Below are 47,602 nucleotides of genomic sequence, written 5' to 3'. Positions count from 1 at the left end.
TGACCATCATCCTCGTCGGCATGCCCGGCTGTGGCAAGTCCACTGCCGGGCGACAGCTGGCGCGGCAGCTTGGGTGGTCGTTCGTTGATTCGGACGCCGAGATCGAGCACGAGATCGGCGGATCGATCCGGGTGTTCTTCGAGCGCGAGGGCGAGGAGCGCTTTCGCGACATCGAGCAGCGCGCGATCGAGCGTCTTTCAGCGCCCGGGCGTTCGGTGCTCGCGACCGGCGGTGGCGCGGTCCTGCGTGAGGCGAACCGGGCGGCGATGAAGCGGCCGGGCAACCACGTCGTCTATTTGCGGGCCACCCCGGAGGACCTGTCGCGGCGATTGCGGCACGACACCCATCGGCCACTGCTGCAGGTGGGCGACCCACTGCGCCGCTTGCGAGACCTGTTTCGTCAGCGTGACCCCTTGTACCGCGAGGTTGCCGACTTCGTGATCGATACCGGCCGCACTTCGGTGCCCACGCTGGTCAACCTGTTGAGCATGCAACTGGAACTCGCCGGCCTGAGCCGCTGAGACCGGTCAAGTCGGGGCCGGGTGGCCAGCCGCTCGCGGGATGCCGGCACCCTCGTCGGGCGGCGGCGCTTAAACTGCCCGGTCATGACCACTGCGATCCTGACCCCTGCCATGGGCGCACCGGCCGTGCGCGTGCCCGTCGCGCTTGGGGAGCGCTCGTACCACATCCTGATCGGCACCGGCTTGCTGTCCGGCGACGAAGCTTGGGCCGGGCTGCCCGCGGCTCGGCACGCGCTGATCGTGACCAACGACGCCGTCGGCCCGCTGTACGCGCCGTCATTGAGCACCCGACTCGCGCCGCACTACCGCGAGGTGCACGTCCTGAGCCTGCCCGATGGCGAGGCCTTCAAGGACTGGGCGACGATGAATCGCATCTTCGACGCCTTGCTGGAAAAGGGCTGTGACCGCAAGACGGTGTTGTTCGCGCTCGGAGGGGGTGTGGTGGGCGACATGACGGGGTTCGCGGCCGCTTGCTACATGCGCGGCGTGCCGTTCGTTCAGGTGCCGACCACCTTGCTGGCCCAGGTCGATTCGTCGGTGGGAGGCAAGACCGCCGTCAACCACCCGCTCGGCAAGAACATGATCGGCGCGTTCTACCAGCCGGTGCGTGTCATCTGCGACCTCGATACCCTCGCGACCCTGCCTGATCGCGAACTGAGTGCCGGCCTGGCCGAGGTGATCAAGTACGGGCCGATCGCCGATGCCGGATTCCTCGGCTGGCTCGAGGAGCACATGGACGGCCTGCGCCGCCGTGAGCCGGCGCTGCTGCGCCACGCCATCCAGCGTTCCTGCGAGATCAAGGCCGGCGTGGTTGGCGCCGACGAGCGCGAAGGCGGGCTGCGCGCCATCCTCAATTTCGGCCACACCTTCGGCCATGCGATTGAAGCAGGGCTGGGATTCGGTGTCTGGCTGCATGGTGAGGCCGTCGCCGCCGGCATGGTGATGGCGGCCGACCTGTCGGAGCGCCTGGGCCTGGGCACTCCTGGGCTGTGTGCGCGGTTGAGCGCGCTGATCGCGCGGGCGGGCCTGCCCACCCGGGGGCCGACGCTTGGTGCGGCGGAATACCTCCACCACATGCGCGTCGACAAGAAGGCCGAGGCGGGAGACATCCGCTTCGTGCTGATCGAGGGTCTCGGCCGCGCGGTGGTTCGACCGGCGCCCGATGACGTCGTGGCCGCCTGCATCGACGCGCACTGCGGTTGATGGACGGGGCGGGCCCAGTGGAGCAACGCGCGGCCGCCTTCGAGCCCGCGTCGCGCGATGCCGGGCTGGCAGCCTGGGCCTGCCACGCGGCAGCCACCCGTGGCCGGCGCTGCCCCGAGCCCGCGGCGCCGACACGGACCGATTTCCAGCGCGACCGTGACCGCATCGTTCACTGCAGCGCATTTCGACGGCTGGTCTACAAGACCCAGGTGTTCCTGAATCATGAGGGCGACCTCTTCCGTACGCGGTTGACCCATTCGCTGGAAGTGGCGCAACTCGGGCGCTCGATGGCCCACAGCCTGGGCCTGAACGAGGACCTGGTCGAAGCGATCGCGCTGGCGCATGACCTCGGCCACACCCCGTTCGGCCATGCTGGCCAGGACGCGCTCGACGCCTGCATGGCGCATTGCGGCGGCTTCGAGCACAACCTTCAAAGCCTGCGGGTGGTTGACCGGCTCGAACAACGCTACCCCGATTGGGACGGTCTGAACCTGTGTTTCGAGACGCGGGAGGGCATTCTGAAGCGCTGCCCCCTGCCGCTGGCGCAACAGTGGGAACGGCGCGAACCGGGCGGCGTGGGCCAGCGCTTCGTGCTGGGGCAGCAGCCCAGCCTGGAGGCCCAGCTCACCAATCTGGCCGACGAGATCGCCTACAACGCACACGACATCGACGACGGCGTGCGGTCCGGCTTGCTGAGCCTGGCCATGCTGCGCGAGGTGGACCTCTTCGAGCGTTTCCATGCCGAGACGCTGGTGGCACACCCGGACTTGGCGGAGCGCGGCGACCGGCGCCTGCTGGCCGAGATCATCCGGCGCATGCTGTCGGCCCAGGTCTATGACGTGATCGACACCACGCGGCAGCGGCTGCTGCGCGAAGATCCCGCCAGCGTCGACGCGGCGCGTGCACTGCCACCCTTGGTGGGGTTCAGCAGCGACATGAAGCGAGCCAGCGCGGAGATGAAGCGCTTCCTCTACCGCGCGCTCTACCGCCATCCACGCGTCATGGCCACGACCGATGCCGCCCGGCGTATCGTCGCGGACCTGTTCTCGATCTACCGCGACCAACCCGGAGAACTGCCGGACGATTACGGCCGCTCGGACGACCCGATGCGCTCGCTGGCGGACTACATCGCCGGCATGACGGATCGCTTCGCCATTCGCGAGCACCTTCGGCTGACCGGCACCCGATTGTTTCCGGAATGAGACTCGCCAGTCGAAGATAAAGGGGTCAGTGTCGAATTAAGGGCTAGACTGCCTGCCATGGCTCGCCAAGCTCGCCTGACCATTCCCGGCTATCCCCATCATCTGCTGATCCGGGGCAACAACCGTCAGCCCATCTTTGCCGACGATCACGACCGCCAGACCCTTCTGGCCCACCTCGGCAACATTCTGCGTGAGCACCCGCTGGCATTGCATGCCTACGTGCTTATGCCGGATCACGTTCACCTGCTGGTCACGCCCGGCGCGCCGGAATCGGTGGGCCGGGCGATGCAGAGCCTGGGCCGGCGGTATGTCGGCGGCTTCAATGCACGTCATCAGCGCAGCGGCACGCTGTGGGAAGGGCGTTACCGCGCCCATGTGGTCGGCGGCCCCACCGACGTGTTGCGCTGCATGCGCTTCATCGAGCTGAACCCGCAGCGTGCAGGTCTCGCCTCCGACTTGTTCGAACCGGCCTGGTCGAGCCTGCGGCACCATCTGGGCGCATTGCGGGACCCCCTGATCACCGAACCATCGGCCTACTGGACGCTGGGCAACACGCCATTCGAGCGGGAGGCCGCGTACCGCGCATGGGTTGAACAAGGAGTGAGCGCAAACGACAAGGAGCGGATGGCGGCGGCTTTGAGAAGTGGGCGACCCTTGGGCGACGCCGCGTTTGTGGCCGAGCTGGAGCGCCAGACGGCCCGGTCGCTGAGCCCGCGACCGCGAGGGCGGCCCCGCAAGATGGCCGAAACCTCGTCCTGACTATGTCCCCATTAATTCAACTCAATTTCGTCGGAAATTAAGAAATCGTCACTGACCCCATTTAAAAGCGCTTGTTCGACCAGACGCTTTCTCTTAACCTCGCGTTTCCCCTAGTCAACGTCGAGGAGCGTTGCCATGTCTACGGCCACGCCGGAATCCCTGCCTGTCCCTTCCGCTCTTGAACTGCCTGTCGCCGCGTTCGGCGCCACGGTCGAAGAGGCCCGACTGCTTGCTCGCGACGGTCTGTACAGCGCGACGAACGAGCGCGACGCCTGCGGCGTCGGCTTCGTCGCCCACATCAAGGGCCAGAAGGCGCACGGCATCATTGCCCAGGGCCTGAAGATCCTCGAGAACCTCGATCACCGCGGTGCGGTCGGCGCCGACAAGCTGATGGGTGACGGGGCGGGCATCCTGATCCAGATTCCCGACGACTTCTTCCGCGCCGAGATGGCGGCCCAGGGCGTGACGCTGCCGCCGCCGGGCGAATATGGCGTCGGCATGATCTTCCTGCCCAAGGAGCATGCCTCCCGCCTGGCCTGCGAGCAGGAGCTCGAGCGCGCGATCAAGGCCGAAGGCCAGGTGCTGCTGGGCTGGCGCGACGTGCCGGTCGACAAGGACATGCCGATGTCGCCCGCCGTGCGGCTGACCGAGCCGGTGATCCGCCAAGTCTTCATCGGCCGCGGGGCCGACGTGATCGTGCCCGATGCACTTGAGCGCAAGCTCTACGTGATCCGCAAGACGGCTTCGGCGGCGATCCAGGCGCTCAAGCTCACGCACAGCCGCGAGTACTACGTGCCCAGCATGAGCTGCCGCACGATCATCTACAAGGGCCTGCTGCTGGCCAACCAGGTCGGCCAGTACTACAAGGACCTGTCGGATCCGCGCGCCGTCTCGGCGCTGGCGCTGGTGCACCAGCGCTTCTCGACCAACACCTTCCCCGAGTGGCCGCTGTCGCACCCGTACCGGATGGTGGCGCACAACGGCGAGATCAACACCGTCAAGGGCAACTTCAACTGGATGCGCGCCCGTGAGGGTGTGATGAAGTCGCCGGTGCTGGGTGACGACCTGAAGAAGCTCTACCCGATCAGCTTCGAGGGGCAATCGGACACCGCCACCTTCGACAACGCACTCGAGTTGCTGACGATGAGCGGCTACCCGCTCGCCCAGGCCGCGATGATGATGATCCCCGAGGCCTGGGAACAGCACGAGATGATGGACCCGCGCCGGCGCGCGTTCTACGAGTACCACGCGTCGATGATGGAGCCCTGGGACGGCCCGGCCGCGATGGTCTTCACCGACGGCAAGCAGATCGGCGCCACGCTCGACCGCAACGGCCTGCGCCCGGCGCGCTACATCGTCACCAACGACGACCTCGTCGTGATGGCCTCTGAATCCGGCGTGCTGCCGATCCCGGAGAACCGGATCGTCAAGAAGTGGCGCCTGCAGCCGGGCAAGATGTTCCTGATCGACCTCGAACAGGGGCGCATCGTCGACGACGAGGAGCTGAAGAACCAGTTCGCCAGCGCGCGCCCGTACCGCCAGTGGATCGACAACGTCCGCGTGCGGCTCGATTCGATCCCCGCCGGTGACGGCGCCCCCGCGCCTGCCTTCGACGAGACCCTGCTCGACCGCCAGCAGGCCTTCGGCTACACGCAGGAGGACATCAAGTTCCTGCTCGCGCCGATGGCCACCGCCGGCGAAGAGGGCATCGGCTCAATGGGCAACGACTCGCCGCTGGCGGTGCTGTCGGACAAGAACAAGCCCCTCTACAACTACTTCAAGCAGCTCTTTGCCCAGGTCACGAACCCGCCGATCGACCCGATCCGCGAGGCCATCGTGATGAGCCTGAACAGCTTCATCGGCCCGAAGCCCAACCTGCTGGACATCAACGCGGTCAACCCGCCGATGCGGCTGGAGGTGTCGCAGCCGGTGCTCGATTTCAAGGGCATGGCGCGGCTGCGCAACATCGAGGCGGCGACGAACGGGAAGTTCAAGCCCTACGAGATCGACATCTGCTATCCGCTGGCCTGGGGCAAGGCCGGCATCGAGGCCAAGCTCGCATCCCTGTGCGCCGAAAGCCTGGACGCGATCAAGAGCGGCCACAACATCCTGATCATCAGCGACCGGCGCATGAACCGTGCGCAGGTCGCGATCCCCGCGCTGCTCGCGCTGTCGGCGATCCACCACCACCTGGTGCGCGAGGGCCTGCGCACGACCGCCGGCCTGGTCGTCGAGACGGCGTCGGCGCGCGAGGTGCACCACTTCGCCGTGCTGGCGGGCTACGGCGCCGAGGCCGTGCACCCGTACCTGGCGATGGAAACGCTGGCGGCCATGCACCAGGAGCTGCCGGGCGAGCTGTCGGCCGAGAAGGCGATCTACAACTATGTGAAGGCCATCGGCAAGGGCCTGTCGAAGATCATGTCCAAGATGGGCGTGTCGACCTACATGTCCTACTGCGGCGCCCAGCTGTTCGAGGCCATCGGCCTGAACAAGGACATGGTGTCCAAGTACTTCCGTGGCACCGCGACGCAGGTCGAGGGCATCGGCGTGTTCGAGGTGGCCGAAGAAGCGCTGCGCAACCACCGCGCCGCCTTCGGCGACGACCCGGTGCTCGCCAACATGCTGGACGCCGGCGGCGAATACGCCTGGCGCACCCGTGGCGAAGAGCACATGTGGACGCCGGACGCGATCGCCAAGCTGCAGCACGCCGCGCGCTCGGGCAAGTTCGACACCTACAAGGAATACGCCCAGCTCATCAACGACCAGAGCAAGCGCCATGTGACGCTACGTGGTCTGTTCGAGTTCAAGTTCGACCCGGCCAAGGCGATCCCGCTCGACGAAGTCGAGCCGGCCGCCGAGATCGTCAAGCGCTTCGCCACCGGCGCGATGTCGCTGGGGTCGATCAGCACAGAGGCTCACACCACGCTGGCGATCGCGATGAACCGCATCGGCGGCAAGAGCAACACCGGTGAGGGCGGCGAGGATCCGGCGCGCTACCGCAAGGAGCTGAAGGGCATCCCCATCACCGCCGGCACCAAGGTGTCCGACGTGATCGGTGCGAAGGTCATCGCGTCCGACTACGAGATGAAGGATGGCGACAGCCTGCGCTCGAAGATCAAGCAGGTCGCCTCGGGTCGCTTCGGCGTCACGACCGAGTATTTGGTCTCGGCCGACCAGATCCAGATCAAGATGGCCCAGGGCGCCAAGCCGGGCGAGGGCGGCCAGCTGCCGGGCGGCAAGGTCAGCGACTACATCGGCTTCCTGCGCTACTCGGTGCCGGGCGTCGGCCTGATCAGCCCGCCTCCGCACCACGACATCTATTCGATCGAGGATCTGGCGCAGCTGATCCACGACCTGAAGAACGCCAACCCGCGCGCGTCGGTCAGCGTCAAGCTGGTCTCCGAGGTGGGCGTGGGCACGATCGCCGCGGGCGTGGCCAAGTGCAAGGCCGACCACATCGTGATCGCCGGCCACGATGGCGGCACCGGCGCCTCGCCGTGGTCGAGCATCAAGCACGCCGGCACGCCGTGGGAGCTGGGCCTGGCCGAGACGCAGCAGACGCTGGTGCTGAACCGCCTGCGCGGGCGCGTCCGCGTGCAGGCCGACGGCCAGATGAAGACCGGCCGCGACGTGGTGATCGGCGCGCTGCTGGGCGCCGACGAGTTCGGCTTCGCGACCGCGCCGCTGGTCGTCGAGGGCTGCATCATGATGCGCAAGTGCCACCTCAACACCTGCCCGGTCGGCGTGGCCACGCAGGACCCGGTGCTGCGCGCCAAGTTCGCCGGCAAGCCCGAGCACGTCGTCAACTACTTCTTCTTCGTCGCCGAGGAAGCGCGCCAGCTGATGGCGCAGCTGGGCGTGCGCAAGTTCGACGAGCTGATCGGCCGCGCCGACCTGCTCGACACGCGCAAGGCCATCACCCACTGGAAGGCCAAGGGGCTGGATTTCAGCCGCGTGTTCCACCGCCCGCAGGTGCCGGCCGACATTGCCCGCTACCACGTCGAGGAGCAGGACCACGGCCTGGACCGCGCGCTCGACCGCAAGCTGATCAAGAAGTGCGGCGATTCGCTGGACACCGGCGAAAAGATCCAGTTCATGGAGGACGCGCGCAACGTCAACCGCTCGGTCGGCGCGATGCTGTCGGGCGAGCTGATCCGCCGCCACCCCGAGGGTCTGCCGGACCACACGGTGTTCATCCAGATGGAGGGCACCGGCGGTCAGAGCTTCGCGGCCTTCCTGGCTCAGGGCATCACGCTGTACCTGATCGGCGAGGCGAACGACTACACCGGCAAGGGCCTGTCGGGTGGCCGCGTCGTCGTGCGGCCGAGCATCGACTTTCGCGGTGACGCCACGGCCAACATCATCGTCGGCAACACGGCGCTGTACGGCGCGACCAGCGGCGAGGCCTTCTTCCGTGGCGTCGCCGGCGAACGCTTCGCGGTGCGCCTGTCCGGCGCGACCGCGGTCGTCGAGGGCACGGGCGACCACGGCTGCGAGTACATGACCGGCGGCACGGTGGTCGTGCTCGGCAAGACCGGCCGCAACTTCGCGGCGGGCATGTCCGGCGGCATCGCCTACGTGTTCGACGAGGACGGCCAGTTCGCCAAGCGCTGCAACACCGCGATGGTGACGCTGGAGCACGTGCTCAGCGCGCAGGAGCAGGAAGACACGGTCGACCCGGCGATCTGGCACAAGCAGCAGACCGACGAGGTGCTGCTGAAGAAGCTGATCGAGGATCACCACAAGTGGACGGGCTCGCTGCGCGCACGCGAGGTGCTCGACCACTGGGCCGATTCGCGCGCCAAGTTCGTCAAGGTCTTCCCGACCGAATACAAGCGCGCGCTGGGCGAGCTGCATGCGAGCCGCGAAACCATCGAAGCGATCGACAAGGCGGTCGGCAAGGCGGACAAGAAGCCTGGTGCGAAGACCGGCAAGTCCTTGACCTCGAAGTAAGGTACCGAGCACATCATGGGAAAAGTCACCGGCTTCCTCGAATACGAGCGCCTCGAAGAAGGCTACGCGCCCGTCGCGCAGCGGCTGAAGCACTACAAGGAGTTCGTCATCGGCCTCGCCGCCGAGCAGGCGAAGATCCAGGGCGCGCGCTGCATGGATTGCGGCACGCCGTTCTGCAACAACGGCTGCCCGGTCAACAACGTGATTCCGGATTTCAACGACCTGGTCTACCGGGGCGACTGGAAGAACGCGATCACGGTGCTGCACAGCACCAACAACTTCCCCGAGTTCACCGGCCGCATCTGCCCCGCACCTTGCGAGGCGGCCTGCACGCTGAACGTCAATGACGATCCGGTCGGCATCAAGTCGATCGAGCACGCGATCATCGACCGCGCCTGGGCAGAAGGCTGGGTCCACGCGCAGCCTGCTGCCGTCAAGACCGGAAAGAAGGTGGCGGTGATCGGCTCCGGCCCGGCCGGCTTGGCGGCGGCGCAGCAGCTGGCGCGCGCCGGTCACGCCGTGACGGTGTTCGAGAAGAACGACCGCGCGGGCGGCCTGCTGCGCTACGGTATCCCCGACTTCAAGATGGAGAAGTCGCACATCGACCGCCGTATCGCGCAGATGGAGGCCGAAGGCGTGGTCTTCCGCACCGGCGTGATGGTCGGCGAGCTGCCCAAGGACAGCAAGGTGACCAACTGGGCCAAGTCCAGCGTCACGCCCGACGAGTTGAAGGCCGAGTTCGACGCCGTGCTGCTGTGCGGCGGCGCCGAGCAGAGCCGCGACCTGCCGGTGCCCGGCCGCGAGCTGGAAGGCGTTCACTTCGCGATGGAGTTCCTGCCGCAGCAGAACAAGCTCAATGCCGGCGACAAGCTCAAGGGCCAGCTTCGCGCCGACGGCAAGCACGTGATCGTGATCGGCGGTGGCGACACCGGCAGCGACTGCGTGGGCACCAGCAACCGCCACGGCGCGGCCAGCGTCACCCAGTTCGAGCTGATGCCGATGCCGCCGGAGCAGGAGGACAAGCCGCTGACCTGGCCGTACTGGCCCTACAAGCTGCGCACCTCGTCCAGCCACGAAGAGGGCTGCCAGCGCGAGTTCGCGATCGCTACGAAGGAATTCATCGGCGAGAAGGGCAAGCTGACCGGCCTGAAGACGGTGCGGGTCGAATGGAAGGGCGGCAAGATGAGCGAGGTGCCCGGTTCCGAGCAGGTGCTCAAGGCCGACCTCGCGCTGCTCGCGATGGGCTTCGTCAGCCCGGTGGCGACGGTCGTGCAGGCTTTCGGCGTCGAGCTCGATGCACGCGGCAACGCCAAGGCCGGCGTCGACGCGACCAATGGCTACAAGACCAACGTCGAGAAGGTGTTCGCCGCCGGCGACATGCGGCGTGGCCAGTCTCTCGTCGTATGGGCCATCCGCGAGGGCCGGCAGGCGGCGCGTGCGGTCGACGAATACCTGATGGGTTCGTCGACGTTGCCCCGCTGACGCCGGCGCGCCGCCGCGCCGGCGACGCCGGCCGTGGAGCGTCCGGTCAGCCGTCGAGGCCGGCGCGCCAGCCGCCCTCGATGTGCCGGGCCAGCAGTTGGCGTGCCGTGCGGCGTTCGCTCGCCATCGTGCTGTCGCGGTGCAGGCGCAGGCCCACGAGCGTCGTTCCGGCGGCAAACTCGAACAGCGCTGCGAGCGCGAAGGCCACGCCCCAGTCGATTTCGTCGGGGCCGCGCGCGGGGTGCAGGCGCTCGAGGGCGCGGCCGATCGCGAGGCGGTAGGGTCCGAGCGCCAGGCCCATCGGGCCGCCGATGGCCGGATCGGTCTCGTGCCGGTGGCGGGCGCACAGGCTCAGCACGTTCGCGCCGTCCGGCTCGGCCAGCAGCTTGTCGATCGGTCGCAGCATCAGGGCGATCAGTTCCGTCGCGCTGGTCAGGCGGCCTTGCGCCAGCGCGTGGCGCATCTCGAGTGCGGCCTGCTCGAACATCGGCGCCCAGCTGCGCAGCACGGAGGCGAACAGGGCGTGCTTGGCGCCGAAATGGTGGTCGATCAACGTCAAGCTGACGGCGGCTTCCGCGGCGATGTCGCGCAGGGAGACGGCCGCGTATTCACGCTCGCCGAACAGGCGCAGCGACACCCGCAGGATCTGCCGCTGTCGCAGCGACATGCCGGGCTGGAACGAGAGACAGGTGACGGTCGCCACGTCGTCGGCAACCAGGTCGGTGATGCACATGGCGCGAAGGTGCCGCTCGGCGCCGGGCCGGCGGTCCAATGGATTCGGGTGGGCGCCAGCGTAGGAGGTGCACCGCCCAGCGTCTCGCACGTCGGTGCAGCGCACTTGACGATGCGCGCAGGCCGGGCCGGTATCAGGCCAGTGTGCGACCTAGTTCCGCCGCGAGTCGCCGCCCGGCCGGCAGGGCGGCGACCCAGGTCGACAGCGCGTACAGGCGGTGGGCGGCCATCTCGCGCTCGCCGGCATCGCGCAGGCGGCGCACGAGGTCCAGCCCGATGAGGCCGCTCCACAGTCCGGGCGGCACCTGATCTGCGGCGCGCTGGACGAGCGGCAGCGCGAGCCTTGCGCCGCCGGGCTCGGTGGCCTCGGACAGCAGCGCCCGCAGCCACACCAACGCCGCGCTGAGAACCCGATCCGCGGCGCAGCCAGGGTACGACTCGACCCGCGCCAGCCAGCGCTGCGCGGCAGCGTGGTCGCCGCCCTCGATGCAGGCCCAGATCAGCCAGGGCGCGGCGTCGTGCGCGCTGATCCATTCGCAGGTCTGCTCGTACAGTGCCACGGCGGTGCCCATGTCGCGTATCGCATCGGCGAGCCGGCCTTCCGCCCAGGCCTGATGGCCACTTGCCAGCGCGGTGTTGGCGACCACGCCAGGTTGTTTGCTGCCGTCCTGCCCCGCCAGCACAGCGAGCACCGCGCGGCCTTCGCTCGGCCGTTCGGTCAGGCGAAACAGCAGGCACAAGTCTTCGGCAGCGAAGCTCAGCGTGTAGGGGTCGCCCACCTCGTCGGCCAGGCGCAGTGCGAGCCGAGCGCAGGCCTCGGCTTCGTCGACGAGGCCCAGCTGCAGCGCGAGGCGGGCCTGGTTCTCGGAGGTCGCCGCGTGGTCGCGGCGCAGACGGTGGCTGCTGCACAGCTGAACGGCCAGCCCCATGTCGCGGTAGCCGGCTTCCAGCTCGCCGAGGCGGGCCCGCACGATCGCCAGGCTGATCCGGCACCACAGGCGATGGGCAAGGCTGCCCTGCGGCTCGCACAGTTGCTGCGCCCGCAGCAGCAGGTCGTGCGCCAGGCCGAAATCGCGCTGCTCGACCGCGATGGTCGAGCGCAGCAGCAAGGTGAGGGCGCGCGACTCGGCGCCCTGGTCGGGCGGCGCCAGGCGGATCGATGCATCCAGCTGCGCCTTGGCGGGTTCGTGCAGCCCCTTGTTGAGGTAGGTGCGCCCGATGGCCTGGTGGATGTCGGCCGCGCGGCCCGTATCGTCCGCCGCGTTCGCCTCGGCCAGCATGCGCTCGCCCAGGTCCAGCGCGCGGTCGTCGCCGAGCGGCGCCAGCGCCTTCAGGTATTCGAGCTCGATCTCGCGGGCATGCGGCTCGGCATCGAGCACCACGCGGAACAGGTTGACCGCCTCCTGCCAGCGTTGCTCGGCGGCGGCCTGCAGCCCGCGCATCAGCGCGCGGGCCGCGAAGGGGTCGGCCACCGGGTACGCCGCCGGCAGCGCCCGGGCCCGGTCGTCGAGCAGCACCTGCTCGAGCAGATCGGCGGCCGAGCGGCCGAGCGCGGGCAGGTCGCTGCCCAACACCCGATGGCGCGCCCAGGAGCCTTCGCCCAGGATCAGCAGGTCGAGCGCGAAGCCGCCGGTCTCGGCGCGCACGCTCACCTGGACGACCCGCTGCACGCCGAGCGCCGCCCGCAGCGCCGCGGCACGCTCGTTGCCATCGGCCGTGACGGGCGTGTGGCCGAGCGCCAGCAGCACCGAGGCCACCGAAGCCACCGACAGGCGGGGGTCGCCACTCAGCGCCTTGACGGTCAGCGTCAGCAGGCCCAGCTCGACCCAGTCGAACTCGGCCCGACCGGTGCGGTTTTCAAACGGCAGCAAGGCCACCGAAGGGCCGGCCGAGCCGCGGGCGGCCGACGGGCCCTCGGCCGGCGCGTGCACTGACACGGGCGCGACGAAACGGTAGCCGATGCGCGGCGCGGTGCGGATCAGGCGGCCCACGCGATCGTCGTCGCCGAGCGCTTGGCGCGCCTTCATCACCGCGCGCGCGATCACGCCGACCGAGACGGCCTCGCCGGGCCAGACGGCGTCGAGCAGCTCTTCCTTGGAAACGACCCGGTCGTGGTGCTGGACCAGGCAGGCCAGCAGATCGAACACCCGGCGCTCCAGCGGGACCGGCGCGCCGCCGCGGCTGAGCTCGCGCCGGCCGGGGTGCAGCACCCAGTTTTCGAACCTGTACTCGTGATCTTGCATCGTCGCTGAAACGGCCCTTCCCCGGCCTGCCTGCACATTAATACCGAAGCCATGCCGGCGCGAGGTCGGCCGTCACGGCTCCATCAGAAATCGGTCATGACTCGTCATGCGGCCCCCCCTAGCCTAACGATCTGCTCGTCCCGAACCGGGGGCGCCGTACCGTTACCTGTTCGATCTTCGTGTCCGACCTCGCCCCCCGCGCCCGGCCCATCGCCCCGCTGCCCCTCGAAGGCAGTGCCCTGTCGCATGCCTGCGGGCCGGCGACCGGCAGTCTCGCAGGGTGGCGAATGCGCGCGCGCGGTGGCCAGCCGATCGCCGTGGCCCAAGTGGCGCGCCCGCTGGACGGCGTGCCGGTCAGCTCGATCCAGGTGGGCCGCTGCTCGGCTCGCCGCTCGCCAGGGGAAGCCGGCCAGCTGTGGCTGATGTACGTGGTGGGCGGCGAGGCCATCGCGGCCGATGGCGCACCGCGTTCCAGGCTTTCGGCTGGCGACCTCGCGATCTGGCCCGGTGACCGTGCGGTCAGCCTGCACGTGCCTGACAGCCTCCATCTGCTGGCGATGGCGCTGCCGCCCGAGCGCTGGGCCCACCTGGCCGGCCCCGCGGGTGAGGCGCCTTGCCTGCGCATCCGGCACGACAGCCCGATCGGGCCGATGCTGGCAGGCTTCTTCGACGGCCTGGGCCGGCAGTTGCCGGCCATCGGCGACGCCGACGGCGCGACCGCCATCAACATGGTGCAGGCGCTGGTGAGCCGCTGGCTCGACGGCCAACGCCAGCATGCCGCCGAGCCGACGCGCTCCCGATTGTTGGCTCGCGTTCTCGACTACGCCGACGCGCACCTCGGCAACGCCGACCTGACGCCCAAGGCACTGGCCGCCGCGCACGGCATGTCCGTGCGCAGCCTGCACTTGCTGTTCGAGCGCGAGGGGTTGCGCGTGGCCCAGTGGATCCGCGACCGCCGCCTCGAGCGCTGCCGGGAGACTCTGGCGCAGCCCGACTGGCAAGGACGGATCATCGATCTGGCGCTGCAATGGGGATTCAACGACCCTTCGCATTTCAGCCGCGCCTTCCGCCAGCGCTACGGGCGGGCGCCCCGCCAGGCGCGCCATTCGGCTGGCGGCACCCGGTGGGCGTCGCGATGAAGGCGTCACCGGTGCTGGCCCCCGGTGCCGACGGGCGGCAGATCGGCGACCGCGCGGAGCTCGAGCAGCGCCTGCAGGCGCTTTGCCTCGAGGCGCCGCTGTCGGCGCTGGCCCTGGTGATGCTGGAGCTGGATGGCTTCGAGCGGCTGGTCGACCGACACGGCCCGCAGCGTGCCGAGGAATGCGTGCAGCACGTCGGCGTGACGCTGCTCGGCAGCCTGCGCCGTGGCACCGATCATACGGCCCGTCTCGAGGGCCCGCGCTTCGCGGTGGTGTTGGCGAGCACCAGCCTGTCGGCCGCCCAGACGTCGGCGGATGCGCTGCGCCGTCGCATCGCGGGCCAGGTGTTGAGCTTCGATGGTCGTCTGCTGAGACTGACCGCGACCACGGCCGTGTGCGCGCGCGCGCAAGGCACCCGCTGCGGGGCTGCGGCGATGCTGCAACTGGCCGAGGGTGCGCTGGCGCGCGCGCTTCTGAACCAGGACTGCCACGTGTCCGTGCTGGCGCCGTCGAGCCATGATTGAGCACGGCATGCCGGACGCGGCGTCACCACAGGGTCGCCAGCCATGGTGCCGTCGGCACCTGGGCGGGCTGCCCGCTCGCCGCTCGTTCGTACAAGCGGCCCAGATCGGACATCGGCTGCGCCGCGCCGCCGGAGGCCACGGCATCGTAGCGGCGCTGGAACACCAGCGCGGTCGCCGCATCACCGGCCGCCAGATGCCAGCGCGCGTTGACGGCCTGGGCGACCGGGTGTTCGTGCTGCCAGGCGCCAAGGCCGTCGAGCCAGCTGCGCGCTTCGGCCAGGTCGCCGGCTTCGATGGCCAGCCAGGCTGCATCCATCCGGGCCAGGGCCGACCACGGGCCGATGTCTCGCTCCACCAGATCGGCCAGCAGCCGACGGGCCACGCCGTGCTGACCGCGGGCATGGGCCAGCGACGCTCGCACGTAGGCCAGTGCGGTGGCGAAGGCCATCTCGCCCTCACCGGGCAACAGGCCGGCGAGTTCCCGCTCGACTTCGTCGAGCCGCCCGGCACGCACCGCGTACAGCAGCCACCAGGGCAGGGTCTCCTGTTCGTGTTGCCGCTCACCCTGCTCGCGCCGCCGGTGCACTGCCGTGCCGAGCAGGTCGGCCGCGTTGGCATACAGGCCGCTCGCGGCGGCATGGTGAGCGCGCGCGCATTGCAGATCGACATCGTCGTCTGCCGGCGCGCCCAGTTTGGCCGCCTCCACCTTGGCCAGCACCCGAGCCGACGCGGCGGCCGCGCGCAGGTGCCGGTAGGCCAGGCACAGGGCGGCGCACAGGCCGCCAAGGTGATAGCCATCGGCCACCGAGACGGCGGTGGTGACGGCCTCTTCGGCGCTTTCGGCCGCCTCGTGCAGCAGGCCCAGGGCGGCGCAATCCTCGGCCACATTGCCGGCCGCATCGACGAAATAGCGGTGCAGGCGCAATTCGCGGCTGCGCCGCATGACCTCGCGCGACATGGCCATCGACTGCCGCACCTGGCCGCGGTTGGCGGCGAGCACCGCCAGGTGCGTCAGGCGCGCCAACGCATGGATCTGGTTGCCGCTGCGTTCGCACCAGCGCCCGGCTTCGTCCAGCGGCGGCTGGGCATCGGCCCAGGCGCCTTGCCGGATCGCGGCGGCCGACTGCCACAGCAGCGTCTGGATGGTCCAGTCCGCTGGCTCGCGTCCACCGGCCAGCGCCAAGGCACGCTCAAGATGCGTCCGGGCACGTGCGTTGTCGCCGAGGTTCAGCCAATTGCGACCCAAGGCCTGCTCGACATGCGCGGCCAGGCGGTCGTCCGCACGCGTTCGTGCGCGTTCCAGCAGGGCCTGGCCCAGCGCATTGGCAGTTGCGTCTCCCAGCGCGGCCTGGGCGCGCAACAACTCGAGCTGCGCGGCCTCGCTGCCCGGCGTGAGGTCGAGCACGACCCGCAGAAGGTTGACGACCGAGGTCCAACGCTGCTCGGCGGCTGCTTGCAACGCACGGGCCATCGCCTCGTCAGCCAGCGCGTCGGCGGGTTCGTCGCCGGGCAGCGCGGGCGACTCGGCAGGCAGCACCGCCTCGGCGATGCTGCGTGCCACGCCCGCGGCCGCCGCCGGAAGGGGGCTGCCGACGCGGGTCAGCTGTGCAGCCGGCAGCGGCAAGCCGGCAGGCTTGCCGAGCCAGCGGATGCGCAGCTCGAAGCGCTCGGACTGCCCGGTGATGCTGATCGCCACCACCAGGCGCACACCCAGCAGGCGCCGCACGGCGTCGGCCCGCTCGCGCACCGAAGCGGTCGGGGGCACGGTCTGGAGTGCGGCGAGCACGCTGGGCGTGGCCGCGATCGCCAGGCGGGGATCATTGCCGAGCGCTCGCGCCACCAGCGACATCAGGCCCAACTCGACCCAGTCGAGCTGGCTGTCGCCGGTCTGGTTGGCGAACGGCAGCAGGGCCAGTGCGATCGGCTCGTCGGCGGCCTGCCCCGTGCCTATGGTCTCGGCCGCGAAACGCAGGCCGATGCGCGGCACCGTGCGAATCGGGCCGCCCCGATGGTCGCCACCCAGCGCACGGCGGGCCAGCATCACCGCCCGGGTGAGCGAGCCGGGCGCGACCGATTCGCCGGGCCACAGGGCGGCCATCAGCTCCGCATGGGTCACGACCCGGTCCCGATGGCGGACCAGGTACAGCAGCAGATCGAAGGGCTTGGGTTCGAGCGGCTGACGTTCGCCGCCGCGCCAGAGCTCACGCCGGGCGGCGTTAAGCACCCAGTCGGCGAAGCGGAATTCAAGCTCGTCCATCGTCGGCACAAAGAGTCCTTGCAGGCCGGGCCGCCGCCGAGGGCGCTGCTGGTCGCGCCACTGTACCGGCCCGCTGACTCGGGGCCCGACATGTTGCGTGCGAATGCTGAACAGTCGTCCAGGGGGCGGTTCCTAGACTGGGCCGAGCCTCGTCGCGCCGTGGGGCCGCGCAAGGCTCCGCTTTGCCGGGGCGCGGTGCCAAGCCGAGCCATCTGATCGAGGTGAATGTTGAAGAAATATCCTGAACTGCCGGCCCGCCGAACCGATGCCGGTTTCACGCTGATCGAGCTGATGATCGTCGTTTCGATCATCGGCATTCTCGCGGCCGTGGCATTACCCAGTTACCTGGACTACCTGCGGCGCGGCAAGTTGGTCGATGCGACGAATACGCTGTCGGCGCTGCGCGCGAAGATGGAGCAGTACTACCAGGACAACCGCAAGTACGACGGCGATTCCAGCCCCTGTGCGTCGACAATCGCCCCCGTCCGCGATTTCGGCTTCTCGTGCGACTACAAGTCGACGAAGTACACGATTACCGCTACCGGTACCGGTTCGGTGGCTGACTTCGTGTACACGATCGACCAGGACGCCTCCATGGCGACAACCGGCCTGCCATCGACCTGGGGCAGCGTCCCGGCGACTTGCTGGATCACCCGGCCAGGCGGCACATGCTGACCTCGTCCCGCGCCCTGCGCGGCTTCTCGCTGATCGAGCTGATGGTCACGCTGGGCGTGGCCGCGTTGCTCCTGCTGGCGGCCGTGCCCGCGATGCAGAGCTGGGTGGCCGATGCGCGCGTGCGCACCGCGGCCGAGTCATTCCAGAACGCGGCCCGCCTGGCCCAGGGGGAAGCCATGCGCCGCAGCCGCACCGCGGTGCTGGTGTTGACCGACAGCTCGCCGACGCTGGCGGCCACACCCGCCGCGGGCGGACAGCGCTGGATCGTGCGTCTGATCGAGCGCAGCGTTGACGATGGCGCCGAGGACAGTCTGTTCGTGCGTGGCGGCGGCGAAGCGGCCGCGGGCGGGGTGACGGTGCAGGGCAGCGCGCTAACCTGTTTCAACGCCTTCGGCCAGCTGACGACGCTGTCCTCGCAGGCCACCGGGCTCGACGCTGAATGCGAGGCGCCGACAAGCTCCACCGCGAACGAGTTCGTCTTCAGCCGCGACGGCGGCCGCTCACTCAAGGTGCTGATCAGCCGCGGCGGCCAAGTGCGCCTGTGCGATGCGCAGAAGACCTTCTCCGACGACCATCCCGACGGCTGTCCGTCGGCCGCATCATGACGAGCCAATCGCGTCTTCCTCGTCGCCCGGGCCGCCGTTCCCGCCGGGGCTTCACACTGATCGAGGTGCTGGTCGCGCTGCTGGTGTTCTCGTTCGGCATCCTGGGTCTCGCGGGCTTCCAGGCCCTGGTGACGCGCAACTCGGTCGAAGCCTCCGAGCGTGGCCGTGCGGCGCTGATGGCCAACGAACTCGTCGCCGCGATGTGGACGGCGCGCAGCACCACGCCCAGCGAAGCGGACCAGGTTGCCTGGAAGGCCCGCGTGGAGGACCCCACCGTCCTGGGCTTGCCCGACGGCACGGGCGACATCATTCCCCTCGATGACGACGTCGGCACGGTCCTGATCAAGATCACCTGGACCTCGGTGGTGCGCGGCGGCCAGACCAGCACATACATCACCGAGTTCGCCTTTCCGCCCGACACCGAGAACGAGGGCTCATGAACGTTCGCCCCGACCTCTTCCTCGCGCGCCGTCAGCGTGGCTTGACCTTGATCGAGCTGATGGTCGCGTTGGTCATCGGCATGGTGCTGACCGTGGCCGTGTTCGGCGTGCTCGCTGCCTGGGAAGGCAAGAAGCGGGTCACGACCGGGTTGAACGACCTGGAGCAAGCCGGCAACCTGGCGCTGTACGAGCTCGATCAGTGGGTGCGCAGCGCCGGCAGCGGCTTTTCCAGCACGGCGGGGGCCGGCAACAGTGCTTACGGCTGCCTGCTGCGCGCTTCCGCGGAGAGTGGCCAGACCTTGCCGCGCACCTCGGCCCTGGCGGCGCCGTTCGCCTCGGTGGACCTGGACGGGGACGGCAACTTCCCGCTCCTGCCGGCCATGATCGTGCCCGACGCGACCACGCCGGGCGAGAGTGGCCAGCCCTCTGACGCGCTGCTGGTGATGGGCGGCAGCGCCCACCATGGTGGCGCCGCGCTGTCGCTGAGCGCGGATCCGACCGACACGACGCTGAGGCTGGACAACACGGTCGGCGTCAGTGCTGACGAACTGTTGTTGCTCTTCGACCCCAGCGTCGGCAATCGATGCCTGCTGACCCAGGTGGCGTCCAGCGCTGCAACCAGCCTCACGCTCGATGTCGATGGCAGTTTCTACGCCGCCACAGTGGATGACACGAGCATCGCATCCAGCTTCAAGAAGGAGGGGCTGGTGCTGCCCATCGGCTCGCCGACGACGGATCCGCCGCAGTTCCAACTCATCGGCGTGGGTGACCACAACACGCTGTACAGCTACGACCTGCTGCAGAGCGGTGGTGCCGACGTGGCACTGCAGGCGCGCGCCGAGGGAGTGTTCGAGATGCACGCCTTGTATGGCGTCGACAACGATGGCAATGGGACGATCGACGAGTGGGTATCGGCGGGCAGCGGCAGCGACTATGCGGCCAGCAAGCTGATGGCAGGCACCCCCACGGCGAGGACGCTGATCCTGCGCATCAAGGCCGTCCGCGTCGGCCTGATCCTGCGCACGACGCTGCCCGAGAAGACGGCCGAAGAGACGTCTACACCGTCGATGCTGTACTTGTTTCGGGATCTCGGCGACGGGCTGCGCTACGAGCGCGCACTCAGCGGCGATGCGCTCAAGTACCGCTACCGCGTGATGGAGGCGACGCTGGTGCTGCGCAACAACATGGCCATCAAGGGCTGAGCAGGTCATGGTGCACCACTTTCGATCCGACCTTCGTCTTCGCCGCCGGGCGGGGCGCCAGCGCGGCGTCGTGATGATCGTCACGCTGGTGGCGCTGGTCGTCCTGCTGCTCGGTGCCGTGGCGCTGCTGCGCTCGTCCGACGCCTCGTCGGCGCTTGCCGGCCAGCTCGGCTTTCGGCGTGACATGAAGAACCAGGCCGAGCGCGCGATGGCGATGGCGATCAACTCGCTGAAGACTGGCAGCTTGTCCTCGGCCAGTGCGCGCGAAAGCAGCCTCGCGACGGCGAACTACTCGGCAGTGGCGCTTACCAGCGATGCATCGACCGGCCTGCCGACCATCCTGCTCGGCAGCGACACCAGCTTCACTGCGGCGAACTACGTGATCAACATCGTCGATGCGACCGACGAATCGGGCGACAACGCCGACACGGGCATCAAGGTGCGCTATCTGATCGACCGCCAGTGCACGGCCACCGGCAAGGTCGACCCGGCGAGCTGCAGCCGCACCAACGTGCAGATCCAGTTCAACGGGCAAGACAGCGGCTCCTACAAGGCCGACAGCTCGTTCCGCTCGTCGCAGCTCGTCATCTACCGCATCTCGGTGCGCGTCGACGGCCCGCGTGGCACCCAGGCCTTCTTCCAATCCGCCATGGCGCTGTGAGACCCGAATCATGATCAAGCTGCTTTTCCCCCCACTGCGGCAGGCTGCGGTGTCGCTGGCCTGCGCAGCTGCAGCAGGGCTGGCGGGTGCTGTCACGCTTGCCGACCAGCCGCTGTTCTCGACGATCTCGGTGCCGGGCAATCTCGCATTGGCCTTGTCGGTCGAGTTCCCTACGGCACTGAGTCCGGCATACCCTAGCACCACCGCCTACACCTCGAGCAGCGCCTACATCGGGTACTTCGACCCCGAAAAGTGCTACGCGTATTCGTACAACGCAGGCACGCCGTCCAGCAGCTATTTCTATCCACAGTCGGCAGCCAGCGGCCACGCCTGCACGTCGACAAGCTCGCTCGCGCTGTGGAGCGGCAACTACCTGAACTGGGCGTCGATGGGGGCGCTGGATACCTTCCGCGCTGTCATGACCGGTGGGTACCGGGTGAGTGACACCGCGAACGAAACTATCCTGGAGAAGACCTACAACTTCAACAGCGGGGCGATCCAGACCAAGAACACGCCGGACAAGACCACCACCGGCTCGTCCACGATCAGCGGTGCCACCCCATTCAGCTGGACCTCGGCCACGACCAAGGTCTGGCACCAGGGTGCGGGAATGTTGATCACCGGCACCAATACCGTGTATGGCGGCAGCAACGGCACGAGCACCTGCTACACGCAAACGACCTGCGTCAACATCGGCTCGCCGAGTTCGCCCTACTACCCGCAAACGCCGTCGAACAACAGCGGGGTGTCGTACTACACGGGGCAGAGCAGCCTGGCCGGCAGTGCCAATGCTGCCAAGGTCTACCTCGTGTACATCCGCGTGAAAGTCTGCGACCCCAGCGTGAGCACGGAGTCGAACTGCACGCAGTACGGCAGCTACTACAAGCCCGAGGGCCTGCTGCAGAGCTATTCGTCGAAGCTGCGCTTCTCGGCCTTCGGCTACCTGAATATCGCCGACTACGACACGGCCAACGCCAAGATCGACGGTGGCGTCATGAGGGCGCGGATGAAATACATCGGCCCGAGCCAGCCAGTGCCGGGCTCCAACGCGGTGAGCAACTCGGCCTCGGAATGGAGCTCGACAGACGGCACGCTGGTGTCCAACCCTGACGCAACCGACGCGGCGAATACCGTCGCGAATTTCGGCCTGTCGAGTTCTGACGTTGCCAACAGCGGGGTGATCAACTACCTCAACAAGTTCGGCTCGATCTACAACGATTACAAGACCTACGACCCGGTCAGCGAGCTCTACAACGCGGTGCTGCGCTACTACAAGAACGTCGGCAACACGAGTGCCTATACCTCGGCGATGACCAGCGCCAAGCGGGCGGATGGCTTCCCGGTGATCACCGATTGGGACGACCCCATCGTCTACACCTGTCAGAAGAACTTCGTGCTGGGCATCGGCGACACCAACACCGGGCCGGATGCGAACCTCGAAGACAGCACGATCAAGAGCAGCTACGAGACCGCCACGACACCATCCACCATTACCTCGGTGGGGGTGAAGACCGCGACCGCGATGGTTGGCACGTTGGAAGGGAAGTCGAGCCTTGCGACGACCCACCCCAACGGCAAGACGAACTCCTACTTCATCGCGGGCCTGGCCTATGACGCCCACACGGTGGACATGCGCTCCGACCTGACCGACAAGCAACTCGTCAACACGTACTGGCTCGATGTGTGGGAATACCAGACCTACGCGTCGAAGAACATGTATTGGCTTGCCGCCAAGTACGGAGGGTTCGAGGTGCCCACCGGGTTCGAGCCGTACTCGGCCAGTAACAGCAGCAGCACGCTGGATGACAGCACCTGGTACACCACGACCGACACCGTCGGCAGCGACAAGCGGCCCGACAACTACTTCGCCGCGAACCAGGCCGACAAAATGAAGTCGGGCCTGACCTCGGCGTTCGCGAAGATCGCCAAGGAGGCAGCTGCAACGACATCCACAGCGTTTGCCACGCAGACGCGCAAGACAGCGTCGTCCGGCACTGCCAACTACACCACCAGCTACAGCCCGAAGGACTGGACTGGCAAGCTTGTCGCGTCGACCATGGTGACCAAGACCGATGGGAGCACGACGATGACCGAGAAGTGGAACGCTCAGACCATTCTCGATGCCACCGACCCGGACGACCGCAAGATCGTCACTTGTTGCACGTCGGATGGCGCTGCACTCGCCTTCCGCGCCAGCGTGCTCAGCGCTGCGAGCCTGCACTCGCGCACCTACTACGCCTCGTTCTCGAACGTCCCGGGCGTCGACACGGCAAGCCAATCGGCTGCCGACTTCGTCGCCTACCTGCGTGGCGACACGTCGAAGGAGGCTACCAAAGGCCCCTACAGAAACCGTGCGGCACTGCTCGGCGACATCGTCAACTCCAAGCCCGAGGTCGTCGGCGCACCGAGCTTCCCCTACTACGACAGCTACAACCCCGGCTACAGCTCGTTCAAGGGCAGCTACGGCAGCCGCGACACCATCGTCTACGTCGGTGCCAACGACGGCATGATGCACGCCTTCGACGGCTCGTTGACCAGCTCGACCAAGGGCACCGAACGTTTCGCCTACATCCCCAGCTTCACCTACGGCGAGTCGTCGAGCTCGTCCGAGCGCTACTACGCCACCTATGGCCTGGCCTCGCTCGGCGACCCGAGCTACACGCACCACTTCTTCGTCGACGCGACGCCCCGGCAGTTCGACGTGAACCTGGGCTCGGCCGGCGGCACGTCGAGCGGCTCCAGCGACTGGCACACGCTGCTGATCGGCGGCCTGGGCAAGGGTGGCAAAGGCTACTACGCGATCGATGTGACCGACCCGTCGAGCTGGACCAGCGAGTCGGCGGTCGCCGGCAAGGTGATGTGGGAGTTCACCGACTCGCGCATGGGCTACACCTACGGCGATGCGCACGTGGTGAAGACCGCCAAATACGGCTGGGTGACGATCTTCCCGTCCGGCTACAACAACGGTGACGGCAAGGGCTACATCTTCATCGTCAACCCGAGCACTGGCGCACTGCTCGAAGCGATCGCGACCCCCGAGGGCAGCACCTCGTCGCCGATCAACCTGGGTCACATCCGCGCTTTCGTCAACGACTACGGTGACTACACCGCCGACGCTGTCTACGGTGCCGACCTGCAGGGCAACCTCTGGCGCTGGGACCTGACCGGCGACGGCAGCTATCCGTCACCAACCAAGATCGCCAAGCTGACCAACGCGGCTGGCGATTCGCTGCCGGTGACCACCCCGCCGCTGCTCGGCGTCGACCCGACGACCAAGAAGCGCTATGTGATGGTGGGCACTGGCCAGCTGCTGTCGGACAGCGACACCAACAGCACCAGTCTGCAGGCCTTCTTCGCCATCGTCGACGGCACCGGCGACGCCGGCGGCTTCTACACCGACAAGACGCTGCCGACGGGCTACAAGTTCGCGCTGTCGCGCTCCGATCTGACCGGTGTGACCTCGTTTTTGTCGGAGCTGGATGACAGCGCTTCGCCAATGGGTTGGTACTACGACTTCGGCAGCGGCAGCGGCAGCAAGACCTCGATCGCCGAGCGCGTGGTCGTGGAGGGGGATGTAGCGCTCGGTATGGTGGCGTTCTCGGCCACGCTGCCCAACGGCGACGCCTGCGAGCCGGCCGGCTCGAGCCGGACCTTCGCGGTGCGTTTCGCGACCGCCAAGAGTGCGCTGGTCGGTGCATCGAATGCGACTGTCGAGTATGTGGCCGACACGGACACGACAACCGATGTGATGTTCACCAAGGACAGCGAAGGCACGACTACGTCGCTTACGCGCGGCGGCACCACTTCCGGTGTCACGAACACGACGGTGGACAACGGCATCTCGAAGTTCAAGTTCTTGAGCTGGCGCGAGATCTCGACGGTGGATTGAGATGGATCGCTTGGCTCGCCGCGTGCGTGGCGTAGCGCTGCTGGCTACGCTGGCCTTGCACGGCCTGCTGCTGGCTGCGCCGTGGCGGCCAAGCCGTGAGCCGATGGCCAGGGAGGTCGACCGGGCACCGGCGCCGCTGTTGGTCATGCTGTTGTCCGACCACGTCGGCCGCGGTATGGCGCCGCCTGCGCAGCGCGCACCCGCCGATGCCAGCGGGCTGCGCCAGGTGCCGCAGCCACCGCCCGCGGCGGAGGAGCCGTCATCAGCTCCCGCCTTGGCGCCTGACCGACCAGCGCTGCCGGTCACCGCGCCGGACTTGGGCCCGCTGGGGGCCTTTCGTGCTCCCTCGGCGCCGATCCGCCTGCGCCTGCACATCGACGTGAGTGGCGCCGTGAGCGCGGTCGAGGTGCTGGAGTCCGATCCCGGCGATGTTGCCTTCGTCGAACGCCTGGCCGAGATCCTGCGCGCCACGCCCCACATCCCCGCGCGGCGCGGTGGCCAGGACGTCGCCTCGACCAAGGAGATCCGCCTGAGCTTCGGCGCGGCGGGCTGACCCGCCCTTCGTCGTGTTGCCGCGACGTGAGTCGGAGTGACGCTGGGCAAAGAGCCCCCGCGCGCCCGGGCTGCGGAGGACCCCATGCGAGAATGCCAGGGAAATCCCTGCCCGAGATGAGCGACACCTTCGTTGAGATTGACCACGTCACGTTTGGATATGACGCCAGCCGGACGATCCTGAATGATGTGAACCTGCGCTTCGCGCGCGGCAAGGTCACGGCCGTTCTCGGCGGCTCGGGGTGTGGCAAGACCACCCTGCTGCGCCTGATCGGGGGCGTCCATCGGGCCAACAGCGGGCGGGTGCTGTTCGATGGCGAAGTCATCGACGTGCAGGACCGCGCCCAGCTGTACCGCTTGCGGCGCCGCCTGGGCATGCTGTTCCAGTTCGGCGCGCTGTTCACTGACCTGACGGTCTATGACAACGTGGCCTTTCCGCTGCGCGAGATGACCGACCTGCCGGAGGCGCTGATCCACGACATCGTGCTGATGAAGCTGAACGCCGTCGGCCTGCGCGGGGCGGCCAAGCTGAGGATCAGCGAAGTCTCGGGTGGCATGGCGCGCCGCATCGCGCTGGCCCGCGCGATCGTGCTCGACCCCGAGCTGATCATGTACGACGAGCCCTTTGCCGGCCTGGACCTGATCTCGATGGGCGTGGCGGCCAAGCTGATCCGCACGCTCAACGACGTGACCGGCGCCACCTCGCTGGTGATCTCGCACGACGTGCCCGAGTGCATGGCGATCAGCGACTGGGTCGTGCTGATGGCGGCGGGCGGCCGCATCGTCGCCCAGGGCACACCGGCCGAGTTGATGGCCAGCACCGATCCGGAGGTGCGCCAGTTCGTGCGCGGCGAGCCGGACGGCCCGGTCAAATTCCACTATCCCGCGCCCACCATGGCCGAGGACTTCGGCTTGAGGGCGCTCGCATGAACTGGCTCGCGACATTGGGTGCCTGGGCGTTGCGGGGCGTGCGCAGCTGGGGCCGTGCGTCGCTGTTCTTCAAGGACCTGCTGGGCGCGCTGCCGGCATCGTTGCGCCGCTTCGGCCTGGTGGTCGCGCAGATCCACGCGATCGGCAACCGCTCGCTGGTGATCATCCTGGCATCGGGCATGGCGGTGGGCTTCGTGCTCGCGCTGCAGATGTATTACGCGCTGGTCAAGTACGGCGCGGCCGAATCGCTGGGGCTGGTGGTCAACCTGTCCCTGGTGCGCGAGCTGGGCCCGGTCGTCACCGCGCTGCTGTTCGCTGGCCGCGCCGGCACGTCGCTGACCGCCGAGATCGGGCTGATGAAGGCAGGCGAGCAGATCGCCGCGCTGGAGCTGATGGCGATCGACCCGCGCCAGCGGGTCCTGGCGCCGCGCTTCCTGGCCGGTGTGATCTCGATGCCGCTTCTGGCGATCCTGTTCTCGGCGATCGGCATCCTCGGCGCCTGGTTGGTCGCGGTCGGCCTGATCGGCATCGACCCGGGAAACTTCTGGTCGATCCAGCAAGATGGCGTCGATGTCTGGCGCGACGTCGGCAACGGTGTGGTCAAGAGCGCCGTGTTCGGCGTGATCTGCACCGCGGTGGCGCTCTACCAGGGCTACGAGACCGAGGCGACGCCCGAAGGCGTGGCCTACGCCACCACGCGCACCGTGGTGGTTTCGTCGCTTGCGGTGCTGGGCATGGATTTCATTCTCACGGCGCTGATGTTCTCAACGCATTAAGGTAATTTGACGATGGCAAAGAAGAGCATCGAGATCCTGGTGGGGCTGTTCGTCCTGCTGGGCCTGGCCGGGCTGTTGTTCGTCGCCCTGAAGGCGGCCAACCTGACGACCTTCAGCAACGGTGAAACGTACACGCTCCAGGCGCGCTTCGACAACATCGGCGGCCTGAAGGCCAGGGCGCCGGTGCGTTCGGCCGGCGTCGTGGTCGGTCGCGTCACCAAGATTGCGCTCGACCGCAAGACCTACCAGGGCGTGGTCACGCTCGAGATCTCGCGCAACGTGGAGTTCCCGAAGGATTCGTCGGCCAAGATCCTGACCTCGGGCCTGCTGGGCGACCAGTACATCGGCATCGAGCCCGGGGCCGACGACAAGAACTTCACCGCCGGCGACATGATCAAGCAGACCCAGTCGGCCGTGGTGCTGGAAAACCTGATCGGCCAGTTCCTGTTCAGCAAGGCGGCGGAGGCGGGCGCCGCCGGCGGAGACAAGAAGTGAGGTTCGCCGGCCTGCGGCGGGCTGCTGGTGCGGCGGCTGTCGTGCTCGCCCTCACTGCGTCTGCGCCGGCCCTTGCCGCAGAGGGCCCGGGTCATCCCGAAGCCGCAGCGGCCTCGGCGAGCAGCCCGATGGCTGCGGTGCGGTCGGAGAAGGACCCGTTCGAATCCTGGAACCGCTCGGTCTTCTCGTTCAATGAGTCGGTCGACAAGGCGGTCCTCAAGCCGCTGGCGCAAGCCTACACGGACGTCCTGCCCGAGTACGTGCGCACGCTGATTTCCAACGTGATCGGCAATGTCGCGGATGCCTGGTCGATGGTGAACCACCTGCTGCAGGGCAAGATCGAGAGCACGCTGCAGATGGGCATGCGCGTCTCGATCAACAGCGTGCTCGGCTTCGGCGGCCTGCTGGACATCGGCACCGAGATCGGCCTGGAGCGGCAGTCGGAAGATTTCGGGCAGACGCTCGGGCGCTGGGGCGTGCCGCCGGGGCCATACGTGATGCTGCCGGTGCTGGGGCCGTCGACGGTGCGCGACACGGGCGGCCTGGTGCTCGACCTGCAGGCGACGCCCGCATCGTTGATCAACGACACCACGGCCACGGTGGTCGGCGTCACGGTGCTTCAGGCCGTCAGCACCCGCGCCGGGCTGCTGGGCGCGAGCCGGGTGCTCGACGACATCGCGCTGGACAAATACAGCTTCTTGCGTGATGCCTATCTGGCCCGGCGCCAGAATCAGGTCTACGACGGCAACCCGCCCGAGGCGCCGGAAGACGAAGAAGAAGACCAAAAGCAAGATTCACCGGCTAAGTGAGCGCGTGCTTTTCGTGGGGCGCTGCAATTTGTCACCGGACGCCGGTGAACCTGCACCCCCACCGGCGCGTTGACTGACGGCCACCGGCGCGAAGCCGGCCCGTAGGAAAAAGGAAGGAATCCGCATGTTCATGATTACCCCGACCCGTCGCATGGCTCTGGCTGCGCTGGCCGCGGTGTCGCTTGCCGGCCCGCTCACGGCCGCCCACGCTGACGTCACTCCCCCCGACGCGCTGATCAAGCAGGTGTCGACCGAGGTCATCGACACCCTCAAGGCGGACAAGGCGATTCAGGCCGGAGACGTCTCGAAGATCATCACGTTGGTCGACAACAAGGTGATGCCGCACGTCAACTTCCAGCGCATGACGGCATCGGCGGTCGGCCGCAACTGGCGCAGCGCCTCGCCCGAGCAGCAGCAGAAGCTGCAGGCCGAGTTCAAGATCCTGCTGGTGCGGACCTACGCGGGTGCGCTGACCCAGGTGCGCGATCAGGTGGTCGCCTTGAAGCCCTACCGCGCGGCGCCGACCGACACCGAGGTGGTCGTGCGCACCGAGATCAAGGGCAAGGGCGAGCCGATCCAGCTCGACTACCGCCTGGAAAAGGCCGACGCCGGCTGGAAAATCTACGACGTCAACGTGCTGGGCGTCTGGCTGGTCGAGCAGTACAAGAGCAGCTTCGCCCAGGAGATCGGCACGGTCGGCATCGACGGTCTGATCGCCAAGCTGGCCGAGAAGAACAAGGCTGCCGCGGCGCCGGCCAAGAGCTGAGCATGGGTGCGGAAGCCGTGCTCACGCTGCCCGCTGCACTGACGTTGCGCGACGCGCGATCGGCGATGGCCGCACTCGGCCCGGCCATTGCGGAGTCCGGCGACCCGACGATCACGGTCGACGCGTCCGCGCTGACCCACATCGATTCGGCCTCGCTGGCGGTGCTGCTGCAGTGCCGCCGCCTGGCCGAGGAACGCCAGCGCGGTTTCGAGGTGCGCAACGCACCGTCGCGGCTGGTGGATCTGGCCAGGCTCTACGGCGTGGCCGAGCTGCTCGGCATCGCCTGATCAGTCTGCCGCCTGGGGCGCGTAGCGCCGCGTCCGCAGGTTGCGCTTGATCTCCTGCAGCACCGGCCGCAGCGCCTGGCCCAGGCGCAGCGCGACGCCGGTGGTCAGGATGTCGATGATCATCAGGTGCAGCATGCGCGAGACCATCGGGCTGTAGCGGTCGTAGTCTTCCGGGTGGTCGGCGGCGAGCAGGATCTGGCCGGCACCTTGCGCCAGCTGCGCCAGCGGCGAGCCGCTGGCCGTGATCACGATCAGCGTCGCGCCCTTCTTCTGGGCGATCTCGGCCACGCCGAGCAGATCCTGGCTTCGGCCGGAGTTGCTGATCACCACTGCGCAGTCGACCGGCTTGAGCATCGTCGCGCTCATCACCTGCACGTGGCCGTCGCTCATCGCGATCGCGTTCACGCCGAGGCGGAAGAACTTGTGCTGCGCGTCCTGCGCGACGATGCCCGAGTTGCCGACGCCATAGAACTCGACGCGGCCGTTCTGCCGCGCGGTCTCGACCAGCGCCGCCATCGCCCGCTCGAAGGCGTGGCTCGCCGCATCGTTGCGGTACTTCAGCAGCGCGCTGACCGCGTTGTCGATCACCTTGACGATGATGTCGGCGGGCTTGTCGTCTTCGTCGACCGAGCGGTGCACGAAGGGCACGCCCTCGTTCACCGTGCCCGCCAGCTTGCGCTTGAAATCGGCCAGCCCGTCGTAGCCGACGCTGCGGCAGAAGCGCACGACGGTGGGCTTGCTGACGTGCGAGCGCTCGGCCAGCTCGCCGACCGGCATCGACGCGAAGCTGCGCGGGTCGTTCAGAACCAGCTTGGCGACGCGCTGCTCGGCGGGCGGCAGCGCCGGGATCGATGCGCGGATGCGGTCAAGCACGGCAGCGCTTTCGGGCCGCAGCGCCGGGCCCCGGCCAAGCACGGCCCGATCCCCTCGGGGGATCGATCCGGGTACTCATGGGGCGAGGGGCCGTCATCTACTGTTCCTCGGCCCAGGCGAAGCCGTCGCGCGCCACGAGGGCGCTGGCGGCGGGCGGGCCCCAGCTGCCGGCGGTGTAGGTCTTCAGATCGCTCGCATCGCCGGCCCAGCTGTCGAGGATGGGCTCGACCCAGCGCCAGGCCTGCTCCTGCTCGTCGCTGCGCACGAACAGGTTCAGCCGGCCGGCGATGGCGTCGAGCAGCAGGCGCTCGTAGGCGCCCACGCGTTCGGCCGGGAAGGCCTTGTCGAAATCGAGATCCAGGAAGACCGGGCTCAGCGCCTCGCCCTGGCCCGAGCCCTTGGCCGCGAGCAGGTGCAGCTCCAGGCCGTCTTCCGGCTGCAGCTTGATCACCAGCTTGTTCGCGCGCGTCGAGCCCGGGAAGATCGGGTGCGGCACTTCGCGGAAGTTGACGACGATCTGCGCGTCGCGCGCCCCCAGCCGCTTGCCGGTGCGCAGGTAGAACGGCACGCCGGCCCAGCGCCAGTTCTGCACCTCGGTACGCAGCGCGACGAAGGTCTCGCAGGTGCTGCCGGCGGGCACCTTGACCTCGTCGAGGTAGCCGGGCACGGCCTTGCCGTCGACGGTGCCGGCCTTGTACTGGCCGCGAAGCACGTCGCGGGCCACGCTGGCCGGCGTGAAGGGCTTCAGCGACTTCAGCACCTTGAGCTTCTCGTCGCGGATCGCGTCGGCGTCGTTGGTTGACGGCGGCTCCATCGCGACCATCGTCAGCAGCTGCAGCGCATGGTTCTGGATCATGTCGCGCAGGGCGCCGGTGCGGTCGTAGAAGTCGCCCCGGGTGCCGACGCCGATCGATTCGGCCAGTGTGATCTGGATGTTCGCAATGCTCTCGCGGCGCCACAGCGGCTCGAACAGCGCATTCGCGAAGCGCAGCGCCATCAGGTTCTGCACCGCCGGCTTGCCGAGGTAGTGGTCGATGCGGAACGCCTGCCGCTCGCTGAACACCGAGCGCACGACGCGATTGATCTCCTGCGCACTGGCGAGGTCGTGGCCGAGCGGCTTTTCCAGCACCACGCGCACCTTCGGCCCATTCAGGCCGGCCGCGCCGAGCTGCTCGCAGATCACCGGGAACAGATGCGGGCTGGTCGCCAGGTACAGCACGGCCGTGTCGGCGCCACGCTCGTCGAGCCAGGCCTTCAGGCCGGCGTAGTCGGCCGGCTGCGACAGGTCCATGCGCCGGTAGTGCAGCAGCGCGGCGAACCGATTGAATTCGTCGTCGCTCGGGCGCTTCGACTGCTCCACTTCGGCGAAACGCTCGCGGATGAAGCCGCGGTAGTCATCGTCGCTGCGCTCGTCGCGCGCCACCGCCAGGATGCGGCCGCCAGCCGGCAGCTTGCCGTGGCGAAAGGCCTGGAACAGGGCCGGCATCAGCTTGCGCCAGGTCAGGTCGCCGGTGCCGCCGAAGAAAACGAGGTCGAATGACATGGTCCCGATGTGAAACAAAGTTACACGGCGGATAATGCATGAGTTTCTTCGACCGGTCAATCGGCGGCCGGTTCATCGGCAACCGTAACCAGGAAGAAACCCGCCCGGGCGCTCAGGGTTTCTAATGACGCCCGTGCGCCGCCTCTTGTCTTTCGCGCGGCCCCACCACAGCACCATGAACCAACTCGACCAACTCAAGGCCTACACCACCGTCGTCGCCGACACCGGTAACTTCAAACAGCTTGCGCAGTACGCGCCGCGCGACGCGACGACCAACCCTTCGCTGATCCTGAAGGCGGTGCAGCAGCCCGACTACGCGCCGCTGCTGCAGGAAACCGTCGCCGCGCACCGCGGGTCGCCGCTGCCCGACCTGGTCGACGAAGTGCTGGTGCGTTTCGGTCGCGAGATCCTCGAGATCGTGCCCGGGCGGGTCTCGACCGAGGTCGACGCGCGACTGTCGTTCGACACGGCCGCGACGATCGCCCGCGCCCACCACCTGATCGCGCTGTACGAAGCCGCCGGGGTGGCGCGCGAGCGCGTGCTGATCAAGGTCGCGTCGACCTGGGAGGGCATCCAGGCGGCCAAGGCCCTCGAGCACGAAGGCATCCATTGCAACCTGACGCTGCTGTTCAGCTTCTGCCAGGCGGTGGCGTGCGGCGAGGCGGGCGTGACGCTGATCAGCCCCTTCGTCGGCCGCATCTACGACTGGTACAAGAAGCAGGCCGGCGCGGCCTGGAACGAGGCCGCCATGGCCGGCGCCAACGACCCGGGCGTCAGGTCGGTCGCACAGATCTTCAACCACTACAAGCACTTCGGCGTCGAGACCGAGGTGATGGGCGCGAGTTTCCGCAACATCGGCCAGATCGTCGCGCTGGCGGGCTGCGACCTGCTGACGATCAGCCCCGATCTGCTCGCGCAGCTGCAGGCCGGCGAGGCGCCGCTCGCGCCGGCGCTCGACGCCGCGGATGCCCGCGCGATGAGCCTGCACGCCGTCAGCTACAACGAGGCCAGCTTCCGCTTCGCGTTGAACGAGGATGCCATGGCCACCGAGAAGCTGGCCGAAGGCATCCGGCTGTTCGCCGCCGATGCCGCGAAGCTCGACAAGCTGATCATGGAGGCGTGAATCATGGAGCCCCCAAGCTCTCTCCGTTCGCTGCCCCCCGAGGGGGCGCCCGGCGGCTTCGGGCGGCCGGGCGCCGCCGGCCCCCGCTGCGATGAGACCGTGCCCTGGACCGCGCTGAGCGGCCATTACGAGGCCCATGGCCGCGAGCTCGACCTGCGCGAAAGCTTCGCCAACGACCCGGCGCGTTTTCATCGCTTCTCGCTGCAGGCGCCGGAGGTCTTCGCCGACCTGTCGAAGAACCGCTGGGACGAGGTCACGCGCCGGCTGCTGACCGAGCTGGCCGAAGCGTGCGGCCTCGAGGCGCGGCGCGATGCGATGCTGGCCGGCGGCCCGATCAACACGACCGAAGGCCGCGCGGTGCTGCACACGGCCCTGCGCGCGCCGCGTGGCGCCGGGCCGCACAGCGGCGAAGTGCACGAGGTGCTGGACCGGATGCTGGCTTTCGCCGAGCGCGTTCGCGCGCAGGCAGGCACGGTCTACACCGACATCGTCAACATCGGCATCGGTGGCTCGGACCTGGGCCCGCGCATGGCCGCGCTCGCGCTGCAGCCGTTCTGCCACCCGGCGCTGCGCCTGCATTTCGTCTCGAACGTCGATGGCCACGACATCACGCCGGTGCTGCACGGGCTGAAGCCCGAGCGCACGCTGTTCATCATTGCCTCCAAGACCTTCACGACGCAGGAGACGATGGCCAACGCCGCGGTCGCGCGCGAATGGTTCGTCGCCCATGGCGGCCAGGACACATCGCGCCATTTCGTCGGCGTGACGACCAACCTCGACGCGGCCGCGAAGTTCGGCATCAGCGACACCTTCGGATTCTGGGACTGGGTCGGCGGTCGCTACTCGCTGTGGAGCTCGATCGGCCTGCCGCTGGCGATCGCGATCGGCGCCGACGCCTTCCGCGCCTTCCTGGCCGGCGCTCGGGCGATGGACGAGCATTTCGCGACGGCCCCATTGGCGCAGAACCTGCCGGTGCAGCTCGGCCTGCTCGATGTCTGGTACCGCAACTTCCACGGCTTCACCAGCCGCTCGGTCGCGCCCTACCACCAGGGCCTGGCACGGCTGCCGGCCTACCTGCAGCAGCTGGAGATGGAGTCCAACGGCAAGGGCGTCGATGTCGACGGCCGGCCGCTGCCCTACGGCACCAGCCCGGTCGTCTGGGGCGAGCCGGGCACCAACGGCCAGCACGCCTACTTCCAGATGCTGCACCAGGGCACCGACGTGGTCCCGGTCGAGTTCATCGCGGTCAAGACGCCGAGCCATGGGCACGGCGACCTGCACACCAAGCTGCTGGCCAACTGCCTGGCCCAAAGCCAGGCCCTGATGCTCGGCAAGACGGCTGATGAGGCGGCGGGCGAGTCCGCGCCGACGGCATCGAAGACGCTGGACCCGGCGGTGCTCGCGCGCCACCGCAGCTTCCCAGGCAACCGGCCGAGCACGACCTTGCTGCTCGATGCGCTGAACCCGCGCTCGCTCGGCGCGCTGATCGCGCTGTACGAGCACAGGGTGTTCACGAGCGGCGCGATCTGGGGCATCAACAGCTTCGACCAGTGGGGGGTCGAGCTCGGCAAGGCGCTGTGCAACCAGTTGCTGCCCCGGTTCGCGTCGCGCGACACCGCGGGGCTGGATGCCTCCACCGCCGGGCTGCTCGCTCGCCTGACGTCATGAGCCACGCCGCCGACACGACCGCCGTCGTCTTCGACTTCGGCCGCGTGCTGTTCGACTGGCAGCCCGAGGCGCTGCTGGCGCGGGTGCTGCCGCATCGTGCACAGTGCGCCGATACCGCCGCGCATTGGGTCGAGCAGATCTTTCAGGCCTACGGCGGCGACTGGGGCGACTTCGATCGCGGCACGGTCGACGTGCCGACGCTCGTGGCCCGCATCGCCGCGCGGACCGGCCTGGCCCGCAGCGAGGTGCAGGCGGTGGTCGATGCCGTGCCCCAAGCCCTGACACCGCTGCCGGGCACGGTGGCCGTGCTCGAGCGCCTGCGGGCCGCGGGCCGGCGGCTGTTCTTCCTGTCCAACATGCCGCTGCCGTATGCCGAGCACCTGGAGCGCACGCACAGCTTTCTCGGCTGGTTCGACGGCGGCGTGTTTTCGTCGCGGGCCCGGCTCAACAAGCCCGACCCGGCGATCTTCGACCACGCGCAGCGTCAGTTCGGCGTGGCGGCGGCGGACCTGCTGTTCATCGACGACCACGCGCCGAACGTCGAGGCGGCCCAGGCGCTGGGGTGGCAAGCGGTCCAGTTCACCGGCGACGCGGCGCTGGCGCGCGACCTCGGCGCGCGCGGCTTGCTCAGCTGACGGCCGCGCGATGGCGCGCGCGGCGCCATTGACGATCCGAGCTGAAGCCGGCCAGCGCCAGCGCCTGCTTGGTGTGCAGGCCGGCCTGCTTGGCATCCTGCGCGAGCGCGAGCCGAACCTGCTCGACGTGCTCGCGCGGTGTCAGGCCGGCGTGTTCGCGAAACAGCCGCGCCAGGTGGCGCGGCGTCACGTGGGCCAGCGCGGCCATGCGCTCGAGCGTCCAGTCCTCGCCCGGCGCCTCGAGCACCGCGTTTTGCACCGCATGCACCGCGGGGTGCAGGTGGCTGCGGCCGGCCAGCAGCGGCGAGCGCTCGGGGTCGTCGGCGCTGCGGCGGTGGTAGACCACCATCACCTGCGCCACGGCCGAAGCCAGTGCCTCGCCGAGCGTGGCGGCGATCAGGTGCAGTGCCAGGTCGATGCCGGCCGTGATGCCGGCGCTGCTGGCCAGCGGCCCGTCCTCGACGAAGACGCGATTGCCCTGCACGTGCGCCGCGGGAGCCAGGGTGCGCAGATCGTCGAGCATCTCGTGGTGGGTGGTGACCACGCGCCCGGCGAGCAGGCCAGCGTCGGCCGCCAGCAATACGCCGACGCACACGGTGAGCAGGCGGTGTGGCGTATCGGCCGCAGCCAGGGCCGGCGCCACCACGCGCGCCAGCCACTGGCGCGCAGCGAGCCAGGCGGTCTGCCGGCGCACGACCTGCGTCGCGTCGCCTGGCCGCCCGAGCAGCACGACCCAGGTCGGCACTGCCAGCGATGCGGGCAGGGGTTCCAGTCCGGCCAATGTCAGCCCGACCGACGAGCGTGCGCTCGGTTCGGCGCCGGCAAAGCGCAAGCGGAACGCGGGCGGCCGGCCACGCCGCTGGAGCTGCTGGTTCGCCAGCCGAAAGGCCTCGGCGGGTCCGGCCAGGTCGAGCAGCAGCGTGTCCGGCAGCACCACGAGCAGCACGTCGATCGGGGGCGTTGCGGCGTTCACGCGAGTTCCAAGGCGCGTCCGGCCGGCCGCATCACGCCGCCTCGGCCGCACGCGTGAGGGCCTGCTCCACCGTGCAGATGGTGGCGAAGCGGCCGGCGAGAACGGTTTCGGTCCGCTCGCGGATCGCCGCGGCACTCAGCGTGGCGCCGGCCGGCGTGGTCATCGCGAAGGTCAGCGTCGCCTCGGTCACGTAGTCGACCTCCCAGCCTTCGTCGCTGGCGTGGCGGGTGGTCGTCTCGCAGCACTGCTCGGTACGGATGCCCGCCACGATCAGGCGGCGGATGCCGTGCTGGTGCAGCCAGATCGCGAGCCCGGTGCCGACCAGTGCGCTGTGGCGGTGCTTCTCGACCACCAGCGCCGGGTCGAACGGCGCGAGCTCGGCCAGCGGTTTGATCAGGCCGCTGGCGTGCGAAAACGGGTTGTCGGCGCGGTTCGGCCCATCGGTGTGGAACACCTGGACGATCGGGATGCCGGCCTGGGCCGCGCCGGCGATCAGCGCGTTGGTCTTCTCGAAGAACGCGGGCGCTTCGGCGTCGGTCCAGTAGGGCCTGGCGCGGAAGGACTCCTGCACGTCGATCAGCAGCAGGGCGGTGTGGGCGGAAGTGGACATGATGCGGACTCTCGGCGGGTGGTTGATGATGCGCTCATCTTTGCCCGTGGCCAAGCCGCTGCCCAGGCTCGCGCCGGACCGAAACCGGTCAATTCAGGACATCATTGCAGCGCCAGCCAGGTCTCAGCGAGCCGGACCCACAGCGCCGCCCCCGGCGCGATCAGGCCATCGTTGAAGTCGTAGGTCGGGTTGTGCAGCGTGCAGGGGCCCAGGCCGTGGCCGGGCAGGCGGTGGCTGCCGTCGCCGTTGCCGATCACGAAGTAGGCGCCCGGTTTCTCGAGCAGGAAGTAGCTGAAGTCCTCGGCCGTCATGGCCGGCTCGAATTCGAGCGTGTTGGCCTCGCCGACCAGCTCATGCATCACGCCGCGCAGGAACTGCGCCTCGGCGGCGTGGTTGATCGTCGGCGGGTAGTTGCGGTGGAACTCGAAATCGACGCCGCAGCCGAAGGCGGCCGCGGTGTGCTCGGCGATCTCGCGCATGCGGCGCTCGATCAGGTCCAGCACCTCGAGCGTGAAGGTGCGCACCGTGCCTTCGATCTCGCAGCGGTCGGGCACGACGTTGGTGGCTTCACCGGTGTGGATCATCGTGACCGAGACCACCGCGGCATCGAGCGGCTTCTTGTTGCGGGTGACGATGGTCTGGAAGGCCTGCACCATCTGGCAGGCCACCGGCACCGGGTCCAGCCCGAGGTGGGGCAGCGCGGCGTGGGCCCCCTTGCCGTGGATCGTGATCTTGAACTCGTTGCTGGATGCCATCGCCGGGCCGTCGCAGACAGCGAACTGCCCGGCCTCGTACCCGGGCCAGTTGTGCATGCCGAAGACCGCGTCCATCGGGAACCTGTCGAACAGCCCGTCGCGGATCATCTCGCGCGCGCCGCCGCCGCCTTCTTCGGCCGGCTGGAAGATCAGGTAGACGGTGCCGTCGAAGTGGCGGTGTGTCGCCAGGTGGCGGGCGGCGGCCAGCAGCATCGCCACGTGGCCGTCGTGGCCGCAGGCGTGCATCTTGCCGGGGTGGCGGCTGGCGTGGGAGAAGGCGTTGCGCTCGGTGACCGGCAGCGCGTCCATGTCGGCGCGCAGGCCGATCGCGCGCGGGCTGTGGCCGTTCTTCACAATGCCGACCACGCCGGTCTTGCCCAGGCCGCGGTGGATCGGAATGCCCCACTCGGCCAGTTGCCGCGCCACCAGATCCGCGGTGCGGACCTCCTCGAAGCAGAGTTCGGGATGGGCATGGATCTGGCGCCGCAGTGTGGCGATCGTGGCCGCATCGGCCTGCAGGTCGTCGATCAGGGACATGGCACGGTCTCGCTCGCTCGGGTGCTGCGGGATGTTACCCGGGGCACCCGGCGCCCACCGCCCTCAGGGTGAACGCGACCGGGGTCAGCGGCGCACGCCGCCCTCCTTGGTCAGCATCGACAGCTCGACGAAGCGCGAGGCCACGTGCTGGTGCGGGCCGAAGTTGACCGTGAAGCCACCGAGGTTGAACCCCTGCAGCGATTCGACCCCGCTGACGAAAGCATCGAAGGTCGCGCTGCGCGCCTGCCTCAATCCTTCGATGAAGACGCGGGCCGCGACATATCCTTCCATGCTGGAATAGTTCGGCTGCACCTTCGCGTCGTTGATCGCCTTGATCGCGGCGAGGTACTCGCGCACGATCGGCACCGAGTTGGTGTACGGGTAGGGCATGACCTGGCTGACGACGACGCCGTTGGCTTCGGGCCCCAGCTCATCGGCCAGCGCCTGCGTGCCGACGAAGGACACGTTGTAGAACGTGCCGCCGAAGCCCGCCTTGCGCGCCGCGCGGATGAAGGCCGCGCAGCTCTTGTAGGCGCTGATCTGCACGATCGCGTCGGGCTTGGCCGGGACCAGCGCTTTCACCGCCGCCGCGACGTCGACGCTGTTGCGCTCGACGGTCGCCACCGCGACCGGGTTCAGCCCCTTGGCCTTCAGCGCCTTGGTGACGCCATCCAGGCCCGCCTGGCCATAGCTGTCGTTCTGGCGGAACACGGCGACCTTGTTCAGGCCGAGCGAGGTCAGCTGCTTGACGATCAGCGCCGTCTCGTCGTCGTACGAAGCGCGCACATGGAACAAGGGCCTGGCATGCGGCTCGCGCAGCGCCATGGCGCCGGTGAAGGGGCCGAAGAACGGCGTGCGGCCGTCCTTGACCAGGGGCAGGGCGGCCAGCGAGGTGGGGGTGCCGACGTAGCCGAACAGCGCAAAAACGTCCGCGGCGAGAAACTTCTCGGTGTTGGCCTTGCAGCGCGCCGGGTCGTAGCCGTCGTCCAGCGTCTGCAGGTCGATCCTGAGGCCGCCCAGGCCGCCCGCGGCGTTGAAGGCGTCGAAGGCCAGCCGCGCGCCGGCGTTCATCTGGATGCCGAGCTGGGCGGCCGGGCCGGTGAAGGCGGCCGACTGGCCGAGCACCAGCCGGCTGCTGCCGCCCTGGGCGCGGGCGCCGAGGCCAGCGCCGGCCAGGGCGCCGACGGCCAGGTGCTGCAGTGCGCGGCGGCGCGGAAGGAGGCCCGGCGACGGGGTGGAATGCAGTGAGGGCGGAATCTTGGTCATGCGGCCTTGTTCGTCCGATCCGGGCCGGACGTGAGATGAGGCCGTGCGACACCGGGGGTTCCCTGCGACCTGTTTCACGGCTTGGCCGGGGAAGATGAAACGCCCTGTTAACCTGGCCCGCCGGCGGGTACCGGAGCCTGTGACATGATTTCGCGATGAACTCGCGCACCGTCCACGCCGCCTGCCCGCATGATTGCCCCGATACCTGCGCGATCCGCGTGACGGTCGAGGAAGACCGCATCGTGCGCATCCAGGGCGACCCGGATCACCCGCCGACCCACGGTGCGCTGTGCACCAAGGTCTCGCGCTACGCCGAGCGGGTCGACCACCCCGAGCGCGTGCTGACGCCCCTGAAGCGCGTGGGCCCGAAGGGCGCCGGGCAGTTCGTGCCGGTTGGCTGGGACGAGGCGCTGGACGACATCGCGGCGCGTCTGCGTGCGATCGCGGGGCGCGACCCGCAGGCTGTCGTGCCCTACAGCTATGCCGGCACGATGGGCCTGGTTCAGGGCGAGAGCATGGCGGCGCGCTTCTTCCACAAGCTGGGTGCGTCGCTGCTCGACCGCACGATCTGTGCCGCCGCCGGCGGCGAGGCCCTGCAGCTGACCTACGGCGGCAAGCTCGGCATGCACCTGGAGCATTTCGCCGAGAGCAAGCTGATCCTGATCTGGGGCAGCAACTCGATCGCCTCGAACCTGCATTTCTGGACCTTTGCCCAGGCCGCCAAGCGGGCTGGCGCGAAGCTGATCGCGATTGACCCGCGCCGCACCGAGACGGCCGAGAAATGCCACCAGCACATCGCCCTGCTGCCCGGCACCGACGGTGCGCTGGCGCTGGGCCTGATGCACGAGCTGATCGTCAACGATTGGCTGGACCACGACTACCTCGCGCGCCACGTCGAGGGCTGGCCCGCCCTGCGCGAGCGGGCGCTGCCATGGACACCCGAGCGCACCGCGGCCGAGTGCGGCCTGACGGTCGACGAGGTCAAGGGCCTGGCGCGCGACTACGCCACGACCCAGCCCGCGGCGATCCGGCTGAACTACGGCATGCAGCGGGTGCACGGCGGCGGCAATGCGGTGCGGCTGGTGGCGTTGCTGCCCTGCCTGACCGGCGCGTGGCGTCACCGCGCCGGCGGCCTGCTGCTGTCGGCCTCGGGCTGGGCCAAGCCGGTCAGGAACACCGCGGCGCTGGAGCGGCCCGACCTGCTCGCCGGCCGGCACCCCCGCACGATCAACATGAGCACGATCGGTGACGATCTGCTGCGCGAGGCATCGCCCGCCTTCGGCCCGAAGATCGAGGCGCTGATCGTCTACAACAGCAACCCGGCGGCCGTGGCGCCCGAGTCACCCAAGGTGGTCGCCGGCTTCCGGCGCGAAGACCTGTTCACGGTGGTGCTCGAGCACTTCCTGACCGACACCGCCGACCACGCCGACTACGTGCTGCCGGCCACGACCCAGCTCGAGCACTGGGATGCCCACACCAGCTATGGCCACACCTACGTGCTGATCAACCAGCCGGCGATCGCGCCGCGCGGCCAGGCGAAATCGAACTGCGAGATCTTCCGCCAGCTCGCCGCACGGCTGGGCTTCGACGAGCCGTGCTTCCGCGACAGCGACGAGGCGATCGTGGGCCAGGCGTTCAACGCCGAGATCGATGCCGAGCGGCTGCAGCGCGACGGCTGGGTCAGGCTCCCGCTGCCGGACGCGCCCTTCGCCGAAGGCGGCTTCGCCACGCCCGGCGGCAAGGCCATCGCCAGCGCACCCGGCATCCCGCTGCCCGACCACGTGCCGAACTACGAGAGCGCCGCGAGCGCGCCGGCGCTGGCGGCGCGCTACCCGCTGGCGATGATCTCGCCGCCGGCGCGCAACTTCCTCAACTCGACCTTCGTCAACGTCAAGAGCCTGCGCGACATCGAGGCCGAGCCGATCGTCGAGATCCATCCGAGCGACGCGGCGGCCCGCGCGCTCGCCGATGGCCAGCCGGTGAGGGTCTACAACGACCGTGGCAGCTACCACTGCACGGCCCGCGTCAGCCCGCGGGCCCGGCCCGGTGTGGTCAACGGCCTGGGGGTGTGGTGGCGCAAGCTGGGCCGCAACGGCACCAACGTCAACGAGCTGACGCACCAGCGGCTGACCGACCTCGGCGCGGCGCCGACCTTCTACGATTGCCTGGTCGAGGTCGCGGCGCTGTGAGCCGATGCGGCTGAGGGGCTGGCTGGTGGCGAGCGCGGTCGGCATCGTCGGTCTGCTGGCGCTGGCCGTCGGCACGGTCTGCGTCACCAGTGGCTGCAGTTCGCTGGGCTACCTGGCGCAGTCGGCGGCCGGGCACCTGCACATCGTCAACAGTGCCCGCCCGGTCGACGACTGGATCGCCGACCCGGCCACCAGCGAGGCACTGAGGACCCGGCTGGAGCTGGCCAAGCGCATGCGCGAATTCGCCGTCACGGCGCTGAAGCTGCCCGACAACGACAGCTACCGCCGCTTCACCGACCTGAAGCGCCCGGCGGCGGTGTGGAACGTGGCGGCGGCGCCCGAGCTGTCGCTTCGGCTCGAGACCTGGTGCTACCCGGTGGTCGGCTGCGTCGGCTACCGCGGCTACTACGCACAGGCGGACGCCGACGCCGAGGCGGCGGCGCTGCGCGCGCGGGGGCTCGAGACCACCGTCTACCCGGTGCCGGCGTATTCGACGCTGGGCAAGATGGAATGGCTGGGCGGCGACCCGCTGCTGTCGACCTTCATCCAGTGGCCCGAATCCGAGCTCGCGCGGCTGATCTTCCACGAACTGGCGCACCAGGTGGCCTACGCGCCGGGCGACTCGATGTTCAACGAATCCTTCGCGACCGCGGTCGAGCGCCTGGGCGGCGAGCGCTGGATGGCCGCCGAAGGCTCGCCCGGCGGTCGCACCCTGGCCGCGGCGATCGAGCAGCGGCGGCGCGATTTCCGCGGGATCACCCAGGACGCCCGCCGCGCGCTCGACGCTCTGTACCACTCGGCGGCGAGCGACGAGGCCAAGCGCGCCGGCAAGGCCGAGATCATGGCGCGGCTGCGCGCCGGGCATGCGGCGCTGAAGGCCGGGCCCTGGGGCGGGTTTGCCGGCTACGATGCGTTCTTCGCCAACGCCAACAACGCCTCGCTCGGCATGCAGGCGGTCTACCTGGACTGGGTGCCCGCCTTCAGCGCGCTGTTCGAACGCGAGGGGTCGGATTTCGAGCGTTTCTACGCCGAAGTCCGGCGCCTGGCCGGCTTGCCGCGGGCGGAGCGCGACGCCACACTGCGCGGACTCACGCCGCCCGCCCCCGATCACCCGACGAACTGAGAACCACGATACGCCATGGCCGACATCCACATCCACCGCGACCACACCCTCGGCCTCACCCGCGCCCGCAAGGTCGCCTGGAAATGGGCGGAGCACGTCGAGCAGAAGTTCGAGATGGAGTGCACCGTGCTCGAGGGCGAGACCAGCGACACCGTGCAGTTCAAGCGCTCGGGCGTGTCGGGCACGATGATCGTCACCGCCGACCACTTCCAGGTCGACGCCAAGCTCGGCCTGCTGCTCGGCGCCTTCGCCGGCCAGATCCAGGGCGAGGTCAGCAAGCAGCTCGACGAGGCCTTGGCCAAGGAGCAGGCCAAGGCCGCGAAGAAGGTCTGAAGACCTACTTCAGGCCCTCGATGAGGTCGATGTATTCCTGCATCGCCTCGTCGTTCGTCTTGCCCTTCAGCTCGTTCCAGGCATCCCACTTGGCGCGGCCGACCATGTCGGTGAAGCCGGGGCGCTTGCCGTCCACGTCGCCGGCAGTGGCCTGCTTGTACAGCGCGTAGATCTTGAGCAGGGTCATGTTGTCGGGCTTTTCCGGCAACTGCTTGCTCTCGGCGACGGCGGTCTCGAATTGGGTCTTCAGGTCGGCCATGGCAAACGCTCCGCTGGGTAAAGTCTGAATTGACGGGCGGGATGTTACCCAGCATCGTCGCCACGACACAAAGCTTGTTCTAGAGGGAGCGCCCCACCCATGACCGCCCACGCCGCCGTCACCACCGAGCGCATGTCGCGCGTCGACACCGCCTGGTTGCGCATGGACACCGACGCCAACCTGATGATGATCGTCGGCATCTGGCTGGTCGAGCCCGAGCTGAGCCTCGGCGATCTGCGCACGCGCGTCGAGGGCAGCCTGCTGCTGTACGACCGCTTCCGCCAGAGGGTCGTCGAAGACGCCATGGGCGCCACCTGGGTCGAGGACGGCCAGTTCGACATCGCCAACCACGTGGTGGCCGAAACGCTCGAGGTCGCCCCCGGCCAGGCCCCGCTCGACGCCTTGAAGGCGCGGGTCGGCGAACTGGCGGCCACCCCGCTGAACCCGTCGCGCCCGCTGTGGGAGCTGCGCTTGGTCGAGAACCTCGAGCCCGGCCGCAGCGCGATCATCACCCGCATCCACCACTGCATCGGCGACGGCATCGCGCTGATCTCGGTGATGCTGTCGATCACCGATGGCGGCAAGCCGCCGCCGGAGAAGAAGCGCCGCACCAACGGGGCCGCAGAAGGCGAGGGCGCCGAGGCCGACTGGTTCGCCGATGCGCTGCTCAAGCCGGTGACCGACCTGACGATCAAGGCGATCGGGCTGTACGGCGACGGCATGGGCCGGTCGATCGAGTTTATTTCCCAGCAGGTGGCCAACCCGACGCAGCCGCTGGCCGGCGGCATGGAGGTGGCGCGCATCGGCTACCAGGTCATCAGCGACGCGGCGGCGATGGCGCTGATGCCCGACGACTCGCCGACGCGCCTGAAGGGCAAGGCCACGCCAGGCAAGAAGGTCGCCTGGGGCGAGCCGCTGCCGCTGGAGGATGTCAAGGTCATCGCCCAGGCCTTCGGCGGGTCGATCAACGACATCCTGCTGACCTGTGTCGCCGGCGCGATCGGCGATTACCTGCGCGATCACGGCGAAGACCCGACCGGCAAGGAGATCCGCGCGATGGTGCCGGTCAACCTGCGCCCGATGGAGCAGGCCTGGAAGCTCGGCAACCGTTTCGGCCTGGTGCCGCTGGTGCTGCCGGTGGGCATTGCCAACCCGGTCGACCGGCTGGCTGCGGTGCGCGCGCGCATGAACGAGCTGAAGGGCGGCTACCAGCCGGTGATGGCCTTTGCGCTGCTGGCGGTGGCGGGCCTGCTGATCAAGCCGATGCAGGCGGCGCTGCTGAACCTGTTCGCGAAGAAGGCCACTGCGGTGATGACCAACGTGCCGGGCCCGCGCGAGCCGCTGAAGTTCTGCGGGCGAACGGTCCGGCAGGTGATGTTCTGGGTGCCGCAAAGCGGCGACATCGGCGTGGGCGTCAGCATCCTGAGCTATGCCGGTGGCGTGCAGTTCGGCCTGATCACCGACGACACGCTGTGCCCGGACCCCGAAGCCATCATCGAGCGCTTCCAGCCCGAGTTCGAGCAGCTGCTGTACCTGGCGCTGATGCTGCCCTGGGGCGACGACTGAGATGTCCGCCCCTACGCCGCTTCGCGTCGGTCCCCCGAGGGGATCAGACCGCTTGGGGCGGCCCGGCGCGGCCTGAGTCGCTGAACCGTCGAAAGCCGCGACGCCATGGACCCCGTTTCCGTGCTGATCGTGGAAGACGACGAGCGCTTTCGCGCCGCTTTTGCCGCCACCATCACCGGCGCGCCCGACCTGAAGCTGATCGGCACCGCGTCCGACCTGCCGCATGGCCTGCTGCTGCTGCGCGAGCTCAAGCCCGACGTGCTGCTGGTCGACCTGGGCCTGCCCAGCGGCAGCGGCATCGAGCTGATCCGCTACGCCCACGGCCACCTGCCCCAGACCGACGTGATGGTCGTCAGCGTGTTCGGCGACGAGCCGCACGTGATGGCCTCGCTCGAGGCCGGCGCAACCGGCTACCTGCTGAAGGACACCCACCCGGCCGACCTCGCCGAGCAGATCCGGATGCTGCATGCCGGGGGCAGCCCGATCAGCCCGGTGATCGCGCGCCAGCTCCTGCAGCGGCTGGCCGGCGACCCGACACCGCCACCCGACGGCGAGGCGTTGCTGTCGCCGCAGGAGCGCCAGGTGCTGACCTACTCCGCCAAGGGCTTCAGCTTCGAGGAGATCGCCCGCATGCTGGGCGTGTCGCGCCACACGGTGATGACCTACGTGAAACGCAGCTACCGCAAGCTGCAGGTGCACTCGAAGACCGAGGCCATCTACGAGGCCCGCAAGCTGGGGCTGGTGCGGGATTGACGACCACCCCCGAAGCGCCTTCGGCGCCTCCCCCTCGAGGGGGCGCCGCCAGCGGCCCGGCAAAGCCGGATCCGCGGCGGCTGCTTGGTGGCGAGGCTTCGCGCGACAACGGTCGCTCGACGCTCGCGGGAGCCGTTGAGATGGCGGGGGTCGGCGACTCTGCGTGGCCAGAGGCGGGGGGCGGCGAGCCGCAACGGGCGCGGCGCCTGCGCGTCGGGTGGGTGCTCGCCGTGCTGGCGGCACTGGCCGCCGGCCTCGGGCTGCTGGCCCGATCGAGCCTGCCGGTCGGTTCCGCGGGCGAGGTGCGTTTCGACAGCGCGTGGGTCAGTTCGCGGCCTTTCGATGCCAGCCGGCAGCGCGACGACGGCCGGCCGCGGCCGCAGGTGGATGCGCCGGACCCGGCCGACGCTGCGGCATGGCGCCAGGTGGCGCTGCCGCTGTACGAGCAGGCGCGGCCCGACCTGCCGGGCGAAGCGCACCCGCGCGCACTGCGGGTCTGGTGGTACCGGGTCGACTATGTCGTGCCGGCCGGCGTGGAGGGCGCGCTGGCGCTGTATGTGCCGCGCGTCACCGCCGGCGCGGTGCAGGTCATCGAGCACGACCGCGCGCAGTGGCGCCTGCAGTGGGACGGCGCCGAGCGCTGGCGCGAGCAGTGGAACCGGCCGGTCTTCGTCGATCTCGGCGCGGCACCGCCGGCCGGCAGCACGCTGCACCTGGCGGTCGGGGTGATCCGCTACGACACCGGCCAGCACCGCATGTCGCGCATCAGCGTCGGCCCGCGCGAGGCGCTGGCCAGCCGCGACGGCTGGCGGCGCGCGCTGCAGCTCACCGCGCCCGAGGTCGGCTCGCTGACCTTCCTCGCGCTGGGCCTGTTCGCGCTGCTGTACTGGCTGCGCCGGCGCCACGAGCAGGCCTATCTGCTGTTCTTCTTCAGCTCGCTGGTGTGGACGCTGCGCAGCCTGCACTACTTCATCGACATGCCGGCCGATCGGGTGGCCTACACCTGGTTCTGGTGGGCCACCCACGCGTCGCTGTCGTGGGTGATGATGCTGATCTACCTGTTCGCGTTCCGCTTCGACGCGCGCAGCTACCCGCGGGCCGAGCGGGCGCTGCTGGTGTTCGTGGCGGCGATGTCGCTGCTGACGATGCCGCTGCCCGGCTCGCTGTTGAACTCGCTGGTGCAGCAGCACCTGGTCAACGCGATCGTCGGCCTGGTCGTGACGGCCTGGCTCACCGTGGTGGCCTGGCGCGGCGGGGCGATCGAGTTCCGCGTCATCGTCGGCGTGCTGTGGCTGTCGGAGCTGCTCGGCACGCACGACCTGCTGCTGATCGCTGGGGTGATGCCGGTCGAGTCGGTGTACCTGCTGCCGTTCGCCACCGTGCTGGTGTTGCTGGCCTTCCTGTTCGCGGTGCAGCAGCGCTACTCGGCGGCGATCGACCAGGTCGAGCGTGTCAACGCGGGCCTCGAGGCCCGGCTGGCGGCGCGCGAGGCCGAGCTGCGCGCCAACCACGAGCGGCTGCGCCTGGTCGAGCGCGAGCAGGCGCTGCTGATCGAGCGCCAGCGCCTGATGCGCGACATGCACGACGGCCTGGGGTCGACGCTGATGTCCTCGCTCGTGCTCGCCGAGCAGGGCAAGCTGCAGCAGGACGCGCTGGCGGCGTTGCTGCGCGAGTGTGTCGACGACCTGCGGCTGGTGATCGAGTCGCTCGAGCCGATCGAGCACGACCTGGTCACGCTGCTGGCCTCGCTGCGCCACCGGCTGGGCCGCCGGCTCGAGGCCGCGGGCCTGGCGATGCGCTGGGAGGTCGACGACCTGCCGCCGCTGCCCTGGCTGAACCCGCCCGACGCCTTGCAGGTGCTGCGCATCGTGCAGGAGGTGCTGACCAACGTGCTCAAGCATGCCCAGGCACGCACCGTGCGCATCGCCACGCGCTGCGACGGCGAGAACGTGCAGGTGCTGATCGAGGACGACGGTCGCGGCTTCGACCCCGCCGTGGCGAACCATGGCCGTGGCCTGCGCCACCTGGTGCAGCGCGCCGCGCGGCTGGGCGGACGCCTCGTGATCGACAGTGCGCCGGGGCGGGGCACACGCACCGAGCTTGACCTGCCTTTACAGCGCGCAACACGGCCCTGACCGACAATAGCGCTTCATGCCCATGCTGAAGCAACGCACCCTCAAGTCCCTCACCCGCGCCGTCGGCGTGGGCCTGCACAGCGGCCAGAAGGTCGAGTTGACGCTGCGCCCTGCGGCGCCGAATACCGGCATCGTGTTTCGCCGGGTCGACCTGCCGGT

Annotated in this window: 41 protein-coding genes; 31 read left to right on the top strand and 10 right to left on the bottom strand. The window is 69.0% G+C overall.

Going from position 1 to position 47,602, the window contains the following annotated elements:
• Positions 1 to 5 precede the first annotated feature (5 nt).
• The 6 genes from VJ693_RS04245 to VJ693_RS04220 all read left to right on the top strand — a co-directional run bounded on the left by VJ693_RS04245 (position 6) and on the right by VJ693_RS04220 (position 10,120).
• Positions 6 to 521, top strand: coding sequence for a shikimate kinase (locus VJ693_RS04245; protein WP_324152220.1), 516 nt, complete (start codon positions 6 to 8; stop codon positions 519 to 521).
• 84 nt (positions 522 to 605) lie between these two features.
• Entirely contained in the window at positions 606 to 1,724 is a 1,119-nt protein-coding gene (gene aroB, locus VJ693_RS04240) for a 3-dehydroquinate synthase (protein ID WP_324152219.1), read from the top strand.
• Positions 1,724 to 2,926, top strand: coding sequence for a deoxyguanosinetriphosphate triphosphohydrolase (locus tag VJ693_RS04235; RefSeq protein ID WP_324152216.1), 1,203 nt, complete (start codon positions 1,724 to 1,726; stop codon positions 2,924 to 2,926). Before aroB ends, VJ693_RS04235 begins: the two co-directional genes overlap by 1 nt.
• Positions 2,927 to 2,983: 57 nt before the next feature.
• Entirely contained in the window at positions 2,984 to 3,685 is a 702-nt protein-coding gene (locus VJ693_RS04230) for a transposase (protein ID WP_324152215.1), read from the top strand.
• 135 nt (positions 3,686 to 3,820) lie between these two features.
• Entirely contained in the window at positions 3,821 to 8,638 is a 4,818-nt protein-coding gene (locus tag VJ693_RS04225) for a glutamate synthase-related protein (RefSeq protein WP_324152214.1), read from the top strand.
• 15 nt (positions 8,639 to 8,653) lie between these two features.
• Positions 8,654 to 10,120, top strand: a complete 1,467-nt coding sequence (locus VJ693_RS04220) for a glutamate synthase subunit beta (RefSeq protein WP_324152213.1) — start codon at positions 8,654 to 8,656, stop codon at positions 10,118 to 10,120.
• Positions 10,121 to 10,166: 46 nt separating this feature from the next.
• Here VJ693_RS04220 and VJ693_RS04215 read toward each other — a convergent pair whose 3' ends face one another.
• Both VJ693_RS04215 and VJ693_RS04210 read right to left on the bottom strand, forming a co-directional pair.
• On the bottom strand, positions 10,167 to 10,853 hold the full coding sequence (locus VJ693_RS04215; RefSeq protein WP_324152212.1) for a TetR/AcrR family transcriptional regulator: 687 nt from the start codon (positions 10,851 to 10,853) through the stop codon (positions 10,167 to 10,169).
• Positions 10,854 to 10,986: 133 nt separating this feature from the next.
• Complete coding sequence (locus VJ693_RS04210) at positions 10,987 to 13,095, bottom strand: winged helix-turn-helix domain-containing protein (RefSeq protein ID WP_324152211.1); 2,109 nt, start codon at positions 13,093 to 13,095, stop codon at positions 10,987 to 10,989.
• A gap of 287 nt (positions 13,096 to 13,382) precedes the next feature.
• Between VJ693_RS04210 and VJ693_RS04205 the strand changes: the two genes are divergently transcribed.
• Both VJ693_RS04205 and VJ693_RS04200 read left to right on the top strand, forming a co-directional pair.
• Positions 13,383 to 14,234, top strand: coding sequence for a helix-turn-helix domain-containing protein (locus VJ693_RS04205; RefSeq protein ID WP_414652224.1), 852 nt, complete (start codon positions 13,383 to 13,385; stop codon positions 14,232 to 14,234).
• Complete coding sequence (locus tag VJ693_RS04200) at positions 14,231 to 14,758, top strand: GGDEF domain-containing protein (RefSeq protein WP_324152209.1); 528 nt, start codon at positions 14,231 to 14,233, stop codon at positions 14,756 to 14,758. Before VJ693_RS04205 ends, VJ693_RS04200 begins: the two co-directional genes overlap by 4 nt.
• 22 nt (positions 14,759 to 14,780) lie before the next feature.
• Here the strand turns inward: VJ693_RS04200 and VJ693_RS04195 are convergent, their stop codons facing one another.
• Positions 14,781 to 17,015, bottom strand: coding sequence for a winged helix-turn-helix domain-containing protein (locus VJ693_RS04195; protein ID WP_324152208.1), 2,235 nt, complete (start codon positions 17,013 to 17,015; stop codon positions 14,781 to 14,783).
• Between the two features lie 225 nt (positions 17,016 to 17,240).
• Here VJ693_RS04195 and VJ693_RS04190 point away from each other — a divergent pair, with 225 nt between their 5' ends.
• The 13 genes from VJ693_RS04190 to VJ693_RS04130 all read left to right on the top strand — a co-directional run bounded on the left by VJ693_RS04190 (position 17,241) and on the right by VJ693_RS04130 (position 29,102).
• On the top strand, positions 17,241 to 17,690 hold the full coding sequence (locus VJ693_RS04190) for a type IV pilin protein (protein WP_324152207.1): 450 nt from the start codon (positions 17,241 to 17,243) through the stop codon (positions 17,688 to 17,690).
• The gene (locus tag VJ693_RS04185) at positions 17,684 to 18,295 is read left to right on the top strand and encodes a pilus assembly FimT family protein (protein ID WP_324152206.1); all 612 of its coding nucleotides are present in this window, start codon (positions 17,684 to 17,686) and stop codon (positions 18,293 to 18,295) included. The genes VJ693_RS04190 and VJ693_RS04185 overlap by 7 nt, the downstream gene beginning before the upstream one ends.
• On the top strand, positions 18,292 to 18,735 hold the full coding sequence (gene pilV / locus VJ693_RS04180) for a type IV pilus modification protein PilV (protein ID WP_324152205.1): 444 nt from the start codon (positions 18,292 to 18,294) through the stop codon (positions 18,733 to 18,735). The genes VJ693_RS04185 and pilV overlap by 4 nt, the downstream gene beginning before the upstream one ends.
• On the top strand, positions 18,732 to 19,937 hold the full coding sequence (locus VJ693_RS04175) for a PilW family protein (RefSeq protein ID WP_324152204.1): 1,206 nt from the start codon (positions 18,732 to 18,734) through the stop codon (positions 19,935 to 19,937). The genes pilV and VJ693_RS04175 overlap by 4 nt, the downstream gene beginning before the upstream one ends.
• 73 nt (positions 19,938 to 20,010) lie before the next feature.
• A complete protein-coding gene (locus VJ693_RS04170; protein ID WP_324152203.1) occupies positions 20,011 to 20,598 on the top strand; it encodes a hypothetical protein in 588 nt (195 codons plus the stop codon).
• Positions 20,599 to 20,608: 10 nt separating this feature from the next.
• Positions 20,609 to 24,487, top strand: a complete 3,879-nt coding sequence (locus tag VJ693_RS04165) for a pilus assembly protein (RefSeq protein WP_324152202.1) — start codon at positions 20,609 to 20,611, stop codon at positions 24,485 to 24,487.
• A 1-nt stretch (position 24,488) separates the two neighbouring features.
• The gene (locus tag VJ693_RS04160; protein WP_324152201.1) at positions 24,489 to 25,040 is read left to right on the top strand and encodes a hypothetical protein; all 552 of its coding nucleotides are present in this window, start codon (positions 24,489 to 24,491) and stop codon (positions 25,038 to 25,040) included.
• Between the two features lie 107 nt (positions 25,041 to 25,147).
• Positions 25,148 to 25,969, top strand: coding sequence for an ABC transporter ATP-binding protein (locus VJ693_RS04155; RefSeq protein ID WP_324152218.1), 822 nt, complete (start codon positions 25,148 to 25,150; stop codon positions 25,967 to 25,969).
• Positions 25,966 to 26,745, top strand: coding sequence for a lipid asymmetry maintenance ABC transporter permease subunit MlaE (gene mlaE / locus VJ693_RS04150; RefSeq protein ID WP_324152200.1), 780 nt, complete (start codon positions 25,966 to 25,968; stop codon positions 26,743 to 26,745). Before VJ693_RS04155 ends, mlaE begins: the two co-directional genes overlap by 4 nt.
• Positions 26,746 to 26,757: 12 nt before the next feature.
• Positions 26,758 to 27,240: an outer membrane lipid asymmetry maintenance protein MlaD gene (mlaD, locus tag VJ693_RS04145; RefSeq protein ID WP_324152199.1), complete on the top strand. Its 483-nt coding sequence runs from the start codon at positions 26,758 to 26,760 to the stop codon at positions 27,238 to 27,240.
• Between the two features lie 128 nt (positions 27,241 to 27,368).
• The gene (locus tag VJ693_RS04140; RefSeq protein WP_324152198.1) at positions 27,369 to 28,049 is read left to right on the top strand and encodes a VacJ family lipoprotein; all 681 of its coding nucleotides are present in this window, start codon (positions 27,369 to 27,371) and stop codon (positions 28,047 to 28,049) included.
• Between the two features lie 124 nt (positions 28,050 to 28,173).
• Entirely contained in the window at positions 28,174 to 28,815 is a 642-nt protein-coding gene (locus VJ693_RS04135; RefSeq protein WP_324152197.1) for an ABC transporter substrate-binding protein, read from the top strand.
• Positions 28,816 to 28,817: 2 nt separating this feature from the next.
• Positions 28,818 to 29,102 (top strand): STAS domain-containing protein, encoded by a 285-nt coding sequence (locus VJ693_RS04130; protein WP_324152196.1) that lies wholly within the window; start codon positions 28,818 to 28,820, stop codon positions 29,100 to 29,102.
• Here the strand turns inward: VJ693_RS04130 and VJ693_RS04125 are convergent, their stop codons facing one another.
• Together VJ693_RS04125 and zwf are read right to left on the bottom strand one after the other, a co-directional pair.
• Positions 29,103 to 29,975, bottom strand: coding sequence for a MurR/RpiR family transcriptional regulator (locus VJ693_RS04125; RefSeq protein ID WP_324152195.1), 873 nt, complete (start codon positions 29,973 to 29,975; stop codon positions 29,103 to 29,105).
• Between the two features lie 97 nt (positions 29,976 to 30,072).
• Positions 30,073 to 31,518 (bottom strand): glucose-6-phosphate dehydrogenase, encoded by a 1,446-nt coding sequence (gene zwf / locus VJ693_RS04120; RefSeq protein ID WP_324152194.1) that lies wholly within the window; start codon positions 31,516 to 31,518, stop codon positions 30,073 to 30,075.
• A 175-nt stretch (positions 31,519 to 31,693) separates the two neighbouring features.
• Here zwf and tal point away from each other — a divergent pair, with 175 nt between their 5' ends.
• The 3 genes from tal to VJ693_RS04105 are packed head-to-tail and all read left to right on the top strand — an operon-like array spanning position 31,694 to position 34,944.
• Positions 31,694 to 32,641 carry a transaldolase gene (gene tal / locus VJ693_RS04115; RefSeq protein WP_324152193.1) on the top strand — a complete coding sequence of 316 codons (948 nt, stop codon included), beginning with the start codon at positions 31,694 to 31,696 and terminating at the stop codon, positions 32,639 to 32,641.
• Positions 32,642 to 32,644: 3 nt separating this feature from the next.
• Entirely contained in the window at positions 32,645 to 34,309 is a 1,665-nt protein-coding gene (gene pgi, locus VJ693_RS04110; RefSeq protein WP_414652223.1) for a glucose-6-phosphate isomerase, read from the top strand.
• On the top strand, positions 34,306 to 34,944 hold the full coding sequence (locus VJ693_RS04105) for an HAD family phosphatase (RefSeq protein WP_324152191.1): 639 nt from the start codon (positions 34,306 to 34,308) through the stop codon (positions 34,942 to 34,944). Before pgi ends, VJ693_RS04105 begins: the two co-directional genes overlap by 4 nt.
• Here the strand turns inward: VJ693_RS04105 and VJ693_RS04100 are convergent.
• The 4 genes from VJ693_RS04100 to VJ693_RS04085 form a co-directional block, all read right to left on the bottom strand.
• On the bottom strand, positions 34,937 to 35,917 hold the full coding sequence (locus VJ693_RS04100; RefSeq protein WP_324152190.1) for a GlxA family transcriptional regulator: 981 nt from the start codon (positions 35,915 to 35,917) through the stop codon (positions 34,937 to 34,939). The two genes, VJ693_RS04105 and VJ693_RS04100, sit on opposite strands and share 8 nt — an antisense overlap.
• Before the next feature lie 31 nt (positions 35,918 to 35,948).
• Positions 35,949 to 36,527 (bottom strand): cysteine hydrolase family protein, encoded by a 579-nt coding sequence (locus tag VJ693_RS04095; protein WP_324152189.1) that lies wholly within the window; start codon positions 36,525 to 36,527, stop codon positions 35,949 to 35,951.
• A gap of 101 nt (positions 36,528 to 36,628) precedes the next feature.
• Positions 36,629 to 37,819: a M20 aminoacylase family protein gene (locus VJ693_RS04090; protein ID WP_324152188.1), complete on the bottom strand. Its 1,191-nt coding sequence runs from the start codon at positions 37,817 to 37,819 to the stop codon at positions 36,629 to 36,631.
• A gap of 84 nt (positions 37,820 to 37,903) precedes the next feature.
• A complete protein-coding gene (locus tag VJ693_RS04085) occupies positions 37,904 to 39,085 on the bottom strand; it encodes an ABC transporter substrate-binding protein (protein WP_324152187.1) in 1,182 nt (393 codons plus the stop codon).
• Between the two features lie 155 nt (positions 39,086 to 39,240).
• Here VJ693_RS04085 and VJ693_RS04080 point away from each other — a divergent pair, with 155 nt between their 5' ends.
• From VJ693_RS04080 to VJ693_RS04070, 3 genes are read left to right on the top strand one after another with little or no spacing between them, the layout of a single operon-like run.
• A complete protein-coding gene (locus VJ693_RS04080; RefSeq protein WP_324152186.1) occupies positions 39,241 to 41,274 on the top strand; it encodes a molybdopterin oxidoreductase family protein in 2,034 nt (677 codons plus the stop codon).
• Positions 41,275 to 41,278: 4 nt separating this feature from the next.
• Positions 41,279 to 42,397: an aminopeptidase gene (locus tag VJ693_RS04075; RefSeq protein ID WP_324152185.1), complete on the top strand. Its 1,119-nt coding sequence runs from the start codon at positions 41,279 to 41,281 to the stop codon at positions 42,395 to 42,397.
• Positions 42,398 to 42,412: 15 nt separating this feature from the next.
• Positions 42,413 to 42,730 (top strand): polyhydroxyalkanoic acid system family protein, encoded by a 318-nt coding sequence (locus tag VJ693_RS04070; protein WP_324152184.1) that lies wholly within the window; start codon positions 42,413 to 42,415, stop codon positions 42,728 to 42,730.
• A gap of 4 nt (positions 42,731 to 42,734) precedes the next feature.
• On the opposite strand, the gene VJ693_RS04065 is transcribed toward VJ693_RS04070, so the two are convergent.
• Entirely contained in the window at positions 42,735 to 42,989 is a 255-nt protein-coding gene (locus VJ693_RS04065; RefSeq protein ID WP_324152183.1) for an acyl-CoA-binding protein, read from the bottom strand.
• A gap of 99 nt (positions 42,990 to 43,088) precedes the next feature.
• Between VJ693_RS04065 and VJ693_RS04060 the strand changes: the two genes are divergently transcribed.
• The 4 genes from VJ693_RS04060 to VJ693_RS04045 form a co-directional block, all read left to right on the top strand.
• Entirely contained in the window at positions 43,089 to 44,555 is a 1,467-nt protein-coding gene (locus VJ693_RS04060) for a wax ester/triacylglycerol synthase family O-acyltransferase (protein ID WP_324152182.1), read from the top strand.
• 105 nt (positions 44,556 to 44,660) lie between these two features.
• Entirely contained in the window at positions 44,661 to 45,308 is a 648-nt protein-coding gene (locus tag VJ693_RS04055) for a response regulator transcription factor (protein ID WP_324152181.1), read from the top strand.
• 140 nt (positions 45,309 to 45,448) lie between these two features.
• The gene (locus tag VJ693_RS04050) at positions 45,449 to 47,443 is read left to right on the top strand and encodes a sensor histidine kinase (protein ID WP_324152180.1); all 1,995 of its coding nucleotides are present in this window, start codon (positions 45,449 to 45,451) and stop codon (positions 47,441 to 47,443) included.
• A gap of 22 nt (positions 47,444 to 47,465) precedes the next feature.
• A partial coding sequence (locus tag VJ693_RS04045; protein ID WP_324152217.1) for a UDP-3-O-acyl-N-acetylglucosamine deacetylase occupies positions 47,466 to 47,602 on the top strand: 137 nt, incomplete at its 3' end.

The organism is Ideonella sp., assembly GCF_035254525.1.
GTDB lineage: Bacteria > Pseudomonadota > Gammaproteobacteria > Burkholderiales > Burkholderiaceae_C > Ideonella.
The sequence above is the reverse complement of the archived record's forward strand: the minus strand, read 5'-3'. Positions and strand labels throughout refer to the sequence as shown.

What these genes read in the sequence shown, in the direction of transcription:
- aroB (WP_324152219.1), top strand. Translation starts at nt 606, where the DNA reads ATGACCACTGCGATCCTGACCCCTGCCATGGGCGCACCGGCCGTGCGC.
- VJ693_RS04235 (WP_324152216.1), top strand. Translation starts at nt 1,724, where the DNA reads ATGGACGGGGCGGGCCCAGTGGAGCAACGCGCGGCCGCCTTCGAGCCC.
- VJ693_RS04230 (WP_324152215.1), top strand. Translation starts at nt 2,984, where the DNA reads ATGGCTCGCCAAGCTCGCCTGACCATTCCCGGCTATCCCCATCATCTG.
- VJ693_RS04225 (WP_324152214.1), top strand. Translation starts at nt 3,821, where the DNA reads ATGTCTACGGCCACGCCGGAATCCCTGCCTGTCCCTTCCGCTCTTGAA.
- VJ693_RS04220 (WP_324152213.1), top strand. Translation starts at nt 8,654, where the DNA reads ATGGGAAAAGTCACCGGCTTCCTCGAATACGAGCGCCTCGAAGAAGGC.
- VJ693_RS04215 (WP_324152212.1), bottom strand. Translation starts at nt 10,853, where the DNA reads ATGTGCATCACCGACCTGGTTGCCGACGACGTGGCGACCGTCACCTGT.
- VJ693_RS04210 (WP_324152211.1), bottom strand. Translation starts at nt 13,095, where the DNA reads ATGCAAGATCACGAGTACAGGTTCGAAAACTGGGTGCTGCACCCCGGC.
- VJ693_RS04205 (WP_414652224.1), top strand. Translation starts at nt 13,383, where the DNA reads ATGCGCGCGCGCGGTGGCCAGCCGATCGCCGTGGCCCAAGTGGCGCGC.
- VJ693_RS04200 (WP_324152209.1), top strand. Translation starts at nt 14,231, where the DNA reads ATGAAGGCGTCACCGGTGCTGGCCCCCGGTGCCGACGGGCGGCAGATC.
- VJ693_RS04195 (WP_324152208.1), bottom strand. Translation starts at nt 17,015, where the DNA reads ATGGACGAGCTTGAATTCCGCTTCGCCGACTGGGTGCTTAACGCCGCC.
- VJ693_RS04190 (WP_324152207.1), top strand. Translation starts at nt 17,241, where the DNA reads ATGTTGAAGAAATATCCTGAACTGCCGGCCCGCCGAACCGATGCCGGT.
- VJ693_RS04185 (WP_324152206.1), top strand. Translation starts at nt 17,684, where the DNA reads ATGCTGACCTCGTCCCGCGCCCTGCGCGGCTTCTCGCTGATCGAGCTG.
- pilV (WP_324152205.1), top strand. Translation starts at nt 18,292, where the DNA reads ATGACGAGCCAATCGCGTCTTCCTCGTCGCCCGGGCCGCCGTTCCCGC.
- VJ693_RS04175 (WP_324152204.1), top strand. Translation starts at nt 18,732, where the DNA reads ATGAACGTTCGCCCCGACCTCTTCCTCGCGCGCCGTCAGCGTGGCTTG.
- VJ693_RS04170 (WP_324152203.1), top strand. Translation starts at nt 20,011, where the DNA reads ATGATCGTCACGCTGGTGGCGCTGGTCGTCCTGCTGCTCGGTGCCGTG.
- VJ693_RS04165 (WP_324152202.1), top strand. Translation starts at nt 20,609, where the DNA reads ATGATCAAGCTGCTTTTCCCCCCACTGCGGCAGGCTGCGGTGTCGCTG.
- VJ693_RS04160 (WP_324152201.1), top strand. Translation starts at nt 24,489, where the DNA reads ATGGATCGCTTGGCTCGCCGCGTGCGTGGCGTAGCGCTGCTGGCTACG.
- mlaE (WP_324152200.1), top strand. Translation starts at nt 25,966, where the DNA reads ATGAACTGGCTCGCGACATTGGGTGCCTGGGCGTTGCGGGGCGTGCGC.
- mlaD (WP_324152199.1), top strand. Translation starts at nt 26,758, where the DNA reads ATGGCAAAGAAGAGCATCGAGATCCTGGTGGGGCTGTTCGTCCTGCTG.
- VJ693_RS04140 (WP_324152198.1), top strand. Translation starts at nt 27,369, where the DNA reads ATGGCTGCGGTGCGGTCGGAGAAGGACCCGTTCGAATCCTGGAACCGC.
- VJ693_RS04135 (WP_324152197.1), top strand. Translation starts at nt 28,174, where the DNA reads ATGTTCATGATTACCCCGACCCGTCGCATGGCTCTGGCTGCGCTGGCC.
- VJ693_RS04130 (WP_324152196.1), top strand. Translation starts at nt 28,818, where the DNA reads ATGGGTGCGGAAGCCGTGCTCACGCTGCCCGCTGCACTGACGTTGCGC.
- zwf (WP_324152194.1), bottom strand. Translation starts at nt 31,518, where the DNA reads ATGTCATTCGACCTCGTTTTCTTCGGCGGCACCGGCGACCTGACCTGG.
- tal (WP_324152193.1), top strand. Translation starts at nt 31,694, where the DNA reads ATGAACCAACTCGACCAACTCAAGGCCTACACCACCGTCGTCGCCGAC.
- pgi (WP_414652223.1), top strand. Translation starts at nt 32,645, where the DNA reads ATGGAGCCCCCAAGCTCTCTCCGTTCGCTGCCCCCCGAGGGGGCGCCC.
- VJ693_RS04105 (WP_324152191.1), top strand. Translation starts at nt 34,306, where the DNA reads ATGAGCCACGCCGCCGACACGACCGCCGTCGTCTTCGACTTCGGCCGC.
- VJ693_RS04095 (WP_324152189.1), bottom strand. Translation starts at nt 36,527, where the DNA reads ATGTCCACTTCCGCCCACACCGCCCTGCTGCTGATCGACGTGCAGGAG.
- VJ693_RS04090 (WP_324152188.1), bottom strand. Translation starts at nt 37,819, where the DNA reads ATGTCCCTGATCGACGACCTGCAGGCCGATGCGGCCACGATCGCCACA.
- VJ693_RS04085 (WP_324152187.1), bottom strand. Translation starts at nt 39,085, where the DNA reads ATGACCAAGATTCCGCCCTCACTGCATTCCACCCCGTCGCCGGGCCTC.
- VJ693_RS04080 (WP_324152186.1), top strand. Translation starts at nt 39,241, where the DNA reads ATGAACTCGCGCACCGTCCACGCCGCCTGCCCGCATGATTGCCCCGAT.
- VJ693_RS04075 (WP_324152185.1), top strand. Translation starts at nt 41,279, where the DNA reads ATGCGGCTGAGGGGCTGGCTGGTGGCGAGCGCGGTCGGCATCGTCGGT.
- VJ693_RS04070 (WP_324152184.1), top strand. Translation starts at nt 42,413, where the DNA reads ATGGCCGACATCCACATCCACCGCGACCACACCCTCGGCCTCACCCGC.
- VJ693_RS04065 (WP_324152183.1), bottom strand. Translation starts at nt 42,989, where the DNA reads ATGGCCGACCTGAAGACCCAATTCGAGACCGCCGTCGCCGAGAGCAAG.
- VJ693_RS04060 (WP_324152182.1), top strand. Translation starts at nt 43,089, where the DNA reads ATGACCGCCCACGCCGCCGTCACCACCGAGCGCATGTCGCGCGTCGAC.
- VJ693_RS04055 (WP_324152181.1), top strand. Translation starts at nt 44,661, where the DNA reads ATGGACCCCGTTTCCGTGCTGATCGTGGAAGACGACGAGCGCTTTCGC.
- VJ693_RS04050 (WP_324152180.1), top strand. Translation starts at nt 45,449, where the DNA reads ATGGCGGGGGTCGGCGACTCTGCGTGGCCAGAGGCGGGGGGCGGCGAG.